This window comes from Streptomyces doebereineriae (genome assembly GCF_031845645.1).
In the GTDB taxonomy this organism is placed as follows: Bacteria; Actinomycetota; Actinomycetes; order Streptomycetales; family Streptomycetaceae; genus Streptomyces; species Streptomyces canus.
Map to the genome: position 1 here is coordinate 1 of NZ_JAVREZ010000007.1, position 57,671 is coordinate 57,671.

The 57,671-nt window shown below is 70.3% G+C and carries 50 protein-coding genes and 1 pseudogene (1 of these 51 running past the window's edge); 27 read left to right on the forward strand and 24 right to left on the reverse strand.

Translation table 11 applies throughout. From position 1 onward, the window contains the following. Positions 1-284: 284 nt before the first annotated feature. The 5 genes and pseudogenes from RNB18_RS21045 to RNB18_RS21065 form a co-directional block, all read right to left on the reverse strand. Complete coding sequence (locus RNB18_RS21045; RefSeq protein WP_311715638.1) at positions 285-1,280, reverse strand: LacI family DNA-binding transcriptional regulator; 996 nt, start codon at positions 1,278-1,280, stop codon at positions 285-287. A gap of 66 nt (positions 1,281-1,346) precedes the next feature. Continuing rightward, the gene (locus tag RNB18_RS21050; protein ID WP_311715639.1) at positions 1,347-2,162 is read right to left on the reverse strand and encodes an ABC transporter permease; all 816 of its coding nucleotides are present in this window, start codon (positions 2,160-2,162) and stop codon (positions 1,347-1,349) included. Then, positions 2,146-2,832, reverse strand: a pseudogene (locus RNB18_RS21055) (ABC transporter permease); the annotation flags it as partial. The gene RNB18_RS21050 and the pseudogene RNB18_RS21055, both read right to left, overlap by 17 nt. Before the next feature lie 3 nt (positions 2,833-2,835). Beyond that, a complete protein-coding gene (locus RNB18_RS21060; protein WP_311715640.1) occupies positions 2,836-3,030 on the reverse strand; it encodes a hypothetical protein in 195 nt (64 codons plus the stop codon). A gap of 45 nt (positions 3,031-3,075) precedes the next feature. After that, positions 3,076-3,726 (reverse strand): MmyB family transcriptional regulator, encoded by a 651-nt coding sequence (locus RNB18_RS21065; RefSeq protein ID WP_311715641.1) that lies wholly within the window; start codon positions 3,724-3,726, stop codon positions 3,076-3,078. 224 nt (positions 3,727-3,950) lie between these two features. On the opposite strand from RNB18_RS21065, the gene RNB18_RS21070 reads away from it, so the two are divergent. Together RNB18_RS21070 and RNB18_RS21075 are read left to right on the forward strand one after the other, a co-directional pair. Next, the gene (locus RNB18_RS21070; RefSeq protein WP_311715642.1) at positions 3,951-4,607 is read left to right on the forward strand and encodes a helix-turn-helix domain-containing protein; all 657 of its coding nucleotides are present in this window, start codon (positions 3,951-3,953) and stop codon (positions 4,605-4,607) included. A gap of 32 nt (positions 4,608-4,639) precedes the next feature. Continuing rightward, positions 4,640-5,170, forward strand: coding sequence for a toxin-antitoxin system, toxin component (locus tag RNB18_RS21075; protein ID WP_311716018.1), 531 nt, complete (start codon positions 4,640-4,642; stop codon positions 5,168-5,170). Positions 5,171-5,183: 13 nt separating this feature from the next. Here RNB18_RS21075 and RNB18_RS21080 read toward each other — a convergent pair whose 3' ends face one another. Next, positions 5,184-6,206: an alpha/beta fold hydrolase gene (locus tag RNB18_RS21080; protein WP_311715643.1), complete on the reverse strand. Its 1,023-nt coding sequence runs from the start codon at positions 6,204-6,206 to the stop codon at positions 5,184-5,186. Between the two features lie 243 nt (positions 6,207-6,449). Between RNB18_RS21080 and RNB18_RS21085 the strand changes: the two genes are divergently transcribed. After that, positions 6,450-6,689, forward strand: a complete 240-nt coding sequence (locus RNB18_RS21085; protein WP_280861405.1) for a hypothetical protein — start codon at positions 6,450-6,452, stop codon at positions 6,687-6,689. A gap of 29 nt (positions 6,690-6,718) precedes the next feature. Here the strand turns inward: RNB18_RS21085 and RNB18_RS21090 are convergent, their stop codons facing one another. Both RNB18_RS21090 and RNB18_RS21095 read right to left on the reverse strand, forming a co-directional pair. Then, positions 6,719-7,399, reverse strand: coding sequence for a 4'-phosphopantetheinyl transferase family protein (locus tag RNB18_RS21090; protein WP_311715644.1), 681 nt, complete (start codon positions 7,397-7,399; stop codon positions 6,719-6,721). Then, complete coding sequence (locus RNB18_RS21095) at positions 7,396-8,256, reverse strand: metallophosphoesterase family protein (protein ID WP_311715645.1); 861 nt, start codon at positions 8,254-8,256, stop codon at positions 7,396-7,398. The genes RNB18_RS21090 and RNB18_RS21095 overlap by 4 nt, the downstream gene beginning before the upstream one ends. Before the next feature lie 265 nt (positions 8,257-8,521). Between RNB18_RS21095 and RNB18_RS21100 the strand changes: the two genes are divergently transcribed. After that, positions 8,522-9,643 carry an ATP-grasp domain-containing protein gene (locus tag RNB18_RS21100; protein ID WP_311715646.1) on the forward strand — a complete coding sequence of 374 codons (1,122 nt, stop codon included), beginning with the start codon at positions 8,522-8,524 and terminating at the stop codon, positions 9,641-9,643. 152 nt (positions 9,644-9,795) lie between these two features. Continuing rightward, positions 9,796-11,475, forward strand: coding sequence for a carbohydrate binding domain-containing protein (locus RNB18_RS21105; RefSeq protein ID WP_311715647.1), 1,680 nt, complete (start codon positions 9,796-9,798; stop codon positions 11,473-11,475). Between the two features lie 98 nt (positions 11,476-11,573). Here RNB18_RS21105 and RNB18_RS21110 read toward each other — a convergent pair whose 3' ends face one another. The 4 genes from RNB18_RS21110 to RNB18_RS21125 all read right to left on the reverse strand — a co-directional run bounded on the left by RNB18_RS21110 (position 11,574) and on the right by RNB18_RS21125 (position 18,268). Further along, positions 11,574-12,824, reverse strand: coding sequence for an alpha-L-fucosidase (locus tag RNB18_RS21110; protein ID WP_311715648.1), 1,251 nt, complete (start codon positions 12,822-12,824; stop codon positions 11,574-11,576). 3 nt (positions 12,825-12,827) lie between these two features. Then, positions 12,828-15,875, reverse strand: coding sequence for an alpha-mannosidase (locus RNB18_RS21115; protein ID WP_311715649.1), 3,048 nt, complete (start codon positions 15,873-15,875; stop codon positions 12,828-12,830). A gap of 76 nt (positions 15,876-15,951) precedes the next feature. Beyond that, positions 15,952-17,289 carry a 6-phospho-beta-glucosidase gene (locus RNB18_RS21120; protein ID WP_311715650.1) on the reverse strand — a complete coding sequence of 446 codons (1,338 nt, stop codon included), beginning with the start codon at positions 17,287-17,289 and terminating at the stop codon, positions 15,952-15,954. 214 nt (positions 17,290-17,503) lie between these two features. After that, positions 17,504-18,268, reverse strand: a complete 765-nt coding sequence (locus tag RNB18_RS21125; protein WP_311715651.1) for a DeoR/GlpR family DNA-binding transcription regulator — start codon at positions 18,266-18,268, stop codon at positions 17,504-17,506. 127 nt (positions 18,269-18,395) lie between these two features. Here RNB18_RS21125 and RNB18_RS21130 point away from each other — a divergent pair, with 127 nt between their 5' ends. The 7 genes from RNB18_RS21130 (at position 18,396) to RNB18_RS21160 (ending at position 29,219) form a co-directional block, all read left to right on the forward strand. Then, on the forward strand, positions 18,396-19,556 hold the full coding sequence (locus tag RNB18_RS21130) for a carbohydrate kinase family protein (RefSeq protein WP_311715652.1): 1,161 nt from the start codon (positions 18,396-18,398) through the stop codon (positions 19,554-19,556). A gap of 64 nt (positions 19,557-19,620) precedes the next feature. Beyond that, complete coding sequence (locus RNB18_RS21135) at positions 19,621-20,907, forward strand: ABC transporter substrate-binding protein (RefSeq protein WP_311715653.1); 1,287 nt, start codon at positions 19,621-19,623, stop codon at positions 20,905-20,907. Beyond that, positions 20,907-21,857, forward strand: coding sequence for a carbohydrate ABC transporter permease (locus RNB18_RS21140; protein ID WP_311715654.1), 951 nt, complete (start codon positions 20,907-20,909; stop codon positions 21,855-21,857). The genes RNB18_RS21135 and RNB18_RS21140 overlap by 1 nt, the downstream gene beginning before the upstream one ends. 14 nt (positions 21,858-21,871) lie before the next feature. Next, complete coding sequence (locus tag RNB18_RS21145) at positions 21,872-22,711, forward strand: carbohydrate ABC transporter permease (RefSeq protein WP_311715655.1); 840 nt, start codon at positions 21,872-21,874, stop codon at positions 22,709-22,711. Then, the gene (locus tag RNB18_RS21150; RefSeq protein WP_311715656.1) at positions 22,708-25,671 is read left to right on the forward strand and encodes a glycoside hydrolase family 2 TIM barrel-domain containing protein; all 2,964 of its coding nucleotides are present in this window, start codon (positions 22,708-22,710) and stop codon (positions 25,669-25,671) included. Before RNB18_RS21145 ends, RNB18_RS21150 begins: the two co-directional genes overlap by 4 nt. A 39-nt stretch (positions 25,672-25,710) precedes the next feature. After that, the gene (locus RNB18_RS21155) at positions 25,711-27,534 is read left to right on the forward strand and encodes a LamG-like jellyroll fold domain-containing protein (protein ID WP_311715657.1); all 1,824 of its coding nucleotides are present in this window, start codon (positions 25,711-25,713) and stop codon (positions 27,532-27,534) included. 11 nt (positions 27,535-27,545) lie between these two features. After that, positions 27,546-29,219 carry a histidinol-phosphatase gene (locus RNB18_RS21160; RefSeq protein WP_311715658.1) on the forward strand — a complete coding sequence of 558 codons (1,674 nt, stop codon included), beginning with the start codon at positions 27,546-27,548 and terminating at the stop codon, positions 29,217-29,219. Positions 29,220-29,292: 73 nt separating this feature from the next. Here RNB18_RS21160 and RNB18_RS21165 read toward each other — a convergent pair whose 3' ends face one another. From RNB18_RS21165 to RNB18_RS21180, 4 genes are read right to left on the reverse strand one after another with little or no spacing between them, the layout of a single operon-like run. After that, on the reverse strand, positions 29,293-29,748 hold the full coding sequence (locus tag RNB18_RS21165) for a MaoC family dehydratase (protein ID WP_062047903.1): 456 nt from the start codon (positions 29,746-29,748) through the stop codon (positions 29,293-29,295). 14 nt (positions 29,749-29,762) lie between these two features. Then, positions 29,763-31,268: an acyl-CoA synthetase gene (locus RNB18_RS21170; protein ID WP_311715659.1), complete on the reverse strand. Its 1,506-nt coding sequence runs from the start codon at positions 31,266-31,268 to the stop codon at positions 29,763-29,765. A gap of 10 nt (positions 31,269-31,278) precedes the next feature. After that, positions 31,279-32,154 carry an amidohydrolase family protein gene (locus RNB18_RS21175; RefSeq protein WP_311715660.1) on the reverse strand — a complete coding sequence of 292 codons (876 nt, stop codon included), beginning with the start codon at positions 32,152-32,154 and terminating at the stop codon, positions 31,279-31,281. Positions 32,155-32,165: 11 nt separating this feature from the next. Further along, positions 32,166-33,083, reverse strand: coding sequence for an SDR family NAD(P)-dependent oxidoreductase (locus RNB18_RS21180; protein WP_311715661.1), 918 nt, complete (start codon positions 33,081-33,083; stop codon positions 32,166-32,168). A gap of 195 nt (positions 33,084-33,278) precedes the next feature. On the opposite strand from RNB18_RS21180, the gene RNB18_RS21185 reads away from it, so the two are divergent. Further along, positions 33,279-33,698 carry a MarR family winged helix-turn-helix transcriptional regulator gene (locus RNB18_RS21185; RefSeq protein WP_311715662.1) on the forward strand — a complete coding sequence of 140 codons (420 nt, stop codon included), beginning with the start codon at positions 33,279-33,281 and terminating at the stop codon, positions 33,696-33,698. After that, complete coding sequence (locus tag RNB18_RS21190; protein WP_266510279.1) at positions 33,695-34,480, forward strand: IclR family transcriptional regulator; 786 nt, start codon at positions 33,695-33,697, stop codon at positions 34,478-34,480. The genes RNB18_RS21185 and RNB18_RS21190 overlap by 4 nt, the downstream gene beginning before the upstream one ends. 188 nt (positions 34,481-34,668) lie before the next feature. Here the strand turns inward: RNB18_RS21190 and RNB18_RS21195 are convergent, their stop codons facing one another. Beyond that, a complete protein-coding gene (locus tag RNB18_RS21195) occupies positions 34,669-35,961 on the reverse strand; it encodes an RNA-guided endonuclease InsQ/TnpB family protein (protein WP_311715663.1) in 1,293 nt (430 codons plus the stop codon). 28 nt (positions 35,962-35,989) lie between these two features. Between RNB18_RS21195 and RNB18_RS21200 the strand changes: the two genes are divergently transcribed. Further along, the gene (locus tag RNB18_RS21200) at positions 35,990-36,193 is read left to right on the forward strand and encodes an Arc family DNA-binding protein (RefSeq protein WP_311715664.1); all 204 of its coding nucleotides are present in this window, start codon (positions 35,990-35,992) and stop codon (positions 36,191-36,193) included. 290 nt (positions 36,194-36,483) lie between these two features. Next, on the forward strand, positions 36,484-37,716 hold the full coding sequence (locus RNB18_RS21205; RefSeq protein WP_311715665.1) for a L,D-transpeptidase: 1,233 nt from the start codon (positions 36,484-36,486) through the stop codon (positions 37,714-37,716). A gap of 6 nt (positions 37,717-37,722) precedes the next feature. On the opposite strand, the gene RNB18_RS21210 is transcribed toward RNB18_RS21205, so the two are convergent. After that, on the reverse strand, positions 37,723-38,508 hold the full coding sequence (locus RNB18_RS21210) for a helix-turn-helix domain-containing protein (RefSeq protein ID WP_311715666.1): 786 nt from the start codon (positions 38,506-38,508) through the stop codon (positions 37,723-37,725). Positions 38,509-38,572: 64 nt separating this feature from the next. Here RNB18_RS21210 and RNB18_RS21215 point away from each other — a divergent pair, with 64 nt between their 5' ends. Further along, complete coding sequence (locus RNB18_RS21215) at positions 38,573-39,382, forward strand: SDR family oxidoreductase (RefSeq protein WP_311715667.1); 810 nt, start codon at positions 38,573-38,575, stop codon at positions 39,380-39,382. Between the two features lie 227 nt (positions 39,383-39,609). After that, positions 39,610-40,995 (forward strand): glycoside hydrolase family 16 protein, encoded by a 1,386-nt coding sequence (locus tag RNB18_RS21220; RefSeq protein WP_311715668.1) that lies wholly within the window; start codon positions 39,610-39,612, stop codon positions 40,993-40,995. Positions 40,996-41,051: 56 nt separating this feature from the next. Here RNB18_RS21220 and RNB18_RS21225 read toward each other — a convergent pair whose 3' ends face one another. From RNB18_RS21225 to RNB18_RS21245, 5 genes are all read right to left on the reverse strand, one after another. Continuing rightward, positions 41,052-42,074: a TolB family protein gene (locus RNB18_RS21225; RefSeq protein WP_311715669.1), complete on the reverse strand. Its 1,023-nt coding sequence runs from the start codon at positions 42,072-42,074 to the stop codon at positions 41,052-41,054. Beyond that, entirely contained in the window at positions 42,071-43,336 is a 1,266-nt protein-coding gene (locus RNB18_RS21230) for an MFS transporter (protein ID WP_311715670.1), read from the reverse strand. The genes RNB18_RS21225 and RNB18_RS21230 overlap by 4 nt, the downstream gene beginning before the upstream one ends. A gap of 5 nt (positions 43,337-43,341) precedes the next feature. Beyond that, entirely contained in the window at positions 43,342-44,232 is an 891-nt protein-coding gene (locus RNB18_RS21235) for an alkaline phosphatase family protein (RefSeq protein ID WP_311715671.1), read from the reverse strand. A gap of 192 nt (positions 44,233-44,424) precedes the next feature. Further along, complete coding sequence (locus tag RNB18_RS21240; protein WP_311715672.1) at positions 44,425-44,811, reverse strand: VOC family protein; 387 nt, start codon at positions 44,809-44,811, stop codon at positions 44,425-44,427. Positions 44,812-44,822: 11 nt separating this feature from the next. Next, positions 44,823-45,737, reverse strand: coding sequence for a helix-turn-helix transcriptional regulator (locus RNB18_RS21245; RefSeq protein ID WP_311715673.1), 915 nt, complete (start codon positions 45,735-45,737; stop codon positions 44,823-44,825). Between the two features lie 146 nt (positions 45,738-45,883). Between RNB18_RS21245 and tkt the strand changes: the two genes are divergently transcribed. From tkt to RNB18_RS21285, 8 genes are all read left to right on the forward strand, one after another. Next, positions 45,884-47,959 (forward strand): transketolase, encoded by a 2,076-nt coding sequence (tkt, locus tag RNB18_RS21250; protein ID WP_311715674.1) that lies wholly within the window; start codon positions 45,884-45,886, stop codon positions 47,957-47,959. Positions 47,960-47,978: 19 nt separating this feature from the next. Next, complete coding sequence (gene tal / locus RNB18_RS21255) at positions 47,979-49,124, forward strand: transaldolase (protein WP_311715675.1); 1,146 nt, start codon at positions 47,979-47,981, stop codon at positions 49,122-49,124. Beyond that, positions 49,121-50,656: a glucose-6-phosphate dehydrogenase gene (zwf, locus tag RNB18_RS21260; RefSeq protein WP_311715676.1), complete on the forward strand. Its 1,536-nt coding sequence runs from the start codon at positions 49,121-49,123 to the stop codon at positions 50,654-50,656. Before tal ends, zwf begins: the two co-directional genes overlap by 4 nt. Beyond that, positions 50,653-51,588 (forward strand): glucose-6-phosphate dehydrogenase assembly protein OpcA, encoded by a 936-nt coding sequence (gene opcA, locus RNB18_RS21265; protein WP_059209278.1) that lies wholly within the window; start codon positions 50,653-50,655, stop codon positions 51,586-51,588. The genes zwf and opcA overlap by 4 nt, the downstream gene beginning before the upstream one ends. Beyond that, positions 51,581-53,233, forward strand: coding sequence for a glucose-6-phosphate isomerase (gene pgi, locus RNB18_RS21270; RefSeq protein ID WP_311715678.1), 1,653 nt, complete (start codon positions 51,581-51,583; stop codon positions 53,231-53,233). The genes opcA and pgi overlap by 8 nt, the downstream gene beginning before the upstream one ends. A gap of 10 nt (positions 53,234-53,243) precedes the next feature. Then, on the forward strand, positions 53,244-54,122 hold the full coding sequence (gnd, locus tag RNB18_RS21275; protein ID WP_311716019.1) for a phosphogluconate dehydrogenase (NAD(+)-dependent, decarboxylating): 879 nt from the start codon (positions 53,244-53,246) through the stop codon (positions 54,120-54,122). A gap of 7 nt (positions 54,123-54,129) precedes the next feature. Next, complete coding sequence (locus RNB18_RS21280; RefSeq protein WP_311715679.1) at positions 54,130-54,717, forward strand: histidine phosphatase family protein; 588 nt, start codon at positions 54,130-54,132, stop codon at positions 54,715-54,717. 99 nt (positions 54,718-54,816) lie between these two features. Next, positions 54,817-56,280, forward strand: coding sequence for a translocation/assembly module TamB domain-containing protein (locus RNB18_RS21285; protein WP_311715680.1), 1,464 nt, complete (start codon positions 54,817-54,819; stop codon positions 56,278-56,280). Positions 56,281-56,287: 7 nt separating this feature from the next. Here RNB18_RS21285 and RNB18_RS21290 read toward each other — a convergent pair whose 3' ends face one another. Then, complete coding sequence (locus tag RNB18_RS21290; protein ID WP_311715681.1) at positions 56,288-57,163, reverse strand: shikimate dehydrogenase; 876 nt, start codon at positions 57,161-57,163, stop codon at positions 56,288-56,290. A gap of 128 nt (positions 57,164-57,291) precedes the next feature. Between RNB18_RS21290 and RNB18_RS21295 the strand changes: the two genes are divergently transcribed. Next, positions 57,292-57,671: the 5' portion of a TetR/AcrR family transcriptional regulator gene (locus tag RNB18_RS21295; RefSeq protein WP_069760480.1), read on the forward strand. Its footprint extends 286 nt past the window's final position; only the first 380 of its 666 coding nucleotides appear in the window; it begins with the start codon at positions 57,292-57,294; its stop codon lies beyond the right edge, outside the window.

A 57,671-nucleotide genomic window follows, 5' to 3' on the forward strand; every position in this document is an offset into this window, starting at 1 on the left:
ACCGTGATGCAGGCCCTATCACCCCGAAGTGCCCGCGAACTGCGAAAGGTTGTCAGCCGGTCAGACGCCGTCTGGGACCGTCCATCCCCGCTCTATCACGCGGACGGTAGATAAAGAACAAGCTGAGCGCGGCGACGGTACGGCGGTACCCGGTGCTTGTCATCGGTGGACCCCTCGTGGCAGGAGCGGTGGGCGCCGCACACTCAAGCACCGCCGACATCAGCCCGCAAGATGTCACGCAGAATCTGTAATTATTCGACAGGGCGATGAGAGAGTCGTGGATCTCAGCCGCGCGGGGCTTGCGCGGTGGACCCCCGGACCACCAGCTCGGGTTCGAAGAGCAGTTCCTCGGGCGGTACGGCGCTGCCGCCGACCTGCGCGTTCAGCAGCTCCACGGCGGCCCGGCCCATGGCCTCGATGGGCTGGCGGACGGTGGTCAGCGGAGGTTCGGTGCAGTTCATCAGGGCGGAGTCGTCGTAGCCGACCACCGAGACCTGGCCCGGCACGTCGAGTCCCTTGCGGCGGGCAGCCCGGATGGCACCGAGGGCGAGGGGGTCGCTGGCGCAGATGAAGCCGGTGACCCCGCGGTCGATGAGCCGGGCGGCCGCCGCGTGCCCGCCCTCGATGGAGAACATGGCCCGTGCCACCCGCTCCTCCGGCAGCTCGCCGAGCCCCCGCGCCGCGGCCAGCTTGCGGGCCGACGGCATGTGGTCCGCGGGCCCCAGGACCAGCCCGATCCGCTCGTGCCCCAGGGAGGAGAGATGCCGCCAGGCCTGCTCGACGGCCACCGCGTCGTCGCAGGACACGCCCGGGAAGCCGAGGTCGTCGATGGACGCGTTGACCAGCACGACCGGGATGTTCCGGTCGGCGAGCCGCCGGTAGTGGTCGTGCGGCGCGTCCGCCTGGGCGTAGAGCCCGCCGGCGAAGACGACGCCGGAGACCTGCTGCTGCAGTAGGAGATCCACGTAATCGGCCTCGGACACCCCGCCCTTGGTCTGGGTGCACAGCACCGGGGTCAGCCCGAGCTGGGCCAGCGCCCCGCCGATGACCTCGGCGAACGCCGGGAAGATCGGGTTCTGGAGCTCCGGCAGCACCAGCCCCACGAGTCGCGCGCGCTCACCGCGCAACTGTGTGGGCCGCTCGTACCCGAGCACGTCCAGCGCCGACAGCACCGCCTGCCGGGTGGCCTGGGAGACTCCCGGCTTGCCGTTGAGCACCCGGCTGACCGTGGCCTCACTGACCCCGACCTTCTTCGCCACCTCGGCAAGTCGTCGCGTCATGAACGCAAGAATAGCGCAAGTTATGCAAGCTGTTTGCGTAAACGGGACAGTGGACACGCCACGGCGTCAGACCCGGCTTCCCGTCGCCGTGTCCGCCGACAGCCGCTGAGCCGCGTAGATCGGAAGCACGGACAGCAGCACCGGCACGGCCGCCACCACGTTCACCGCCGGTGCCTGTTGCGGGCGGGTCATGTTGTTGAAGATCCAGATGGGGAGGGTCTCGACGCCCGGTCCCGCGGTGAAGGTGGTGACGACGATCTCGTCGAAGGAGAGGGCGAAGGCGAGCAGGGCGCCCGCGAGGAGGGCCGAGCGGACCAGGGGGAAGGTGACGTCGATGAAGGCGCGGAAAGTGTTCGCACCCAGGTCCATCGCGGCCTCCTCGTAGGAGCCGGGAGTGCGGCGGAGCCGGGCGACGACGTTGTTGAAGACCACGACGATGCAGAAGGTGGCGTGGCCGACGACCACGGTGAACAGGCCGAGGCCGACGCCCAGCGGCTCGAGCACCGTGCTGAACGCCGAGTTGAGGGCGATGCCCGTGACGATTCCCGGGAGCGCGATCGGCAGGACGACCACGAAGGAGAGGGCGTCCCGGCCGAAGAAGCGGTACCGGGCCACGGCGAAGGCGATGAGCGTTCCGAGGACCAGTGCTATTGCAGTGGCGCCGAGGCCCGCCTTGACCGAGACCCACAGCGCCGCACGGGCGCCCGAGTTCTCCCAGGCCACCGACCACCAGTGCAGGGTCAGCCCCGGCGGGGGCCGGCTCGCGCTCCGGTCCGGGTTCAGGGAGTTGACGAGGACGAGCACGAGCGGGACGTAGATCACCGCGAAGCCGAACCCGGCGGCGACGCGCAGTGCGATACGGGCGGAGCGGGACAGTTGCACGAGGCTCCTCTACAGGGATGTTGGAGTAGACGAGGTTGCCGATCAGCTGGGTCTTGCCGCCGACGATCTGCACGGTGATGTAGTCGCCCAGGCTCAGTGAGAACGTGAAGATCGACCCGGCCGCCACCGACGGCAGCACCATCGGGAGCACCACCGACCGGAAGGTCCGGCCGGCCCGCGCCCCCAGGTCGGCCGAGGCGTCGAGCAGGCTGGCGGGCAGCTGCTCCAGCGCCGTGTGGATCGGCAGGATCATGTAGGCAGCCAGAGGTACGTCAGCGTCAGCACGGCCGCGGTCAGTCCGAACCCCGGGCCGCTCGGCCCGACCGCTTCAGCATCCAGTCGGCGAGCCCGCCCTCGGAGAGGATCAGCCGCCAGGCGTACACCTTGACCAGGTAACTCGCCCAGAGCGGGGTGAGGATGGCGACGACCAGCAGCGGGCGCCGCCTGGGCCGTGCGACCCGTGCCGTGTAGAAGGCGACCGGGAAGGCGATCACCGCGCACAGGACGGTGACGGCCAGCGCCACCCCCACGCTCCGCAGGATCACCTGCCGGAACACCGGCGTGGTGAACAGCTCGCGGACGTTGTCGTTCGACCAGCGACTAGGAGCAGGGAGAGCCGGAGGCGGGGGCGGCGGTGCAGCGCCCCCGCGGTCCGCGTCAGCAGGGCCATGCCTCAGCCCTTGATCTCGGTCCAGGCCTGGACCCACTTGGCGTACGGCACGCACTTGACGTTGGCGACGGGCAGGCCCGGGCGGGCCGGCGGGGTGCGGCTGATGCCGTGCGAGGGGGTGCCGCTGGTGCTCGTGGTGGCGGAGTGAGCCGGATGGGGTGGCCCCGTGGAACACCCTTGCTCCACGGGGCCCGACATTTACTGACGAGGCGCCGTCGACGACCTGAACGCCGACGGTGCCCGTCAGGCCTGGGGGGTGGGGACCACCGAGAGATGAGTCGTCGCGCGACGCGGGCGGCGCCGGGTGGGAGCCGGGCGGAGCACGAGGGTCAGCCGGGTGTAGCCCAGGTCGCGCAGGGTGCGCGGGGTCTCGTCGACGACCCGGCAGTCGGTGGCGCCCCAGCGCGGGTCGGGGTGCACCAGCGGGCGCACGGAGCCGTCGTGCTCCACGGCCCGCTCGCCGACCGCGCGGATCCAGTGCGGCAGGCCGTGCCGGTAGGCGGCGTCCATGATCGGGTCCTGGGCGATGTCCCGGCGGATCGCCTGGATGCCGTGGTCGTGGCCGTGCCGCTCCACCGCGGCCGCGAAGTGCGCGAGCATCGGCAGACACCAGCGCGATTCGTGCTCACCGAGGACACTGCTCGCGTCGGGGTGGAAGAGGACGAACCGGAGGAAGTTGTCGCCCGGCATGGCCGTCGGATGCGGACCCACGGCACGGAAAAGTGACGCGAAAGCGGCGTTGGCGAGGACGACGTCCCAGCGGTGGTCGAGGACGACGGACGGGAAGGGGACGGCTTCCAGGAGCGTGGCGTAGTCCTGAAGATACGCCTGGGCTTCGAGCCCCTCGGGGACGGGCCGCAGTTCCGACGGCTGCCCACCTGCCTGATATGCCATCGGGAGGTCACCCCTCTTGCCTATGCGGCCTTCACGCGGCGCCTTGATCCTGCTTCCCCGGAGCGAGTGGTGTCAACTATCGTGGCATTCCGTAGCGGTTGACGGCTGAAATTGGCCACAGTTGTGGCGACACCTGGATGTGAGTTCGAACAACGGGCTACTCTCCGGGAAGTTCACGGCGACCGCCTGTGAGTAGTCGGGTGAGAGACGTAGGAGATCTGTCGGTGTCGGATGGCTTCGAGAGCCCGGACGACGCGGCAACGGTCGTGCTGACGGCCGTCGTCGCCCGCGTCACCGCACTCTCCGACCGGCTCGGCGTGCCGCACGCGCAGGTCTTCGACACCGGTCGGCTGTCCGTCGCCTCGGGTGTCCCCGAGCCCGTGGTCAAGGCCCTGCTGAGCGGGCGCCCGGCGGGTGAACCGGACGTCCAGGCGCGGTTCCTGCAGCGGCTCGACCTGTTGCGCCGCACCCGGCTCAAGCCCAACGGGCGCAAGTACACCCAGCAGGAGATCGCCGACGGCGCGGGCATGTCCCGGCAGCAGGCGGGCGCCCTCATCAACGGCGACCGGCGCCCCACCATGGAGCACTGCGACGCCATCCAGCGGTTCTTCCGGGTGCACGCCGGGTTCCTGACGGCCGAGGACCCCGAGGCGCTCGCGGGTGCGCTCCAGCACACCGAGCAGGAGCTCCTGCACAAGCTCGCCGACCGGGACCGGGCGGCCGCCGCGGCCGCCCACGACCCGTTGGAGCGACTGCTCCAGGACCACGGCGTCCGCGGGATCGCCTGGCGGGCCGCGCAGCTGCCCACCGACCAGCACCGTGACAAGGTCGCCGAGTGGCTGGACATGCTTCTGGAGAGCGTCAAGCGGCCCGAGTCCTGATCCTGGAGACAACTGTGGGCATCGGTAAGCACATGCGCCGCCTGAGCGGCGAGTTGGTGGCGGAGCTGGAACTCGACGCCCCGGCACGGCCCGAGGACCTCTACGGCGCCCTGTGCGACGCGATGAGCAGACGCCGGGGCCGCCCGGTCCACTTCCGTACGGCGCCCTTCCCGCCCGGCACGGCCAGCGGGCTGTGGCTCGACATGGCCGACCAGGACCTCGTGGTGATCGAGGAACGCACCGCCCCCGACCACCAGTTGGTCATCCTCGGCCACGAGCTGTGGCACATGAACGCCGGCCACTGCTCCCACCACGTCGAGGGCGCCGCGGTCGCCGCCCGCCTCCTCAGCGACGACGCCGATCTCCAGGACACGGTCCGCAAGGTGGCCGCCCGCAGCCGCTTCGAGCTCGACGACGAGCGGGAGGCGGAGAGCTTCGGCCTGCTGCTGGCCAGCAAGTGCCGGACGTGGCTGGCCGGTTCGTCGCTGCGGGGGCCGGTGCAGCGGGACCGTCTGGCGGGACGGATCGAGGCGTCGCTGGGGTATCTGGGGCCACAGGGCTGAGCCCGGCCCGACGTCACGTCGCGCTGCGTTCGCTCGCCTCTCTCAAGTCACGGTCCACGCCACGAGCCCGCGAGGTGCCGGGGCCGCCGTCCCGGAGCAGTTGCCTCCAGTGGTCACGGCTCCAGTCCGCCGGGGCCGTGGTCGCCGTGAACTCCTCGACCAGCGAGACGAACCGCGTGGGATCGCTGTGGAACGGGAAGTGACCGGCGCCCTCGAAGATCTCCAGGCGGCTGCCCGGCATCGCCTCGTGCGCCCCGAAGGCGTGCCGGACGGGTACCACGCTGTCCCGGTCGCCCCACAGGAGCATGGTCGGCATGCCTTCGGTGAGGTAGCAGCGGTCGAGCATGGTGACGACCTGGCCACGCCAGTCGACGACCGCGCGCAGGGTGCGGATGAAGGCGTTGCGGGAGGTCTCGTCCGGGAGCGCGTCGACGAGGTTGAGCAGATCCGGGGCGTCCTGGCCGAGGTCGGTGTCCAGCAGCTTCATCAGGCGGACGGCGAGCCCCACTTGGAGCCGCATGCCGGGCAGCCGCAGCGAGGACAGCATGAGGTGGGCGCCGGGCAGGGAGACCAGCCGCAGCACGGGGTTGACCTCGCGGCCCACACCGCCGGCGCTGACCAGGATGAGCCGCTCGGTGCGCTCGGGGAACTGGTAGGCGAACTGCATGGCCACTCCCCCGCCCAGGGAGTGCCCGACGAGTGTGGCCGACTCGATGTTGAGGGTGGTGAGCAGATCACGGACGCCGTTGGCGTACGCGGCCACCGAGTAGTCGGCCCGCGGCTTGTCGGAGTCGCCGTGACCGAGCAGGTCGGGGGCGATCACGGTGTGGGTGCGGGCGAGGTCGGGAATCAGCTCGGCCCAGGTCGCCGAGGAGTCGCCGATGCCGTGGATGAGGACGAGCGGCGGTCCCTCGCCCGCCATGCGGAAGGCACGGCGGTAACCGTGCACCACGCGGTACTGCAACTCCAGTTCTGCGTCGCCCACCGAGCGCAGCCGGACGGCGCGCACCGGGCGCCGGCGCGGGTCGTCGACCATGTACTCGCCTCCCGTTCCCCTGGCCGCGGATCAAGACGGCCGAAAGCCCTTCCTCCCAGCGTAGGACCGCTTTCCCCCCGGTGATTTCGGTGAGGTTTCGCCTCCGCTAAGCGGGCGAACGCAGGGGCGAGGAAGCCGGATTGTCAGTGGTGGACGGCAAGCTGGAGATGCACGCCCGTACGGGCTGCGACCGACGCGCCCCGTCCGGGGGTGCGACCGACGCCGACTTGGGGAGAGCCGCCGATGCCCACCGCCGTACTGACCGACCGTGAGCGCACCGCCGTCCAGGCCTATCTGCGGCTGTTGCACACGGTCCGAGCCGCCTTCGACACCGCGGCCGGCCCGCCCGACACCGCCCGACCACCGGTCGTCCCGCCGGCGGTCCTCGCCGAGGCCGAACAGGCGCTGGCGGACGCGGGCCTCGCGGGCAACGAGGAGGCGTTCTTCCGGCTGCTCCAGAGCTGGTGTCCGCCGGAGCCGTAGAGACGAGACGTACGACCCGCGCCGTGTGCTCAGGCGTGCGGCACGGTCATCGACGTCGCGACCAGACCGCCCTGGACCGTCCAGCGGCCCTCGAGGACGCCGCGGCGCTCGCCGCCCACCAGCGGGCCGGGGACGAGGAGTTCGGCGCGCAGAGTGCCGCCGGAGGGCCGTGCGGGGTCGACGAGGATCTCTATGTCGGCCTCGCTGAAGTCCAGCCACTTGCCGGTGAGCGGGAACCACGCCTTGTAGACGGACTCCTTGGCGCTGAACAGCAGCCGGTCCCAGTGGACCGCGGGGTACGTCCCGGCGAGTTCCCGCAGCCTGACCCGTTCCCCCGGCAGGGAGACACTCTCCAGCACGCCTTCCGGGAGCGGGCCGTGGGGTTCGGCGTCGATGCCGAGGGAGGCCAGGTCGGCGGCACGGACCAGGGCGGCGGCGCAGTAGCCGTCGCAGTGGGTCATGCTGCCGGTGAGACCGGCCGGCCACCGCGGGGCGCCGCGTTCCCCGGGCAGGACCGGCTGCGGCGGCACCCCGAGTTTCTCCATGGCCCGGCGGGCGCAGGCCCGCACGACGGTGAACTCACGGCGGCGTTTGGGGACCGCGGGGGCGACGAGCGCGGCTTCCTCGGGGTACAGCGTGGCGTGCTCCGGCTCGTCGTGACCGTAGGCCTCGACGGCGACCACCGTGTCCGGCAGGAGTTCTTCGATCACCGTGCGCCCACCTCCCTGGGCACGATCCGGCGCAGCCGTCCGGGCGGCTCCGGCCGCTTGCGCCACTCCCGCGGGTAGCCCACCGACACCTCCTCGAAGCGGACGCCCTCGTGCCAGGTGGTCCGCGGGATGTGCAGATGGCCGTAGACCATGGTCTCGACGCGGAACCTGCGGTGCCAGTCGGCGGTCAGCGTGGTGCCGCACCACATCGCGAACTCGGGGTACCACAGGACGTCCGTGGGGTGCCGGTCCAGCGGGTAGTGATTGATCAGGACCGTGGGCAGGTCGTCGGGGAGCGCGGCGAGTCTGCGCTCGGTCTCGGCGACCCGGGCCCGGCACCAGGCCTCGCGGGACGGGTAGGGATCGGGATGCAGCAGGAACTCGTCGTTGCAGACGACACCGGTGCCGTGCGCGTATTCCAGGCCCTGCTCCTTGGTGGCGCAGCCGGCCGGCAGGAAGGAGTAGTCGTACAGCAGGAACAGCGGGGCCACGGCGACGGGGCCGCCGGGGCCGTCCCAGACGGGATAGGGGTCCTCGGGGGTGAGGACGCCGAGGTCCCGGCACATCTGGACGAGGTGCTCGTAGCGGGCGACCCCGCGCAGGGTGACGGTGTCCTTGGGATGGGTCCACAGTTCGTGGTTGCCGGGGGCCCAGACGACCTGGCGGAAGCGTCCGGCGAGAGTCTCGAGGGCCCAGCGGACGTCGGCGACGGTCTCGGCGACGTCACCGGCCACCAGGAGCCAGTCGTCGTCGGTGTCGGGGCGCATCCGCTCGACGAGGGAGCGGTTCTCGGGATAGCCGACGTGCAGGTCACTGACGGCCAGCAGCTGGGCCGCACCACCGGCCGTAGACGTCACCTCTCGCCCCTTCCGAGCACCCGGGTGGGACCACGAGAACACATTTGTTTTCCTGGTACAAGAGTGGCCCGGGGCGGCGGAGCTTCATGATCGGGAATTCCGTAACACGGGTGTTGCACGCGTGCCCCCTGGAAAGCCGTATGATCGCCCCACCACCACCGCTCTGAATCTTCCCTTCGCAAGGGGCGGTTTGGTGACCCTCCAACCACCCTGCCCGGGCACGGGCCTGCTTCGCCCTGCCCGCAAACCCCGAAAGGCGGCCTGCATGCTCTCTCGCGTACGCGTCTGGCTCAACCGCACGTACGCGGAGAACGTGTTCTTCATGGATCAGTTGCGGCGAAATCCCAGCGCCAGAGCCGTCGAGATCCATGCGACGCACGGAGACGCCGACTCCCCCGTGCTGGCCGCCGCCGACACCGCCGAGCTGGAGCCGGAGGGGCTGTCCCCGGCCGCCTATGTCGAGTTCGCCCTCGACCAGTGCCAGCGGCGCGGCATCGACGTGTTCGTGCCCCGGCTGCACCAGGCGGCGATCGTGGCCCACCGCGCCGACTTCGCCGCGATCGGTACGGCGCTGCTCGCACCGCCGCCGGAGGCCGTAGCCGTCTTCCACGACAAGGTCGTCGCCTACGAGGCGGTCCAGGCGGTCGGCGTTCCGGTGCCGCCGTGGTGGCGGGTGCGGACGGCGGACGAGCTGGTCGCGGCCGTGGAGGAACTGGAGGCCGGCGGTCACAAGGCCTGCTTCAAGCCCGCGTCCGGCGCGGGCGGCGTGGGCTTCCGGGTCATCACGCGCGCGCCCTTCTCGCTCGCGCAGCTCAACGGGTTCCCCAGCCCGTACGTGTCACTCGACACGGTCGTCGAGGCGCTCGCCCAGGCCGACGAGCAGGTGGACTGGCTGGTCATGCCGCGTCTCGAGCAGCCGGAGGTGTCGGTGGACACGCTCACCGGGACCGACAACCGGGTACGGCTGGCGATCGGCCGCACGAAGAACGGGCGGCGGCGCGGGTTCACCCAGCACGAGCAGTGGCTGGAACCGGCCCGGCTGATCGCCGAGGGGTTCGGGCTGCACTATCTGTCCAACATCCAGTTCCGGATGTTCGGTGACCGGCCCGTGCTCATGGACGTCAATACGCGGCCCGCGGGTGGGCTGCACCAGCTCTCCCTGTGCGGGGTCAACGTGCCTTGGGCCGCTGTGCAGTTGGCGCTCGGCGAGGACACCGGGGTGATCGAGCCGCCGTTCCTGGGGCAGGACTACACGGTGGTGTCGGGGCTCAGGCAGTTGCGGCCGGTGTCGGTGCCTCATCAGCGGGTCGAGGAGGTCGAGCCGTTGTTGCCTTCCGTTCCCGCACCTGCACCTGTGGTGGAAGCGGCTCAGGCCCTGCCGCTCTAGGTAGTTCCGCGCCCCTTGGGCAGCTCCCCTCGACCGGTATGGACCAATCTCGCCACTCATCTTGACAGGCGGATTGGTCCATACCAACTTGGTTGCGCACCCCTTGCACCTCTCTGCACTCCCGAACGCCCCCATATCTTCAGGGAGATCGCGTGCGCAACCCACTCAGACGTTCCAGACTTCTCGCTCTCCTCGGCTCCGCCGCACTGGCTTTCGTCGGTGCCGTCGCTCTGCCCGGCACGGCTCAGGCAGCCAACGTCCTGACCAACCCCGGCTTCGAATCCGGGAACCTCTCCCCCTGGACGTGCACCGGCAACCTCGGCTCGGTCGTCTCCTCGCCCGTGCACGGGGGCGCCAAGTCCCTTCAGGGCGCGGTGAGTTCGAGCGACAACGCGCAGTGCAGCCAGACCGTCGCCGTCCAGCCGAACACCACCTACAACCTCAGCGGCTGGGTCCGCGGCTCCTACGTCTACCTCGGCGTGAACGGCGGTTCCTCCACCTGGACCTCGTCCCCTTCGGCGTACAGCCAGCTCACCACGAGCTTCACCACCGGCGCCTCGCAGACCAGTGCCACCGTCTACGTCCACGGCTGGTACGCCCAGGGCACCTACTACGCCGACGACATCAGCCTCGACGGGCCCGGCGGGGGCGGTGGTTCGGACACGCAGGCGCCGAGCGCGCCCGGGAGTCTGCGGTCCACCGGGAAGACCTCCTCCAGCGTGTCCCTCGCGTGGAACGCCTCCTCCGACAACGTCGGGGTGACCGCGTACGACGTCTACAGCGGGTCGAACCAGGTGCTGAGCGTGTCCGGCACCAGCGCGACCGTGAGCGGCCTCGCCGCCAGTACCTCCTACACCTTCACCGTGAAGGCCCGGGACGCGGCCGGCAACGTCTCGGCGGCCTCCAACGCCGTGTCCGTGACGACCGACGCGGGCGGCGGTGGCGGGACCGGGTTCAAGCAGGCCGCCCCCTATCTCTACCTCGGCTGGGGTGATCCGCCGAGCGCGACCTCGGTGATGAGCGCGACCGGCATCAAGTGGTACACGATGGCCTTCATCCTCTCCTCCGGTGGCTGCACCCCCGCCTGGGACGGCAGCAGGCCGCTGACCGGCGGAAACGATCAGTCCGTCATCAACTCCATCCGGTCCGCGGGCGGTGACATCGTCCCGTCGATCGGCGGCTGGAGCGGCAACAAGCTCGGTCCGAACTGCTCGACGCCCGAGGCGCTGGCGGGTGCCTACCAGAAGGTGATCGACGCGTACGGCCTCAAGGCCATCGACGTCGACATCGAGAACACGGACGAGTTCGAGAACGCGACCGTGCAGGACCGGATCCTGAACGCCCTGAAGATCGTCAAGGCCAACAACCCGGGCCTCAGGACCATCCTCACCTTCGGCACCTCGACGACCGGGCCGACGTACTGGGGCAACCGGCTGATCGAGCAGGCCAAGGCGCTGAACGCGAACATCGACGTCTTCACGATCATGCCGTTCGACTTCGGTGGCGGCAGCGACATGTACGGCAACACCGTGAACGCGTCGGAGGGGCTGAAGACCAAGCTGAAGTCGACCTTCGGGTGGGACGACGCGACGGCCTACGCCCACCTCGGGATCTCCGGTATGAACGGGCTCAGTGATCAGCAGGAGTTGACGAGCACGGCGATCTGGACCCAGATCCGTGACTGGGCGAACTCCCGTCACATCGCCCGGCTCGCGTTCTGGTCGGTCAACCGGGACCGGCCGTGCCCGGGCGGCGGAGTGACGAGCAACTGCTCCGGCATCAGCCAGAACAACTGGCAGTTCACCTCGATCACGGCCGGCTTCACCGGCTGAGCCGAACGGCCGTCAAGCAGCCGGACGCCCCCACGCCTGTGCCGACTCGGGCAGGCGTGGGGGCAGTTCGGCAACGGAGCACGGACCTGAGGTGGCCCTCAGAACCGGCCGGCCCCTCGGTACAGCTCCGCTTCCCCGTCCAGTTCGACCTTGAGCACCGTGGCGTACGGATCGAGATCGGCCTCGGCGGGCGGGTCGATCCACACGATGCCCACGGCCTCGTGGAGTCCGCCGACCACCTGGTGCCCGAGCTCGGCCCCGGTACCCAGGACGGTGACCTTGCGGACCGGGGTGACCAGCCCTCGCAGCCCGACCTCGGCGCGCGGCGCGTCGAAGAGCACCAGATAGAGCGTCCGGCCGTCCGCGGAGAGCGTGCTGGGCCCGTAGTGGTGCCCGGCGGGCAGCCCGCGCACCGTCCCGTACACGGCCTCGGAGTGCTTGCGGATCCACTCCCCCAGACCCTCCAGCCGCTCCACCTGAGGCTCGGGGATGGTGCCGTCCTCCATCGGGCCGACGTCGAGGAGCAGATTGCCGCCCCCGCCGATGGTCTCGGTGAAGTAGCGGATCAGCTGGGCGAGCGACTTGTGGTGGTGGTCGTGGTGCTGGTACCCCCACGAGTCGTTGATCGTCAGGCACAACTCCCAGGGACCGTCGGGCGGTTCGATGGGAGCGCCCTGTTCGGGGGTGGCGTAGTCGCCCTCGCTGAGCATGCGCGCGTTGAAGACGACGTCCGGCACGTACGACCGTATGAGCGCGGCGAGTTCGGGGATGCGCCACTGCTCCTCGCTGCGGTCCCACTCGCCGTCGAACCACATCAGGTCGGGCCGGTAGCGGGAGGCGAGCTCCCGGATCTGGCCGTCGCGGTAGGCGATGAACCGCTCCCAGGCCGCCAGGTCCTCGTCCTCGGCGGCGACCTCGGAGTAGCGGTTGTCCTCCTGCTCCGGCGGGCGGCCCGGCTTGCGCGTGGAGGCGTAGTCGGGATGGTTCCAGTCGGAGTGGGAGTAGTAGAAGCCGACCTTGAGGTCCTTCTCGCGCAGGGCCTCGGCGTAGGGGCCGACGTAGTCCTTGCCGAGGTTCAGATCGCCGTACTCCGTGTCCCACAGGGCCACGCCGTCATGGTGACGGGTCGTCAGCACGGCGTACCTGGCGCCGGCACGGGCGAACAGGTCGGCCCACTCACGGGCGTCGTACTCCGCCCCCGTGAAACGCTCCAGCTGGGACATGTACTGGTCGTGCGGGACGATGTCGTCGTAGAACGACCAGGACTCCTGGACGCCGTCCACGGCGTAGATGCCCCAGTGGATGAAGATCCCCAACTTGGCATCGGTGAACCAGGGTTGCATCGGCACGGGTCACCCCCTCCGCAGGCGGAGCGTCAGCACCTGGAACGGCCGCAGCGAGACCGGCACGCCGCCGTCGGTGACCTCGGCCGTCTCGTCCTCCAGCGGGCGCTCCAGCAGGTCGGTGACCTGGGCACCGGCGAGCGGGAAGCCGGTACGCAGCACGCCCCGGGCGCGACCGCCGCCGGACTCGTACAGCCGGACCACGACGTCACCGGACCCGTCGTCGGCGAGCTTGACCGCCTCGACTGTCACGCCCTCGCCGTCGACCGAGACGACCGGCTCGGGGGCACCGGCCGCGTCCGCCACCCGGAGCGGGAGGTTGAGGGAGTAGCCCTCGGCGACGGTGTCCTCGATGCTCGCGCCGGGCAGCAGCGAGTAGGTGAAGCGGTGCGTGCCCTGGTCGGCCTCCGGATCCGGGATGCGCGGGGCGCGGACCAGGCTGAGCCGGACCGTGGTCGTCGTACCGCCGTCCTCGCGGACCGTACGGGAGACGTCGTGGCCGTAGGTGGAGTCGTTCAGCACCGCGACGCCGTAGCCCGGTTCGCCGACGTGCACCCAGCGGTGGCCGGAGACCTCGAAGCGGGCCGCCTCCCAGCTGGTGTTGGTGTGCGTGGGCCGCTGGATGTGGCCGAACTGGATCTCCGCGGAGGAGTGCGCGGCCCGGACGTCCACCGGGAAGGCGGCCTTGAGGATCTTCTCGGCCTCGTGCCAGTCGATCTCGGTCTCGAAGTCGATCCGGGGGCTGCCGGCGCGCAGGGTGATGGTCTGGGTGATCGTCGAGCCCTTGCCGAAGGACCGCGTCACGCGGATCGCGCCCAGCAGCGGGTCCTTGGAGACGACCTCGACCGACGTGGGCTCCAGGAGATCGGTGTACCGGTTGTTGTAGTGCTTGTCGATGTCCCAGGCGTCCCAGTAGTTCGGGAGGTCGGTGTGCAGGCGGAGCAGGTTGCCCTTGTCGCCCAGCACCTCCCGGCCGGCCCGCAGATCGAGGACGGACGACAGCGTGCCGTCCTCCGCCACCTCCACCCGCACCAGACCGTTGTCGAGGACCCGCCCGGAGACCCGGACCGGCTGCGCGGGCTCGGCGTCGGCCAGCGGCGCGCTGCCGTTCGCGGGCACCTCGACGTACGCCAGAGCCTGATCCCCCGTACGCACCACCTCGGAACGGTCGAACGGGCTGGTGTTGAAGACCCTGGTGCCACCGGCGCCCAGCGCGGCCACCGCCTCGGCGGTCAGCGCCTCCAGCTCCACGGCCACGCGGGCGTATTCGGCCTCCGCCTCGCGGTGCACCCAGGCGATCGAGGAGCCCGGCAGGATGTCGTGGAACTGGTGGAGCAGGACCGTCTTCCACAGGCGGTCGAGCTTCTCGTACGGGTACGAGTAGCCCGGCGCGTGCAGCGCGGCCGTCGTCGCCCACAGCTCGGCCTCGCGCAGCCGGTGCTCGGAGCGCCGGTTGCCCTGCTTGGTGCGGGCCTGCGAGGTGTAGGTGGCGCGGTGCAGCTCGAGGTAGAGCTCGCCGACCCAGACCGGGGCGTCGGGGTACTCCTCGCGGGCCTTGGCGAAGAACTCGTCGGGGTGCTCGACGACGACCTTGGGCGAGCCCTCCAGGTCGGCGAGGCGACGCGCCCGCTCCATGATCTCGCGGGTGGGGCCGCCGCCGCCGTCGCCCCAGCCGAAGGGGGCCAGCGAGCGCGTTCCGCCGCCCTTCTCGTTGTAGTTGCGGACCGCGCGGTCCATCTCCTCGCCGCTGAAGCGGGCGTTGTAGGTGTCGACCGGCGGGAAGTGGGTGAAGATCCGGGTGCCGTCGATGCCCTCCCACCAGAAGGTGTGGTGGGGGAACTTGTTGGTCTGGTTCCAGGAGATCTTCTGGGTGAGGAACCAGTCGTTGCCGGCCAGCTTGGCGAGCTGCGGGTAGGCGGCGGTGTAGCCGAAGGAGTCCGGCAACCAGACGCCCTTGGTCTCGACGCCGAAGTGCTCGATGAAGAACCGCTTGCCGTGGACGAGCTGGCGGGCGATGGCCTCGCCGCCGGGCAGGTTGCCGTCGGCCTCGACCCACATGCCGCCGACCGGCGCCCACTGGCCCTTCTTCACGGACTCCTGGATGCGGGCCCAGACGTGCGGGTAGTTGTCGCGGACCCATTCGTACTGCTGGGCCTGGGAGCAGGCGAAGATGAAGTCGTCGTACTCGTCGGCGAGCGCGGTGACGTTGGAGAAGGTGCGGGACGTCTTGCGCTTGGTCTCGCGGATCGGCCAGAGCCAGGCGGAGTCGATGTGGGCGTGGCCGACACCGGAGACCGTGTGGGCGCTGGCGTGGGCCGGCTTGGCCAGCACGGGCGCGAGGACCTCGCGGACCGCCGCCGCGCTGCCGGAGACGTCGTCCAGGTCCAGGGCGTCCATGGCCCGGTCCAGGGCGTGCAGGATCTCGTGGCGGCGGGGCTCGTGCTCGGCGAGGTGGACCATGAGCTCGCGCAGCACCTGGAGGTCCAGGTCGAGGTGGAAGACCTCCTCGTCGAGGACGGCGAGGTCGGCGCGCTGGAAGGTGTAGAGGGGCGCGGAGCCGGCCGTGAGCTTGTCGCCCATCGGCGTGATCTTCGAGAAGTTGTCCTTGAGGATGTCCGGGTTGGAGGCGGCCTCGACCAGGTAGTCGATCTCCTCGCCGCCGTTCGCCGGGTTGGCGATGGGGACGTACTGGTTGAGCGGGTTGACGGCCTTCAGGGGGCGGCCGTCGGCGAGGTGGACCAGGGCCTCGGCCTGGTTGCCGGGCCAGTCGCCGACGAAGCCGAGGTCGATGACCGCCTCGACGCGCCGTCCGGCCCACTCGGCGGGCACCCGGCCGCGCATCCGGAACCAGGTGGTGCCCCAGGGCGGGCCCCACGGGGTGTCCATCGCGAAGGGCGTGTAGCGGGCGGCCGCGGCCTCCTCGAAGGAGACGGGCTCGCCCGGCGCCTGCCAGGCCTCGACCTCGAAGGGGACGGTGGCCGCGTAGACCGCGGGCTTGATGCGCTGGTCGTGGGCGCGCTGGACGCGCTCCTCGATGCGGCGGCGTTCGTCGTGCATGAAGGGTCTCCAGGGAGGGAGAGAGCGAGCTGGTGGGGCCGACAGGCGAGGGGAAAGCGCTTTCTAAAAACAGACGCTACTTAAGGTACGCGAGCCCGGGATGGACCGAGGTGTAGCCCTCGACCAGCTTGCGGGCGACATTGACGGAGTCGACCAGCGGGTGCAGCGCGAAGGCCTTCACCGCCGTCGCGCGCGAGGCGGACCCGGCGGCGGCCAGCACTTCCCGCTCGACCGCCTTGACCGAGCAGACCAGTCCGGTGGCGTGGTCGGGCAGGGGTGCGACGGAGACCGGGTGGGCGCCGTTGGCGTCGACGAGGCAGGGCACTTCGATGACGGCATCGTGGTCGAGCACGGAGAGCGTGCCCTGGTTGCGGACATTGAGGATCAGGGTGGTGCGCTCGTCGCGGGCGATGGCCCGCATCAGGGCGAGGGCGACCTTCTCGTAGCCGCCGGAGAGATCGTCGGCGTCGCGTTCTCCGGCGCCGGCCGTCTCCCGGTTCTCGGACATGTAGGTGGCCTCGCGCTCGGCGCGCGTGCGGTCCCACACGTCCAGCGCCTTGGCACCGGGGGCGCCGACCTCGTCGTAGAACCGCGCCTGCTGGTCGGCGAGGAAGGCGCCGCGGGTCTTCTCGGCGTGCTGGTAGGCGCGGACGGCCTCGCGGTTGAAGTAGTAGTAGTGCAGATACTCGTTGGGGATCGCGCCGAGGGACTGGAGCCAGTCGACGCCGAAGAGCTTGCCCTCCTCGAAGGAGCCGAGCAGGTCGGGGTCGGCGAGCAGGCGCGGCAGTTCGTCCCGGCCGGCGATCGTCAGACCGCGGACCCAGCCGAGGTGGTTGAGGCCGACGTAGTCGATCCAGGCCTCGTTGGGGTTGGCGCCGAGCACACGCGCGATACGGCGGCCGAGGCCGACCGGCGAGTCGCAGATGCCGATGACACGGTCGCCGAGGTGACGGGACATGGCCTCGGTGACCAGTCCGGCCGGGTTGGTGAAGTTGATGACCCAGGCGTCGGGGGCGAGGCGGGCCACGCGCCGGGCGATGTCCACGGCCACCGGGACCGTGCGCAGGCCGTAGGCGATGCCGCCCGCGCCGACCGTCTCCTGGCCGAGGACGCCCTCCGCGAGAGCCACCCGCTCGTCGTCGGCACGACCTTCCAGGCCGCCGACGCGGATCGCCGAGAAGATGAAGTCGGCGCCGCGCAGAGCCTCGTCGAGGTCGGTCGTGGTGGTCACCGTGGGGGCGTCGGGTACGGCGGCCGCCTGTTCGGCGAGGACCAGGCCGACCGCGGAGAGCCGGCCGGCGTCCAGGTCGTGCAGGACGACCTCGGTCACCCGGCCCTCGGCGCGGTCCGTGAGCAGCGCGCCGTACACGAGCGGGACCCGGAAGCCGCCGCCGCCAAGAATCGTCAGTTTCACCGGGTGCCTCCAAAAATGCCCCGGCGTTCAGGCTGGGACGAGTCATCTCCAGACAGCGCGTTGCGCGAACCGAGCACGCGCTGCCTCCTTGCACTTGCTCCAAGACCCCGGGCCGGCATCGACCCGGCCGGCGTCGATCGCGTGGGACCTGGCCGCTCACCGAGCGGTCGAGCGGCGTGAGCCAGGGATCTCCTTCGCTTCCGGGGGAGGGGATTCAAGCTTGTACCTTTCCTGCCAGGACCACCTCGACGCCCGCCTCCTCCAGGGAGGAGCGGGTCGCCGCGTCGACCGGCGCGTTCGTCACCACCACGTCCAGTTCCTCCGGGCCGCAGACCTTCGCCATGCCCGTGCCCGGGAACTTGGCCGTGTCGGCGAGCAGGACGGTCTTGTCGCTCGCCTTGATCATGGCCCGTTTGACCGGCACCTCGACGACCGTCGTGTCCATCACCTGCCCACCGGGGCGCACTCCACTGGTGCCGAGGAAGAGCCAGTCGGCGTGCAGCTGGCGGAGGTTGTCCTCGGTGAGGAAACCGACCAGGGAGCGGTACTCGCGGCGGACCATGCCGCCGAGCAGCACCAGCTCGATGCCCTCGTCGTCGGCGAGCTCCTCGTAGACCACCAGGTTGCTGGTGATCACGGTGAGCCGGCGGCCGTGCAGCTGCCGGGCCAGGCGGTAGGCGGTGGTGCCGATGTCGAGCAGCACGGACTGGCCGTCGGCGATCAGCGCGGCCGCCCGGGCGGCTATGGCGTCCTTCTCCGTCACCCGGACCTCGGCGACCTCGGCGAAGGGCTGGTCGCCCTCCTCGGCGCGCGCTCCGCCATGGACCCGGGTGAGCAGCCCGTCCTCCTCCAGCTTGACGAGGTCACGCCGGATGGTGGCGGGGCTCACACCGAGTTGCTCGGAGAGATCCGTCACGGCCGCGGGGCCACCTGAGCGCAGGGCCCGCAGGATGAGTTGGTGTCGTCGTTCAGCCAGCACGCCGTGAACACTACTCGTCATCTTCAATCATTTCCATGCTCAGTTCTGCTTGGGTATTGACCAATCTCGCGGAGCGGCGCACGATTCCCGTCATCGAAATTGACGTGTTTTGACGAGAGGCGCTCACGTGGACGACGACCGGCCCGAGGTGCTGCTGACCGGGCTGCTCTTCTACGACCTCGTCCTGACGGGTCTGGGAAAGCCGCCGACACCGGGCGAGGAGATCTGGACGGCCGGCATGGGCTGCGGCCCCGGCGGCATCGCCAACCTGGCGGTCGCCGCGTCCCGCTTCGGCCTGCGCACCTCCCTGGCCACGGTCTTCGGCGACGACTTCTACGGCGCCTACTGCCAGGAGATCCTCGCGGGTCAGGAAGGTGTCGACCTCTCGCTCTCCCGGGTCGCGGACGGCTGGCACACCCCCGTCACCGTCGCGCTCGCCCACGGTGACGACCGGGCGCTGGTCACCCACGGCCAGGAACCGCCGTACTCCCAGGACGCGCTGATGGGCGACCCGCCCGAGGCGCGCACGGCCCTGGTGCACCTCGAGTCCGAGCCGCGCGCCTGGCTCTCCAAGGCCGCCGCGAACGGCACGCAGATCTACGCGGACGTCGGCTGGGACCCCACCCAGGTGTGGTCCACCGACCTCCTCGACCAGCTGGCCCTGTGCCACGCCTTCCTCCCCAACGAGACCGAGGCGATGGCCTACACCCGCACCGACAGCGCGGTCGCGGCCCTCGGCACGCTCTCCGAGCTGGTACCAGTGGCCGTGGTCACGCGGGGCGGGGACGGCGCGGTCGCCGTCGACCAGACCACCGGCGAGTACGCGGACGTGCCGGCCCTGGCCGTCGACGTCGTCGACGCCACGGGCGCGGGAGACGTCTTCGGCGCGAGCTTCGTCGCGGCCTCTCTCGGCGGCTGGCCGCTGGAGGAGCGACTGAGGTTCGCCGTCCTGTCGGCCGGGCTCTCGGTGGGGCACCACGGCGGCGCCCTGGCGGCCCCCGGCTGGTACGGCGTCGACCGCTGGTGGCGCTCGCTGACGGATCCCGACCTGAAGCGGGCGTACGGATTCCTGGCCGACCGGATCCCGGCGGACGTGGGCCCACCGGTCCACTACGCGCCGGTCACACCACCGGCCCGGCCGGCAGCGTTCGCGCCGGTGGCTCCGGGGGCCGAGCACGCTCCGGCCGCCCCGAAGACCTCGTCGGCCGAGCACGCCCCGCTCTCCCCGGGCACCCCGCAGTCCGCGCACTCCCCCGTGCCCCCACCCGACAGCGCACGGCAGCACTGACCCCGCAACTTCCACGCAAGCCCCCCATGCACGTCCCGAAAAGATCCGAAAGGCGGTGGGAGCTGTGCGGCTCTCACGAAGAGGCCTGCTGCGCGCGGGCCTGGGCGGTACAGCCGCCACGGCACTCGGCGGCCTGGCCACCGGCTGCGCCGTTCCGACCGGCTCGACCGGCCGGAACATGGTCCTGTGGTACTGGAGCGGCGGTCTGAGCGACACCGTCGTGAAGAACGCCAGGGCCCGCTACGGCAGTTCCGTGAGCCTGGACGCCATCCAGATCGGCGGTCAGTACCGCTCCAAGCTCATCACCACCATCACCGGCCGGGCCCACATCCCCGACATCGCGGGGCTCAAGGGCGAGGACATGGCCGCCTACCTGCCGAACGCGGACCAGTTCATCGACCTGCGGACGCTGGGCGCGGAGAAGTACAAGAGCCAGTACCTGTCCTGGAAGTGGGACCAGGGCATCGCCGACGACGGCACGATGGTCGGCTTCCCCATCGACTGCGGACCGGTCGGGCACTTCTACCAGTACGAGATCTTCCGCAAGGCGGGGCTGCCGTACGAACCGGACGACGTGTCCCGGGAGCTGAACACCTGGGAGAACTACTTCGCCGCGGGTGAGCAGCTCAAGAAGCGGATCCCGGGGACCATGCTCCTCACCGACGTCAACTCCGTGTTCGAGAACGTCGTACAGCAGGGCTCCAAGCGGTACGTCGACAAGGACCGCCACTTCATCGGCGACCAGGAGCACGTACGCGACGCCTGGGCGCTCGCCGTGGAGGCCAAGCGCCGCGGGATCGTCTCCGACCTCGTGAGCGGCACCCCGGACCAGCTGTCGGCCAAGCAGGACGGCAAGCTGCCCAGTGAACTGGGCGCCTCCTGGGCGGCCTTCGACATCAAGAACGGTGTGCCGAAGGCCAAGGGCAGGTACCGGGTCGCCCAGATGCCGGTGCGGCCCGCCAACAACGGCGGATCGTTCCTGGCGATCACCAAGGCGTGCCGGGAGCCCGAGCAGGCCTTCGAGATCATCACCTGGATCCTCAACGCGTCCAACCAGGCGCAGGGTTACGTCGACGCGGGCCTCTTCCCCTCCACGCCCGCCTCGTACGGCCTGAAGCAGATGCGGGAGCCCGACCCGTACTTCGGCGGCCAGGTCACGACCGACATCTTCGGGCCGGCCGCGCAGAAGATCGTGGTCGCCTACAACAGTCCGTTCGACGTCGCGCTCGGGCAGCCCATCAAGGACGAGATCAAGAACGTCGGCGTCCTCGGCAAGGACCCCAAGAAGGCCTGGAGTGACGCCATGAGCAAGTGCCGTCGCATCGCGAAGCACCTGGGGGTGAGCTACTGATGGCCGTCCTCGAGCAGACTCCGCCCGCGGTGGTACAGCCCTCGCCCACGCGGCCCAAGAAGGGCCTGCGCAAGTACTGGCACCTCTACGCCGCGATCTCGCCCTTCTATCTGATCTTCCTCGGCTTCGGCCTGTTCCCGGTCGGCTTCTCGCTGTATCTGTCCTTCCACCGCTGGGACGGTCTCGGCTCGATGGAGTGGGCGGGGCTCTCGCAGTACCAGTACCTGCTCAGCGACAGCGACTTCTGGAACTCGATCGGGAACACGCTCATCATCTGGGCGCTGGCCACCTTCCCCATGATCTTCCTGGCGATGGTCACGGCCGTGATGCTCAACTCCGCGGTCCGGTTCAAGGGGCTGTACCGCGTCGCGTACTTCCTGCCGAACGTCACCTCGGTCGTCGCCATCGCGATCGTCTTCGGCTCGATCTTCTCCACCAACAGCGGTGTGGTGAACGCCGTCCTGCACTCGGTGGGCATCGACCAGGTGGCCTGGCTGAACACGCCATGGGGCATCAAGGTCACCATCGCCGCCCTGATGACCTGGCAGTGGACCGGCTACAACGCCATCATCTTCCTCGCCGGCCTGCAGACCGTCCCGGGCGAGCTGTACGAGGCGGCGCGCATGGACGGCGCCGGTCCGATCCAGACCTTCTTCCGGATCACGCTCCCGCTGCTGCGGCCCACGCTGCTGTTCGTGCTCGTCGTCTCGACGGTCACGGGCCTGCAGAGCTTCTCCGAACCACAGGTCCTGCTCCAGACCTCGTCCAACGACTCGACGTTCGCGGGCGGGCCCGGTCACTCGGGCCAGACGATGGTCCTCTACTTCTTCCAGCAGACCTTCGACAACAACGACTTCGGGTACGGCGCCGCGGTGGCGTGGGGCATCTTCCTCGTCGTCGTCCTCTTCTCGATCATCAACTGGCGCCTCGTGCAGCGCCGCGGCGACTAGGAAGGGCGCGCATCATGGCTGCCATCAAGGGATCCCGCCGCAGAGGGATCGCGCTGCACCTCCCGCTGATCATCGGCACCGTGCTCTCGGCCTTCCCGTTCTACTGGGCCGTGATCATGTCGACGCACAGCTCGTCGGAGATCTTCGCGTACCCGCCGAAACTGCTGCCGGGAACGCACTTCCTGGAGAACGTCCGCAACCTCTTCGACGCCATCGACTTCTTCGGGTCGATGTGGAACTCGCTGCTGGTCGCGGTGTCGGTGACCTTCCTCGTCCTGCTCTTCGACTCGCTCGCGGCCTTCGTCTTCGCCAAGTTCGAGTTCCCGGGCAAGAACGTGCTGTTCGGGCTGCTCATGGTCATCTTCATGGTGCCGGCGCAGCTGTCGGTCATCCCGCAGTTCGTGATCATGGCGAAGATCGGCTGGATCGGCTCGATGACCGCGCTGATCGTGCCGGCCGCGGCCAACGCCTTCGGCATCTTCTGGATGCGCCAGTACATGAAGTCCGCCATCCACGACGAGCTGCTCGACGCCTCCAAGCTGGACGGCGCGCACTTCCTCCGCCAGTACTGGCACGTGGCGCTGCCGGTGGTCCGCCCCGGTCTCGCCTTCCTCGGCATCTTCACCTTCATGGGCCAGTGGAACGACTTCGCCTGGCCCCTGATCTCCCTCACCAACCCCGACAACGTGACCCTCCAGGTCGCGCTGTCCCAGCTCAACGGCACCCACGGCACCACCGACTACGGCATCGTGATGACCGGTGCCCTGCTCGCCCTCGTCCCGCTGCTGATCGTGTTCGCCATCGGCGCCAAGCAGATCATCGGCGACCTCGCCAAGGGGGCCGTACGCGGATGACGGAAGATCCCCTGATCACCCTGCGCCCCTGGGAGGCACCCGAGGTGACCTCCTGGGGACGGCTTCCCATGAACGCCGTCGACCGGCGCTCCGGAGTACTCCCCCTGGACGGCGACTGGCGCTTCCAGTTGCTGCCCGCTCCGGACGCTCCGGTCGGCGGCTCCTGGTCCTCGGCGTACGTTCCGGGGGCCTGGACCGTGCAGGGCACCGACGACCTGCCGCAGTACACGAACGTGCGGATGCCGTTCCCCGAGTACCCGCCCCACTCCCCCGCGGCCAACCCCACGGGCGTCTACGAACGTGAGGTGGACGTCCCCGCCGAGTGGGCCGGACGCCGGATCGTGCTCCAGGTCGGGGCCGCCGAGAGCGTGCTCCTCGTGCATGTGGACGGGCGGCCCGTCGGCGTCTCCAAGGACTCCCATCTGGCCGCCGAGTTCGATCTCACGGGACGGGTGCGCGCCGGCGCGCGGAGCGTCGTACGACTGACGGTGATCAAGTGGTCGGACGCCTCGCACATCGAGGACCAGGACCAGTGGTGGCACGGCGGGATCACCCGGTCCGTGCTGCTGTACGCGACGGATCCGCTGCATCTGGCGGACGTGACCGTGCGGGCGTCCCGCAGCGGCGAGCTGCGGGTGGACTGCCGGGTGCGGGACGCGGCCGGCGCACTGCCCGAGGGGTGGTACGTCAGCGGCGAGCTGGAGGGGCAACCGCTCACCCAGGACGCGGAGTTCGACCGGTTCAACGCCGAGGACGAGCGGGTCTCCGACTTCCTCGGCGAGGCACGGCTGCGGACCGTCGTGGACGACGTCCGCACCTGGAACGCCGAGACACCCGAGCTGTACTCGCTCACCGTCCGACTGCACCGCGCCGACGGCACGGTCGCCGACACCTCACGGCACCGGACCGGCTTCCGGGACGTCGAGATCACCGGCCGCGACCTGCTGGTCAACGGCGAGCGGATCTTCGTCCGGGGCGTGAACCGGCACGACTTCCACCCCCTGACCGGGCGGACGGTGTCGTACGACGACATGCGCGCGGACCTGATCACGCTGAAGCGCTTCGGGTTCAACGCGATCCGCACCTCCCACTACCCGAGCGATCCCGCCCTCTACGACCTCGCCGACGAACTCGGTCTCTACGTCGTCGACGAGGCGGACATCGAGTCCCACGACCACGCCCACGAGATCGCCGACGACCCGCGCCATCTGAACGCCTTCGTGGACCGGGTCTCGCGGATGGTGCTGCGGGACAAGAACCATCCGTCGGTCGTCATCTGGTCGCTGGGCAACGAGTCGGACTACGGCGCGAACCACGACGCGGCCGCCGGGTGGGTGCGCCGGCACGATCCGACGCGGCCGATCCAGTACGAGGGGGCGGCCAAGCTCGACTGGGCGGACCCTTCCCTGGCCTCCGACATCGCGTGCCCCATGTACGCCTCGCTGGAGGAGTGCGTGGAGCACGCGCTCTCCGGGCGGCAGACCAAGCCCCTGATCTGGTGCGAGTACTCCCACGCCATGGGCAACAGCAACGGCACACTCGCGGACCATTGGGCGGCCATCGAGTCAACGCCAGGTCTTCAGGGCGGGTTCATCTGGGAGTTCTGGGACCACGGCATTCTGCAGCGTGTGAACGACGGCAGACCGGTCGGACGTGGGGGCGTCGGGCTCTATGACAACGGTGTCGCCGCACCCGGCCACCGCTGGGCGTACGGCGGCGACTTCGGCGAACTCCTCCATGACGGCGCCTTCATCGCGGACGGCGTGGTCTTCCCCGACCGCACGCCCAAGCCGGTGATGTACGAGCACCGGGAGATCGCGGCGCCGGTGCGCATCGAGTGCTTCAGGCACGAGGGCATCGTGCTCGGCAACCACCAGCACTTCCGGGGCCTGGCCTGGCTGACCGGCGAGTGGGAGCTCTCGCTCGCCGACGGACGCACTCCCCCAGCCTCCGGCCGGGGGGACCCCCATCTCGCTACGCTCACCGCGCCCGCCGAGCTGCCCGATCTGCGGCCCGGTGAGACGGCGGCGGTACCGCTGCCGTTCGAGCTGCCCGAGGAGGGCGGTGAGGCGTGGCTGACGCTCAGGGTGACGACCGCCGGGGACGAGCCCTGGGCGCCGCGCGGGACGGTGGTGTGCCTGCCGCAGGTGCGGCTGCGGGAGGCGGTTCCGCAGGCTCCGGTGAGGGTGAAGAACCGTTCCGTCGAGGTCGACGACGACGGTCTCCTGGTCCACCCCCTGCTCACCTCCGCACCCACGCTCTCCCTGTGGCGGGCGCCCACCGACAACGACGAACTCGGCGGCATGGCACCGCGCTGGCGTGACTGGGGACTGGACGCCCTGGTGCGCAAGGTCGCGGACGTCCGGCGGAGCCCCGGACGGGTCACCGTTCACGCCGAGTACGCCTCCGCGGCCGGTGTCGTCCGCCATCTGCAGGTCTTGACCGCGGTCGAGGGCGCAATCCATGTCGAGGAGTCGGCCGAGCTGCCGGACGAGCTCGACGACGTGGCGCGGGTCGGCTCGGTCTTCGAGACGGTCGCCGGGCTCGACCTGATGGAGTGGTACGGACAGGGCCCCTGGGAGTCGTATCCGGACCGCGCGTTCGGGGCGCCCGTCGGCCATCACTCCGTGCCCGTGGACGAACTGTTCACCCCCTATCTGCGCCCGCAGGAGAGCGGCGGCCGTCACGGCGTACGCCATTTCACGCTCTCCGCTCCGGACGCCACCGGCCTCGCGGTCGTCCTGGACGAACCTCGCCAGGTCGGCGTGAGCCGGTACCGCGCCGCGGACCTCACCGGCGTGACGCACCACGACGAACTCGTCCCGCGGGCGGGCTGCGTCGTGCACATCGACGCGGCCCACCGCGGCCTCGGCACCGCCTCCTGCGGACCGGACACCACCGCCTCCTACCTCGTCGCGCCGGGCGTCCATCGCTGGAGCTGGACTCTGCGCGCCCTCTGACTCCCCCTTCTTCTTCACTTCCCTTGCAACGGAGCACACGTGTGCACTTCGCATGAGCACGATCAGGGCGAGGCCGCCCAGGCCGGTGCCGGACGGCGCAGTTTCCTGCGGGCGACGGCGCTGCTGGGCGCGGCCGCCACGGCGGGCGTCGCGCTGCCGAGCGTGGCCGAGGCCGCGGTGTCCGGGTATCGTCCCGACACCCGGAGCCGGCGCTTCACGCTCGCCGTCATGCCCGACACGCAGTACCTCTTCGACGGGCCGAGCATCGACAAGGCTCCCGTCGAGGCCGCACTGCGGTATCTGCTGGAGCACGGGAGGGACGAGAACATCGTCTTCCTGTCCCACCTCGGCGACCTCACGCAGAACGGCGCGGCGCCCGAGTTCGCCGCGATCGGTGAGGCGTTCGAGCTGCTCGACCGTCGGGGTGTCGGCTACAGCGTCCTCGCGGGCAACCACGACGTGAAGTCGTCCACCACCGACCAGCGCGGTGCGACGCCGTACCTGGACGTGTTCGGTCCCGACCGGTTCAAGGGCGGCAGGACCTTCGGCGGTGCCTCGCCCGACGGCTACAACACCTTCCACCTCTTCGAGGCCGCGGGCCGCCAGTGGATGGTGCTCGCGCTGGACTGGCGCCTTTCGGACCAGGGGTACGCATGGGCGAAGAGCGTCCTGGCCGCCCACCCCACCACGCCGGTCGTCCTGACCACGCACGAGCTGGTCGTCGAGGACGACACCCTCTCGGACTACGGTCAGCAGCTGTGGGACCAGCTGGTCAAGGACCACGACCAGATCTTCCTCACCCTCAACGGGCACTACTGGCCGGCCGGCCGGGCGACCCGCAGGAACACGGCGGGCAACGACGTCCACCTGCACCTGACGAACTACCAGAACCGGTACTTCGGCGGCGCCGCCATGATCCGCCTGTACCGCTTCGACCTCGACCGCGACGTGATCGACGTGGAGACGGTCTCCCCGTGGATCCTGGGCCGGGCCTCCAAGGGACTCAACGAGCTGGAGCGGCAGGAGATCGAACTCAGCGGCGACGCCGACCGGTTCTCCGTCGACATCGACTTCGCCTCGCGGTTCGCCGGCTTCGCTCCGGAGCCCGCGCGTGCGGCGCGTCCGGCGGCCACCATGCTCGTGCCGGGTACGGCCGCGTACTGGCGCTTCGAGTCGGCGGTCTCCGGCACGGTCCGTGACCTCTCCGGCCGCGGCAACGACCTCACCGTGGTGTCGGTCGGCGGCGGCTCACTGGGCTGGTCCGCCGACCATCACCCCGACCAGCCGGGCCACGGCAGCCTGGAGTTCCAGGGCTACAAGTCGCCGCTCAAGGGCGCGTACCTGAAGACCGTCGACGGGGCCCCGCTCAACAGGGCGACCTTCGACAGCGGTTACACCATCGAGGCGTTCTACCGGCTCCCCGCGGACTGGGACCCGGACCACAACGCCTGGTCGGGTCTGGTCAGCCGGACCGGTACCGGCGGTGCCGCGGGCAAGACCGGTGACGACCCCGACGAGCCGCTCGCCACGCTCTCGCTCTCCAACGACCGTGAGCCGCAGTGGGCCATGCGCCCGCTCAACCAGCAGGGCATCGCCACCAACTGGGGCCAGGAGACCCCGCTGGAGACCTGGTGGCACCTCGCCCTCGTCAACGACGGCAAGCACTCCACGCTGTATGTCCAGGGCTGCCCGGTGGTCCGCAACCCGAAGGCGTCCGCCGTCGGCATCACCTCGGTGGGCCTGCCGTGGCTGCTCGGCGGCTACGAGTACGGCGGCCAGATCGACCAGATCTTCCACGGCCGCCTCGGTGACGTCCGGATCGTCGGACGCGCCCTGCCGGTGTCCTCCTTCATGACTCACTGACGGGAATCACCATGACCGAGCAGCAGCTGCCCTCCTGGGCCGACCCCTCCGTCCACCCCGCCGACCTCGACGCCCAGGGCGTGTCGAGACGCGGACTCCTGCGCCGGGCCGGCCTGTTCGGCGCCGCGTTCGCCCTCGGCTCGGCGGCGACCCCCGCCTTCGCCTCCTCCGGGAAGCGGGCCTTCGGCGGCGACGACCCGCGCCTCGCCTACCTGGTGGGCGACCACCACATCCACTCCGTGTACAGCCACGACGCGAAGTACACGTTCTCCCAGCAGGCGCAGGCCGCCGCCAGGTACGGCCTGGACTGGATGGTGTTCAACGAGCACTCCAACTTCGGACACGCCTACTACGGCGCCAAGCTGGAGCACGCAGAGATCGTCAAGGCCCGCGCGGAGAACCCGCGCCAGCTGATCTTCCAGGGTCTGGAGTGGTACATCCCGGCCGCCGAGCACTGCACGGTGTTCGCGGCCCCCGGCCCGCACGAGACCGACCTGCTCACGCAGTTCGAGCTCGCCTACGACGGCAAGCTCCTGGGCTACACCGAGGGGTCCGCGGGCGCCGCCGACACCGCGCGCAACGAGGCCCACGCCGTCAAGGCGATCAAGTGGCTGGCGGAGCAGCGCCGTTCGGGCTACGTCGACGACGTCCTCGTGATCGCCAACCACCCGCTGCGGCTCGGGATCGACTCTCCGCACGAGATGCGGGGCTGGCGGGACGCCGGCCCCGAGATCATGATCGGCATGGAGGGCGCACCGGGCGCCCAGGGCGCGGCGCTCCCCGGCTGGCGCGGGGCCACCTCGATCCGCGGCGAGTACGAGAACAAGCCGTCGGCGCAGTCGTGGTCGGGCTATCCGACGGACGCGTATCTGACGTACGGCGGCTTCGACTGGGCGACGGCGACCGTCGGCGGGCTGTGGGACTCGATGCTGGCAGAAGGCAGCCTGTTCTCGATCACCACGAACTCCGACAACCACCGCACCGTCTTCGACACGTGGAAGAACGGCGACTGGCCGGCCGGTCAGAACTTCGACAACACCGGAAAGCTGCCCGACCCGGTGAACACCGACACCCCGCAGCCCGGCAGCGACTTCTGGCCGGGCGAGTTCAGCCGCACCCACGTCGGCGTGACCCGCTACGGCTACCGCGCGGTGATGGCGGGGCTGCGCGCGGGCCGGGTCTGGACGGACCACGGGCATCTGCTCGACGGACTCGACGTCCGTGTGAAGCGGGACTGCGACGCGGGCCGCGGGGTCACGCTGGGCGGGCGGCTGCGGGTCCGCAAGGGCGAGAGGATCACGCTGTACGTCACCGTCACCAGCGCCTCCCGGGCCAACCCGCAGGGAATCCTGCCGGAGCTGGCGCACGTGGACGTGATCCGGGGAGCGGTACGGGGTCCGGTGAGCGACCGGGACGGCTGGAAGGCGCCCGACACCAAAGTCGTGCAGACGCAGGACGTGTCCGGCCGGAAGGGGACGTACACCCTGCGCATCCCGCTGACCGCCGGGGACGAGTCCTTCTACGTCCGGCTGCGCGGCAGCGACGGCAAGCGGCACGGCACGGGGTATCTCGGCGCCTCGGTCGACCCGCACGGGCCGATTCCGCACGAGCCCGGCAACGGTGACCCGTGGGCGGACACGTGGTTCTATTCCAACCCCGTCTTCGTCGACGTGGCGGGCGCCTGACGAAGGGCACACTCCGGGCGGAGCTGATCCCGCCCGGGGTGTGTCCGCCGTCGACGGCCGTGCACTCCTGCCGTCAGGCGTAGAAGCGCGACAGACTCTGCAGCACCGCGGCCGGCTTGGCCCCGCCCTCGATCTCGATCGCCCCGTCGACGGTGACCTGCACACCGCCCGGCACCTCCTCGACGTCCGTGAGCTTGGCGACGAGGCGGATGCGCGAGCCCACCTTCACCGGCGAGGGGAAACGGACCTTGTTCAGGCCGTAGTTGACCTTCGTGGTGACGCCCTGGACGTCCAGCAGCTCGGTGAAGAGCGGGATGAACAGCGAGAGAGTGAGATAGCCGTGCGCGATGGGCGCGCCGAAGGGGCCTGCCGCCGCCTTCTCGGGGTCCACGTGGATCCACTGGTGGTCGCCCGTGGCGTCGGCGAACGTGTTGATGCGCTCCTGGGTGACCTCGATCCACTCGCTGGTGCCGAGGTCGCTGCCGGCGAGCTTCTTCAGTTCGTCGAGGCCGTTGACGGTGACGCTCATGTAGCTGTCCTTACTTAAGAGTTGGAGCCGAAGCGCTTGCGCACCCGGGACTTGAGGAGCTTTCCGGAGGCGGTGCGCGGGAGTCCGTCCGCGATCACCACCGACTTGGGGATCTTGTACTTGGCGAGCCGTCCGGCCAGGGAGGCCAGGACCTCGTCGGGGTCGGGCGAGGCGCCCTCGCGTGGCACGACGACCGCCCGCGGCACCTCGCCCCACTTGTCGTCCGGGACACCGATGACCGCGCACTCGGCGATGTCCGGATGGCCGAGGAGCAGGTCCTCGATCTCGGCGGGGTAGATGTTCTCGCCGCCAGAGATGATCATGTCCTTGATGCGGTCGACGATGAAGACGTATCCGTCCTCGTCGACGCGGGCCGCGTCCCCGCTGCGGAACCAGCCGTCCGCAAAGGAGGCGGCGGTCTCCTCGGGCAGCCCCCAGTAGCCGGGCATGACGTGCGGCCCACGGAGCACGACCTCGCCGGTCTCGCCGACGTCGACGGGCGCCAGGTCCGGCCGTACGACCCGGACATCGCTGAAGAAGTGCGGCACGCCCGCCGAACCCGCCTTGCCGATGGCGTGCTCGGCGTCCAGGAACAGGGTCCCGGGAGAGGCCTCGGTCATGCCGTAGCCCTGGAGGAAGGTGAGCCCGCGCTCCTGGTACGCGGCGATCAGAGGGGTCGACACCGGGGAGCCGCCGCAGGTCAGGATCCGCAGGGAGGACAGGTCCGCGTCCGCCCAGCGCGGGTGCCTCGCCACCTGCTCGAACATCGTCGGCACCCCGAACATGAAGGTGATCCGGTGCTGTTCGATCAGATCGAAGGTCGCGTTCGGCTCGAAGGCCTCGACCAGGACACAGGTGCCGCCCTTCAGCAGTACCGGGAGCGTCAGCATGTTCAGGCCGGCCGTGTGGAACAACGGCGCGGAGACCAGGGCGCGTTCGTCGGAGATCAGGTCGGTGTCGACGAGGACGTTGATCGCGTTCCAGGTCAGGTTGCCGTGGGTGAGCATGGCGCCCTTGGGGCGGCCGGTCGTGCCCGAGGTGTACATGATGATGCAGGTGTCGTCGGCGGTGACCGGCTCGTCGATCGGTTCCGCCGCCGCCTCGGCGAGCAACTGCTCGTATTCGGGGCCGACTTCGACGTAGGTACGGACGTCGGTGCTGCCCGGCAGTCCGGCGACGAGCCCCGCGTGCGAGGGGCCGTAGACCAGTGCCCTGGCGCCGGAGTCGGACAGCTGGTAGCCGATCTCCGGTCCGGCGAGGCGGGTGTTGAGGGGGACGAAGACCGCGCCCAGGGAGCCGGCCGCGAACAGCGTCTCCAGGTAGGAGGGGTGGTTCGGGCCGAGGTAGGCGACGCGGTCGCCGCGCCGGATGCCCCGGGCGCGCAGGGCGTGCGCGAGGCGGGTGACGCGGGTGTGCAGTTCGGCGTACGTGAACGTCGTGTCGCCGTGGATCAGGGCGGTGCGGTGCGGGGTCTTGCGGGCCCGGCGTGCGGGCCATGAGCCCAGTCCCTCGTTGCGCATCTGAGGCCCCTTATGGCTTGGTCAGCCCGAGCAGACGGGCGGCGTTCTCCTTGAGGATCTTCGGCTTCACCTCGTCCTTGATGGACAGCTTCTCGAAGTCGGCGAGCCAGCGGTCGGGGGTGAGGACGGGGAAGTCGGAGCCGAAGAGGACCTTGTCCTTGAGCAGGGTGTTCGCGTACTGCACGAGCTGCGGCGGGAAGTACTTGGGCGACCAGCCGGACAGGTCGATGTGCACGCCCGGCTTGTGCGTGGCTACGGCGAGGGCCTCGTCCTGCCAGGGGAAGGACGGGTGCGCCAGGATGATCTTCAGGTGCGGGAAGTCGGCCGCCACGTCGTCCACGTGGAGCGGGTTCGAGTACTTGAGGCGGATGCCGCCCCCGCCGGGGACGCCCGCGCCGATGCCCGTCTGGCCCGTGTGGAAGAGGGCGATGGTGCCGGTCTCCTCGATGACCTCGTAGAGGGCATAGGCCACCGAGCGGTCGTTGGGGAAGAAGCCCTGGACGCTGGGGTGGAACTTGAAGCCCTTCACCCCGTACTCCTCGACCAGGCGCCGGGCCTGCTTCACGCCCGCCTTACCCCGGAACGGGTCGATGGACGCGAAGGGGATGAGGACGTCGGAGTTGGCGGCCGCCGCTTCGGCGACCTCCTCGTTCGGCACCGGCGCCGTGCCGGTCGCGGACTCGGCGTCCACCGTGAAGATCACGGCGGCCATCTTCCGCTCGCGGTAGTAGGCGGCGGTCTCCTCCAGAGTCGGCTTCCGCTTGCCCTCGACCTTGAAGTAGGCCGAGGAGGCGTCGTGCAGGTCGTCGTCCAGGGAGGAGTGGCCCTTGGAGGACACCTCCGCGTGGGTGTGGACATCGATCGCGACCAGGTCCTCGACGTTCATGGAGAGGTCCATCACGCCTCCGGAAGCTTCGGTGCCGGGATGCCGACCGTCTGGAGTTCGGCGCCCACCGACGTCGGGAAGGCGTCGGCCAGGGTGTCGGGGGTCCAGCCGCCGTCGGCGTAGGCCGCCCTGATCTCCTGCGGATGGGACCAGAGTGCCACCTTGTCGCCGCCGATGCCGATGGCCTGCCCGGTGATGCCCCGGGCGGCCTCGGAGGCGAGGAAGGGGACGAGGGCCGCGCAGTCCTCGGGGGTGCCGAAGCCCTCGCCCTTGCGGAGGAAGTCGGGGAGCGCCTCACCGTTCTTCATGGCCTCGATGTACGGGGCGAAGGCGGGGATGGTCTCGGTCATCGCGGTGGCCGCGACCGGCACGATCGCGTTGACGGTGATGCCGGCGCGGCCCAGTTCCATGGACCAGGTGCGGGCGAAGGCGGCGATGCCGGCCTTGGCGGCGGCGTAGTTCGTCTGTCCGAAGTTGCCGCGCTGCCCGGCCGGGGAGCCGACCAGGATCAGGGAGCCGCCCTCGCCCTGCTCGCGCATGCGGACCGCGGCGGCGCGGGCGCAGGTGAAGGTGCCCTTGAGGTGGGTGGTGATCACCGCGTCGAAGTCGTCGTCGGTCATCTTCCACAGCACCTTGTCACGCAGGATGCCCGCGTTGGTGACCAGGATGTCGAGCCGTCCGAACTCCTCCACCGCCCGGCCCACCAGTCGCTCGGCGGCCTCGGTGGTGCCGACCGGGACCACCTCGGCGACGGCGGTGCCGCCCGCCTCCACGATGGACTTCACGGCCTGCTCGGCGACCGCCTCGTCGACGTCGTTGACGACCACGGAGGCGCCGTGGGCGGCGAGGGCGTGCGCGTAGGCGAGGCCGAGGCCCCGGCCGCTGCCGGTGACGACGGCGACCTTGCCGGAGAGATCGATGCTGGACACGAGCGGGTCCCTTCATGGGTTCACACGGGGTGCGGCTACGAGATCGAAGCTAAGAGCAATAATTGGTGACGTCAATAGTTGTTGGAGACCTTCGGGTGCGTCATGCTGGAATCTCCCTGACACACCGAGCCCGAGGAGCCCGCCATCACACGCCAGCACGTCACCCCGAAGCCCATCGACTCGGAGGAGCCGTGGATGCGCGGGCTGCACGCGGACACCGGTTACCTGCTGTACCGCCTGGGCCTGCGCTCGGGTCAGCTGTTCAACACGTTCCTCCAGGAGTCGGGACTGCGACTGCGCCACTACGCGGTGCTGCGCTATCTCGCCGGGTCCGCGGGCGCCCTCCAGCGGGAGCTGAGCACCCGGCTCGGCTACGACCCCAGCGCGATCGTCGGCCTGGTCGACGACCTGGAGAAACTGGGCCTGACCGAGCGCCGCCCCTCCCCCGACGACCGCCGCAGCAAGATCGTCGTGCTCACCGAGGACGGCCGGGCCTTCCTGCGCGGCACCGACGAGGCCGGCCGGCGGGTGACCAACGACCTGCTCGGCCCGCTCGACCCCGCCGAGCGCGAGACGCTCCAGGCCCTCCTGCTGAGGGTCGCCGACCAGCCATGACCGTGCGCTCGGCGCCGGACCGGCTGCTGTCCGTGCTCGCCGCCTTCGACCACGACCACCCGGCGCTGTCCCTGACCGACATCAGCCGGCGCGCGGGGCTGACCCTGACCACCACCCACCGGCTGGTGGGCGCGCTGACCGACTGGGGCGCTCTGGAGCGGGACGACGCCGGCGTCTACCACGTCGGGCTCAGGCTGTGGGAGGTCGCCGCGCTCGCGCCGCGCGGGGTCGCGCTCAGGCAGCTGGCACTGCCGTATCTGGAGGACCTGTACGAGGCCACCCACGAGAACGTGCAGTTGGCGGTGCGGGACGGCTCGGACGTCGTCTACATCGAGTGGATCGCGGGGCGTTCCTCGGTCGGCGTGCACATCCGGGTCGGGGCGCGCTGGCCGCTGCACGCCACCGGGGTCGGCCTGGTGCTGCTGGCGCACTGCGAGCCGTGGGAGCAGGAGGAGTACTGCGCGACCCCGCTCGCCGTCTTCACGCCGTACACGATCACCGAACCGGCGAAACTGCGCCGGGTGCTCGCCGAAGTCCGGCACACCGGCGTCGCGGTGAGCAGTCGTCAGGTCACCGACGACGCCCTCTCGGTGGCCGCCCCCGTGTGCGGGCCCGACGGGACGGTGGTCGCGGCCGTGTCGGTCGTGGTGCCCCAGGCCGACGCCCAGGTGCCGGCGTTGATCCCCGCGGTACGGCTCGCGGCGCTCGGGATCTCGCGGGCACTGGGCTGGCAGCCCACGGTCCCGCCCCGTTCGGGTGCCGGATATCCCTCTCACCGGTGAGGACCCGGCCGCGTCGGCGTCGTGATACTGGAACGGCCCCGGCCCCGAGGAGCCGCTCATGTCCGCCGCCCGGTCCTGGTACGCCCCCGTCGTGACCCGCCTGAGGACGACGAACCCGTACGTCGTCGACAGCGCGCTCGCCGTGCTGGTGCTGTTCGCCGCGTCCCTGCATTGACATCCTCCCCCTCTTAAAAGAGGGGGATTCCAACCCAGGCGGGTTGAGGTTCACGGGCACTCGAACGGCCGGTGGCCGCTGTCACCCCTCCGGCACCGGCTGATCGCCGGGGGCGGGGGATCCCGCCCTGTCCTGCCGCGACATTGCTTGCTGCGTTCTCATCCGCGTTGCAGGTGAACCCGCAGGACACACAGATGAAGTCGGCTTGGCTCTTGCGCGACTTCTTCTCGATCCATCCGCAGGCGCTGCACCGCAGGGAGGTGTAGGGGGCGGGGACGTCTTCGACGCGCCCGGGGGCCTTGTGCCCGGTGCGCTGCCTCAGCAGGCCCCAGCCCTGGGCGAGGATGGCCCGGTTCAGCCCGGCCTTCTGCCTGACCTTCTTGCCGGGCTGCTCGACCGTCCCCTTCGCGGAGGCGGTCATGTTCTTGATGTTGAGCTTCTCGAACCGCACCAGGTCACAAGTGCGGGCGAGCATCGTCGAGGTCTTCTCGCACCAGTCCTTGCGCCGGTCCGCCTCGCGGGCCTTGAGCTTGGCGACCCTGGCGTACTCGGCCGTCTTCCGCTCGCTGCCCTTCGGGGCGCGAGCGGCGCGGCGCTGGTGCTTGCGGATCTGCGCCCGCTCCTTGACGGTGAGCTGCGGGCAGTTCAGCTTCCGGCCGTCCGAGAGGGCGGCGGTGATGGTCACGCCCCGGTCGACGCCGATGACCTCGCCCGTGCCCGGTGCCGCGATCGGGTCGGGAACGACCGCGAACGCGATGTGCCACCGGCCGCCCCGGAAGGTGACGCGAAACGTCTTCGCCTGCGGAAGTTCGGGACGGGTGAGCCTGAACCGTACCCACCCGCAGCCGGGCACCTTGACCTGCGCCCACCGGCGGTTGAGCTTCTGCACGACCACGGACCGACCCATCACCTGCTTGCCGGTCTTCGCGTTCAGTTTCGGTGACCCGTCCGCTTCGAATTCCGGCACGCGGTCGGTGCCAATGACGCGGAAGCCCTCGTGCACATGCTTCTTACGCCACGTCGGCTCACCGAACCCGGTCGTGAACCGGGCCTGCTTGGCTTGGGCGAAGCCCTTGAGCGCCTGCTGCTGAACGTCTGCGTTACCAGACCCCAGCCACTGGCTGACACGCCGGGCTTCGGTGAGCTGCTTGCACTGCTCTGCGAAACCTGGTGCGGACGTGCGCCCCTTGTACCAGTGCGAGTGCTGCTCGACCGCCAGGTTCCACACGTACCTCGCGTGCGCGCAGTGCAGGAGCATCTGCTCCTCCTCCTGCTGCGACGTCGGGTACATACGGAATCTGGACATGGCCCCATTCTAGGGCCATACTTGACGGGTGATCAAGTTCAATCTCCGCCTCCCCGAAGACCTTTACGACGCCGCCAAGGACGCTGCCGCCACAGACGACCGCTCCCTGAACTCCTGGCTGGTGTCCCTCGTGCGCCATGCAGTCGCGCCGCGTGACACGCCGAATCGCCCTGACGGCGATTCGGCTATCCCCGTCCCGCCCCGCGGGAGCGGGCCTTCACCCCGGCCCTGAAAGACCGGGCACCCTGCCCGTAAGCAAGGTGGATGTTCCAGGACGAGGGGGACGACCGCCTGAGCCTGGTGGGCTGGCGAGTGGGGGCCGCCACCGCCGCCCCCCTTATCTGACGGCGCCGCTCCCGAGGCACGGCAGTTGTACGACACCGTCGACGAACGGCACCTGCGAGTCCCGTTTCAGCGACTCCTCACCGGAATCTCAGACAGTCACCCCCCGTTTCAAAGGATCACCCCAGGTACGAGGCGCACGATGCCCCCGCAAAGGTGGATATCTCAGGAAGGTGTGCCGTGGGCGTCCCGCACATATCGAACCGGTCCGGGCGACAGCCGCAGAGGTGGTCCCGGCGCGGGATGCTCGCCGCTCTGGGTGCCGTGCCGGCGGCCGTCGTCCTGACGGGCTGCAGCGGATCCGCGGACGCCTCGGAGGGGACGTCGACCGCGTCCGTCCGAGCGGCCGCGAAGAAGGCGGCCATCACGGTCACCCCCGCCGACGGGACCAAGAAGGCCGACTTCGCCGCTCCCGTCGAGGTCACCGTGACCGACGGCACCCTGGCCTCCGTGAAGGTGACCGGCAACGACGGCTCCACGCTCACCGGATCGCTCAACGACGCGAAGACCACATGGGCTTCGACGACGAACCCGTACTCGGGCACCAAGTACACGGTCGCGGTCACGGCACAGGACGGCACCGCGGAGACGACGACCTTCACCACGAAGTCCCCCGGCGAGACGTTCGTGGGCTGGTTCACCCCCGAGGCCAACACCACCTCCGGCGTCGGCATGCCGGTCTCCATCAACTTCTCGCACGCCGTGTCCGACAGGGCCGCCGTCCAGAAGGCGATCACGGTGACCGCCGAACCCGCGGTCGAGATCGTGGGCCACTGGTTCAGCGACACCCGGCTCGACTTCCGGCCCGAGACCTACTGGGCGGCCGGCACGAAGATCACGCTCGGCCTGCGGCTCAAGGACGTCCAGGGCACCGCCGGGGTCTACGGCGTGCAGTCCAAGGACGTCACCTTCCACATCGGCCGCGAGCAGATCAGCACGGTCGACCTGTCCACCAAGGAGATGGTGGTCAAGAGGGACGGCGAGACGATCGCCGGCTACCCCGTCTCCGGCGGCGACTCCGACCACACCACCTGGTCCGGGATCATGGTGATCAGCGAGCGGTTCAAGCAGACCCGCATGGAGTCCTCGACGGTCGGCCTCGGCGACGAGTACGACATCTCCGACGTCCCGCACGCCCAGCGCCTGACCACCTCCGGCACCTTCGTGCACGGCAACTACTGGGCGCCCACCTCGGTGTTCGGCAGCCGGAACACCAGCCACGGCTGCGTCGGCCTGCACGACGCCAAGGGCGCGAACGACAGCTCCGTGGACGGCTACAAGTTCTACGAGAGTTCCCTGCTCGGCGATGTCGTGATCGTGAAGAACTCCGGCGAGAAGACCGTGGAACCGTCGAACGGGCTCAACGGCTGGAACCTGTCGTGGTCGGACTGGAAGGCGGGCAGCGCGGTCTGAACGGCGTCAGAGCAGTCTGGCGAGGGCTTCGGCGGAGGGGCTCGAGGGCACCGCCTGGTAGACGATGATCACCTGTTGCTCGGCGCCCCCGACGGTGAGCGCCTGCCGCCGCAGGGCGAGCTCCCCGACGTGCGGGTGCGCGAACCGTTTCAGCTCGTCGCGGGAGGGCCGCGCGTCGTACCGCGCCCACAGGCCGCGGAAGTCCTCGTCGCTCTCCAGTTCAGCCACGAGCCGCGCGGTCACGGGGTCGCGCGGGTCGGCCTCGGCGCGCAGGGCCGCGACGGTCTGCGCGGCGATCTCCGGCCAGTCGGGGAACAGCCGGCGGGCCGCGGGATCGAGGAACATGTCCCGGACCAGGTTGTGCCCGGGCTCGTACATCGGCGCGAGCGCGCGGGCCCACTTGTTGGCGGCCAGCACCTCGAACCGCCGGTTGCGCACATACGCCGGTGTGCCCGCCCACGCGTCGAGCAACTGGTGCAGGTCCGGGGCGACTTCGGTCTCCGCGGGCGGTACCGGATCCGGGGCGGCGAGCGCGAACAGATGCGCGCGGGTGTCGGCGTCCAGTTCCAGAGCCCGCGCGAGCGCCCGCAGCACCTGCGGCGAAGGATGCTGGTCCACGCCCTGTTCCAGCCGGGTCAGATACGGCTCGCTGATGCCGGCCAGCCGGGCCAGCTCGTCCCGGCGCAGTCCGGCGACCCGGCGTCTTCCGTGCGCGGGCAGATCCGCGCGCGAGGGCGGGACCCGTCCCCGCCGGGCCTTCAGGAACTCTCCGAGCGCGTTGCCGGCCGCCATGGCCGAAAGGGTAACCCTGCGGGGGTGCTGGCTGGCGTCCGGTGGGAGGCGCAGGGTCGAGGGCATGAAGAAGACCTGGTTCATCACCGGCGCGTCCCGCGGCTTCGGTCGGATCTGGGCGGAGGCCGCACTCTCCCGAGGCGACCGCGTGGCCGCCACCGCCCGCCGCCCCGAGTCCCTCGAGCCTCTCGTCGACGCCTACGGGGACAGCGTCCTGCCCCTCGCCCTCGACGTCACCGACCGGGCGGCCGCCTTCGCCGCCGTCCAACGGGCCGCCGACGCCTTCGGCCGCCTCGACGTGGTCGTCAACAACGCGGGCTACGGCCTGTTCGGGATGGTCGAGGAGACCACCGAGGAACAGGCCCGCGCCCAGCTGGACACGAACGTGCTCGGCCCGCTGTGGGTGACACAGGCGGCCCTGCCTCTCCTGCGCGCCCAGCGCGGCGGGCACATCCTGCAGGTCTCCAGCATCGGCGGCCTCGCCGCCTTCCCCTCCCTCGGCCTCTACAACGCCTCCAAGTGGGCGCTGGAGGGCATGAGCGAGGCGCTCGCCCAGGAGGTCGGTCCGCTCGGCGTGCGCGTCACGCTCGTCGAACCCGGCCCCTACGGCACCGACTGGTCCGGCTCCTCGGCGGTGCACGCCGAGCCCCTCGCCGCCTACGAGCCGATCCGTGAGGCCCGCCGGGCCGGTGCCGGCGCCCGGGCTCCCCAGGATCCGCAGACCACCGCCGAGGTCGTCCTCGAACTGGTCGACACGGACGAGCCGCCCCTGCGCCTGTTCCTGGGCACGTATCCCTATCCGGTCGTGGAAGCCGCCTACCGCCGGCGGCTGGACACCTGGAACGCCTGGCGGCCACTCGCCGCCAGGGCCTGACACGGACTCGCGGGCCGACGCCTCGGCGGTGACCGAGGCGCACGGCGCCGATCCACACCCTTCACTGGGTGAACTCACCTGCGGCGCAGCGACTTTCACTGTTTCACCTCTTGACGGCCGGAGTGGCCGAGAGCACATTGGGCGCACTTTGAGAGCGCTCTCAGACTGCGCTCGAAGGGCACCCCCGCACCCGCACCCCCACTCCGTACTCGAGAGGCAGCACCCCCATGAGTGAAACCTCCGGCATACCCAGACGGCGGCGAGCCCTCGTCGCCGTGCTGAGCACCCTCGGTCTGGCCGCCGCCCTCGCGACGGCCGCCACCCTCCCCGCCGACGCCTCCGCCCCCACACCTCCCACGGGCTGGTCGCAGGTCTTCCTTGACGACTTCAACGGCTCCGCCGGGACCGGCGTCAACACCTCCAACTGGCAGTACGCGACCGGAACTTCCTATCCGGGCGGCCCCGCCCACTGGGGCACCGGCGAGGTCGAGACGATGACCAACAGCACCAGCAACGTGGCACTGGACGGCAACGGCAACCTGCGTATCACGCCCCTCCGCGACTCGGCCGGCAACTGGACCTCGGGCCGCATCGAGACCAACCGCACCGACTTCCAGCCCCCGTCCGGCGGCAAACTGCGCGTCGAGGCGCGCATCCAGATGCCCAACGTCACCGGCACCGCAGCCGAGGGCTACTGGCCGGCGTTCTGGGCACTGGGCGCGCCCTACCGCGGCAACTACCAGAACTGGCCCAGTGTCGGTGAGCTGGACATCATGGAGAACGTCCAGGGCATGAACCGCGTGTGGGCCACGATGCACTGCGGCACCAACCCGGGCGGCCCGTGCAACGAGACGACGGGCATCGGCAACAACGTCGCCTGTCCGGGCTCGACCTGCCAGTCGGCGTTCCACACCTACACCATGGAGTGGGACCGCTCGGTGAGCCCCGAGACGATCCGCTTCCTCGTGGACGGCACCCAGTTCCACTCGGTCAACGCGAGCCAGGTGGACGCGACGACCTGGGCCAACGCCACGGGCCACGGCTTCTTCCTCATCCTCAACGTGGCGATGGGCGGCGCCTTCCCGGACGCGTTCGGCGGCGGTCTCGACTCCGGCACCCAGTCCGGCGTGCCGATGACCGTCGACTACGTCCAGGTGCTGTCGGCGAGTGGGAGCGGTACCACGCCTCCGCCCACGGGCGGCGTCGACGCCTACGGCACCATCCAGGCCGAGTCGTACAACAGCCAGAGCGGCGTGAACGCCGAGACCACGACGGACACCGGCGGCGGCCAGGACATCGGCTCGCTCGCGAACGGCGACTGGGCGCTGTACCAGAACGTCAACTTCGGCTCCACGGCGGCGACTCAGTTCGTCGCGCGCGTGGCGAGCGGCGCGGCGGGCGGCGTCAGCGGTCTGGTCGAGGTGCGCCTGGACAGCCGTACCGCCACTCCGGTCGGCAGCTTCTCGATCGCCAACACGGGCGGCTGGCAGTCCTGGAGAACGGTCCCGGCGAACATGAGCGCCGTCACCGGCACCCACAACGTGTATCTGACCTTCACCAGCGGCCAGCCGGCGGACTTCGTGAACGTGAACTGGTTCAACTTCGGTCACTGACCGGTGTGTTGACGCTGCCCCACGAGGCCTGTGCCGTCTCGTGGGGCGGCGTTTCGTCACCCCAGGTAGGCGGGGGCGACCGCGGACGTCATCAGACGGCGGGCCGTGCCGGTGCCGTCGGCGGGGACGGTCCACAGGTCGGAGCCGTAGTCGCCGGGGAGGGCGTAGACGAGGGTGTCGCCGTCGGCCCACAGTGCCTGGTCGTCGATGTCGCGCGACTCGGCGGTCGGGGTCTCCTTCATGGTGCGCAGGTTCAGGACGTACAGGCGCCAGGGGGCGTCGGGCGAGGCCCCCTTGACGCGCTTCTTGTAGGCGACGCGGGTGCCGTCGGGTGAGAGGGAGGGGCATTCGACGTTGCGGTACAGGGTGGTGAGAGTGCGTGCGGTGACGTCGCCCCGCACGAGATACGTCCGGCCGCCGGTCGCCAGCGTGGCGTAGAAGTGGTTGTCGTCGGCGAAGGTGACGCCCCAGACGTTGGTGTCGGCGGCATGGTAGGTCCGGCCGTCCTTGACGATGTGGAAGGTCTCCAGGTTGTCGTCGATCGCCCAGGTGCGGGTGTCGACGACGGCCGTGCGGGTGGAGAAGTTCGTTCCGGCGTACGAGTCTCCGCTGACGAACACCGTCCAGGCGACCATGTGTCCGGAGGGCGAGACCCGGGCCCGGGTGGGGATGCCGGCTGTCGGGAAGCGGTGGCGTTCGCGCAGGTGCGCGTCGAGCACCACCGCTCGGTAGGTGTCCTCCAGCGCGCCGTGCACGGCCTGGAGGCAGATGCCGGTGCCGGCTGCCGCGTGGAAGCGCAGGCACTTCACCCCCGAAGCGGTGCGCGGGCCCTGCGGATCGTCGGCGGGGACGGTGGCGATCTCGTCGCGGTGCGGGCCCCAGGCCAGATTGCGTACCAGCAGGCGGCGCCCTGCCGTCGGCCGGAGCGAGACGGTGCCGGCCCGCACGGTCGGGCCGTTCGCCTGCTGCTGGTCACGCAGGCCCGACCGGTGGGCGGCGTGCAGCACCGACCCGGTGCCGACCGCCCCGAGCAGCAGGACAGCGGCGAGCAGGATCGACAGACGGGCGGTTCTGGTCACGCGGACACCTCATCGGCGGTACGGAGAAGGAACGAGGCCACGACGGCGCTGACGGCCAGTGCGGCGGCGGTGACGGCGAGGGCGGTCCGCCCGCCCCACAGGCTCCAGGCCGCGCCGAAGGCGAGCGAGCAGGCGAACCGGGCCAGCGCCTGGCCGGTGCCGACGAGTGCCTGCCCGGCGCCCTGGTGCCGTGCCGGGACGGCTCCCGCCGTGGCGGCCGCGAGTACGCCGTCGGTGGCCGCGTAGAAGGTGCCGTGCAGGACGAGGACGGCGATCACGGCCGGGACGCCGTGCCAGGGGGAGAGCACCAGGCCGTAGCCGAGCAGCAGGACGCCGTGGCCGGCGAGGAAGAGGCGGCGACGGTCGACGCGGTCGGCGAGCGCGCCGAGGGGGACGGCCAGCAGCAGGAAGACGGCGGCCGTGCCCAGCGGCAGCAGCGGGAACAGATGGGCGGACAGGTTCCCCTCGCGTTGCAGGAGGAGGTAGAGGAACGAGTCGCTGACGGTGGTGAGACCGAGGAGGGTGGCGCACACGGTGAGGCGGCGCAGGTCGGGGCGGCGCAGCAGGGCGAGCGAGTCGCGCAGTGCCGGGGGCCGCTCGGGACGGCGTACGGCGTCGGCGGGGGTGACGCGGCGGGGCACGAACTGCAGCAGGACCAGGACGCCGAGCGCGGCCACGCAGCCGCTGACCGCGAAGACCGCGTCGTAGCCGTCGACGGTGGCCCGCAGTACGGCGAACGCGACGAGCGGGCCGAGCAGCGCGCCGGTGGTGTCCATGGCGCGGTGCACCCCGAACGCCCGTCCCCGGTGCTCGGGTTCGGTGAACAGCGAGATCATCGCGTCCCGGGGAGCGGTGCGCAGCCCCTTGCCGGTGCGGTCGACCGCGAGGACCGCGCTGAGCACGGGGAGGGTGTGGGCGAGCAGCAGCAGCGGCTTGCACAGCGCCGACAGGCCGTAGCCGAGGCCCGCCACGACCTTGTGACGGCGGCCTCCCCGGTCGGCGAGGTGGCCGCCGGCCAGCCGTACCAGGGCCCCGACGCCGTTGTTGATGCCGTCGAGGAGACCGAAACCGAGGGGGGACAGGCCGAGGGCGGTGACCACGTAGAGCGGCAGGACGGCCGTGACCATCTCCGAGGAGACGTCCGTGATGAGGCTGACCGCGCCCAGGGCCAGCACGGCGGGGGGCACGGCGGCCGACCGCCGCCCCGGACGGGAGTCCGGGACGACGGTGGCCTTCGTACCGCGGGAGTCCGCGAGATACACAGGCGTCAGTTCCAGATGCCGGTGATGTCGGAGGCCGAGGCGGCGTTGCCCGCGTGGGCGCTCAGACCGGCCAGGTCCTCCACCGTGCGCAGCACGTTGTAGTGGTTGTAGGTCGTGGAGCTGGAGCTGCCGGAGGCGACGTGCTGCCCGTAGAACAGGGTGGGGATGCGGTTGCCGGAGAGCTTGTTGTCCTCGTCGAAGGTGACGGCGAGGATGCTGTTGTGGGTCTTGGCCCAGGTGGCGTAGGCGCCCAGGTTGTTCTTGATCCAGGTGTCGCCCGTCGCGACCGAGCAGTCGTGCATGTCGCTGCACAGGTTCGGCACGACGAAGGACACCTTGGGCAGGGTCGTGTAGTCGGCCGGGAACTGCGCGAAGGTCTTCGCGGTGCTGGTGGGCACGTTGGAGAAGCCGAACCACGGATTGTGCTTCTGCGCGTAGTTCCCGCTGCTGCAGGTCGTCGAACCCTGGCTGGGCAGCGACTCGTTGTAGCTGGCCCAGGTCTTGCCCGCGGCGATCAGCTCGGAGGCGAGGTTGGGCTGGTTGATGGAACCGACACCGACGCAACTGTCGTCGGTGCGGCCCTGGTTGGAGCCGGAGAAGAGCATGTAGTAGTTCGGCTCGCTGGGGTGGGTGAGGCCGTAGGACTGGGTGAGGGTGGCGCCACCCGCCTTGAGGGTGTTGTTGAGGTAGGGGGCGCTGGAGCTGCCGATGACCTGCGAGTAGGCGTGGTTCTCCAGCACCACGACCACGACGTGGTCGGGGGTGGGGAGAGCGGCTGCCTCGGCGGTGGAGGCCGTTGCGGCCCACACGCCGATCGAGGTGGCGGTGAGGGCGAGGGCTCCGGCGAGTGCGGAGAGGGAACGTCGGTTGCGCTGCGGTGCCTTGACGGCGGCCATGACTGTCCTCCGGACAGAGGTGACGGACGTTCGGGGGAGCGGCGCCGCAACCCTAGGAGCCTTGGGCCGGGTCCACGTGAAGGCCGGGCGAACCGTGGGTTCCGCCGGGCAAAGATCACCCCATACACAGGTCACGCACAGCAAAGCGCGAGTCAAGTGGCCATCGGACGGGCGCGGTTCGACGGGATGCCGTCAGCCCTCGCCGACGAGACAGAACTCGTTGCCCTCGGGATCGGCGAGCACGAGGTGGTCCGGGTACCGGTCCCGAACCGTCGCACCGAGCCCGACGAGCCGCTCGGCCTCCGCTTCCCGGTCCGTGGCGGAAAGGTCCAGGTGGACCCGGTTCTTGACGCTCTTGCCCTCCGGCACCAGCTGGAACCACAGCCGGGGCCCGCCCAGCGAGGACTCGACGAGCACGGTCGGGTCGTCCTCGACGTCCGTGATCCCGAGCGACCTCAGCCGGGCCAACTCCTCGTCGTCGTACGGCGCGACGGCATACCCGTCCATCGCGGCCGCCCAGAACCGCGCCGTGGCGGCGGGGTGGGCGCAGTCGAAGACGATGTCTCGCAGTCGGGCCATTCGGTCCACTCCTAGAGAAGTTCCGTCCGGAACGCCGCCGGCGTCATGTCGGTGTGCTGATGGAAGAACTTGGAGAAGTTCGCGGCGTCGGGAAACCCCACCGCCGCCCCCACCCGCCCGATCGGCATGTCCGTGTGGGCGAGCAGCCGCTTCGCCTCCAGCACGACCCGCTTGTCGATGAACCCCTTGGGCGTCTCCCCGGTGGCGGCGCGCACCGCACGTACCAGGGTCCGACGGGAGTAGCCCAGCGCGTCGGCGTACGCGCTGACACTGTGGTTCGTGGCGAAGCCCTTCTCCACCGCGTCCCGGAACAGGGTGAACGTCGACTCGGTCCGCCGCCCCGCCTCGGCCGAACTCGCCGCGAGGTGGGCCAGGCGCAGCAGGAACGCCGTCAACGAGTGCCGCAGGACCGAGGTGTGCAGGCTCAGCGGGAGGGTCGACGTGTCCTCGTACTCCCGCTGCAGCTGGGTCAGTGAGGCCTGAAGGCCCGCCAACTGGGCGCCGGAGGGCCGCAGTAGCGGCGGCAGGTCGTAACGGTAGAGCCCCGTCGCCTCCACCGTCGCCCGCGGCAGGAAGCCCGGTTGCATGGCCAGCACGGTTCCGCGGTACTCGCTCGTCGGCGAGAAGCGGTGGACCTGGCCCGGCCGGATCCACAACAGGTCGCCCGCCGTCGCCTCGTACTCGGCGAAGTCGATCATGTGGTGCACGGGACCGCCGTCGAAGAGCATCACGACATGGAAGTCGATGCGGTGCACGCGCTCCAGCGGGGCATCCGCGTGCCAGGTGCGGCCGGTGCCCATCGCGCCGACCTGCATGCCGACTCCGCCCACGCTCAGCTCTATGGGGAAGGGGAACGTTCTGATCCCGTCCACTCCGCCGTCACCGTCTCCGCCAAGGATGGAACCTTGGGTTGTTCTGTCCGCCATGTCCTTGTCGCGCCGCCTGCCTGGAGCGTTCCGTGTCCCACTTTCACCACAGGCTGACACACGGCGACCTTCCCCCGTAAAAGTCAGACTTTTAAGTTTGAACGCGTCAGACCAGCTACTCCGCTCCGATCGAGGACTTCTTGAAGATGAGCACGCAGACACCGGACAGCTTCGAATGGACCGAACTCGACCGGCGTGCCGTCGACACCGCCCGCCTCTTGGCGGCGGATGCCGTGCAGCAGGTCGGGAACGGCCACCCCGGCACCGCGATGGCCCTGGCCCCCGCGGCGTACACGATCTTTCAGAAGGTGATGCGTCACGACCCGGCGGACCCCGAGTGGACCGGCCGTGACCGCTTCGTCCTCTCCCCCGGGCACACCTCGCTGACGCTCTACACGCAGCTCTACCTCTCCGGGTACGAGCTGGAGCTCGACGACCTGAAGGCCTTCCGGACGCACGGCTCCAAGACGCCCGGTCACCCGGAGTACGGGCACACCGCCGGTGTCGAGACCACCACCGGTCCGCTCGGCCAGGGTGTCGCCAACGCCGTCGGCATGGCGATGGCCGCCCGCTACGAGCGTGGCCTCTTCGACCCGGAGGCCCCCGAGGGCGAGTCGCCCTTCGACCACACCATCTGGGCGATCGTCTCCGACGGCGACCTGGAGGAGGGCATCTCCGCCGAGGCCTCCTCCCTCGCGGGCCACCAGAAGCTCGGCAACCTGGTCGTCGTCTACGACGACAACCACATCTCCATCGAGGGCGACACGGCGACCGCGTTCTCCGAGGACGTGCTGAAGCGGTACGAGGCCTACGGCTGGCACACCCAGCGCATCGAGCCCGGCGCCGACGGCGACATCGACGTACCCGCCCTGTACGCGGCACTGAAGTCCGCGCAGGCCGAGACCGAGCGGCCCTCGATCATCGCGATGCGCACGATCATCGCCTGGCCCGCGCCGAACGCCCAGAACACCGAGGCCGCCCACGGCTCCGCGCTCGGCGCCGACGAGGTCGCCGCCACCAAGCGCGTCCTCGGCTTCGACCCCGAGCGGACCTTCGAGGTCGCCGACGAGGTGCTGGCCCACTCCCGCAAGGCCCTCGACCGGGGCGCCGAGGCGCACGCCGCCTGGGACAAGCAGATCTCCGAATGGCGCGGCGAGCAGCCCGCGCGCGCCCGGCTCTTCGACCGGATCGTCGCCGGCCAGCTCCCCGAGGGCTGGGAGTCCGCGATCCCGGTCTTCGAGGAGGGCAAGTCCGTCGCCACCCGTGCCGCCTCCGGCAAGGTGCTCCAGGCCCTCGGCGCGGTGCTCCCCGAGCTGTGGGGCGGTTCCGCCGACCTCGCCGGCTCGAACAACACGACCATCGACAAGTCGAGCTCCTTCCTGCCGAAGGGCAACCCGCTGCCGGAGGCCGACCCCTACGGCCGTACGGTCCACTTCGGCATCCGCGAGCACTCGATGGCCGCGGAGATGAACGGCATCGCGCTGCACGGCAACACGCGGATCTACGGCGGCACCTTCCTGGTGTTCTCCGACTACATGCGCAACGCCGTACGCCTGTCGGCGCTGATGCAGCTGCCCGTCACCTACGTCTGGACGCACGACTCCATCGGCCTCGGCGAGGACGGCCCCACCCACCAGCCGGTCGAGCACCTCGCGTCGCTGCGCGCCATCCCGGGCCTGAACATCGTCCGCCCGGCCGACGCCAACGAGACCGCGACCGCCTGGGCCGAGATCCTCCGCCGACACGCCACCGACCCGGCCCCGCACGGCCTCGCGCTCACCCGCCAGGGTGTGCCGACGTACGCGCCGAATCCGGACGCGGCCAAGGGCGGGTACGTCCTCGTCGAATCGTCCGGGGAGACGCCCGACGTCGTCCTCATCGCCACCGGCTCCGAGGTCCAGCTCGCCGTCGCCGCGCGGGAGCGGCTGGAGGCGGAGGGGGTCGGCACCCGGGTGGTGTCGATGCCGTCCGTGGAGTGGTTCGAGCAGCAGCCGCGGGAGTACCGGGAGAGCGTCCTTCCGCCGTCCGTGCGAGCCCGCGTCGCGATCGAGGCCGGTATCGGTCTCACGTGGTACCGCTTCGTAGGTGACGCAGGACGCATCGTCTCCCTCGAACACTTCGGCGCCTCCGCCGACGCGAAGATCCTGTTCGCCGAGTACGGCTTCACCGCCGAGAACGTCGCCGCAGCAGCCCGGGAATCCCTGGCCGCCGCGCGCGGTTGATCCGATCGCCAGAAAGAAGATGATCACAGTGACCGAAGCAACCGCGACCGCGGGAGCACTCAAGCGCCTGTCCGACGAAGGCGTATCCATCTGGCTGGACGACCTGTCGCGGGGGCGGATCGAGTCCGGGAACCTCGCCGAACTGGTCGGGACGAAGCACGTGGTGGGTGTCACCACCAACCCGTCGATCTTCCAGGCCGCCATCGGCTCGGGCAAGGGCTACGAGGAGCAGCTGACCGACCTCGCCACCCGCGGCGTGACGGTCGACGAGGCCGTACGGATGATGACCACGGCCGATGTCCGCGCCGCCGCCGACGTGCTGCGTCAGGTGTACGACGCCACCGGCGGCCGGGACGGCCGGGTCTCCATCGAGGTCGACCCCCGCCTCGCCCACGACACCCGGGCGACGATCGCCGAGGCCAAGCAGCTCGCCTGGCTCGTCGACCGACCGAACGTGATGATCAAGATCCCGGCGACCACGGCGGGCCTCCCGGCGATCACCGAGGTCATCGGCCTCGGGATCAGCGTCAACGTCACGCTGATCTTCTCGCTGGAGCGCTACCGCGAGGTCATGGACGCCTACCTGGCGGGGCTGGAGAAGGCCGCGAAGAAGGGCCTCGACCTCTCCACGATCCACTCCGTCGCCTCCTTCTTCGTCTCCCGCGTCGACTCCGAGATCGACAAGCGCCTGACGGTGCTGGGCACGGACGCCGCCCTCGCGCTCAAGGGCAGGGCGGCCCTCGCCAATGCCCGGCTCGCCTACGAGGCCTACGAGGAGGTCTTCTCCGGCGAGCGCTGGACCGCCCTCGGCGGCGCCCGCGCCAACAAGCAGCGCCCGCTGTGGGCCTCGACCGGCGTGAAGGACCCGGCGTACAAGGACACGCTCTACGTCGACGACCTGGTCGCGCCCGGCACGGTCAACACCATGCCGGAGGCCACGCTGAACGCCACCGCAGACCACGGCGAGATCACCGGCGACACGGTGACCGGCGGCTACGCGCAGGCCCGCGCCGACCTGGCCGCCGTGGAGGCGCTGGGGATCTCGTACGACGAGGTCGTGCAGCAGCTGGAGGACGAGGGCGTCGCCAAGTTCGCGGTGGCCTGGCAGGACCTGCTGGACGCCGTCACGAAGTCGCTGAACAGCAAGGGAGTTGACGCGGAATGACCGTCACCGCCGACTGGGAGAACCCGCTGCGCGACGAGCGCGACCGGCGCCTCCCCCGGATCGCCGGACCGTCCGGACTCGTCATCTTCGGCGTCACCGGCGACCTGTCCCGCAAGAAGCTGATGCCGGCCGTCTACGACCTCGCCAACCGCGGCATGCTGCCGCCGGGCTTCTCGCTCGTCGGGTTCGCCCGCCGGGACTGGGAGGACGAGGACTTCGCACAGATCGTGCACGACTCGGTGCGCGAACACGCGCGGACCGAGTTCCGTGAGGAGGTCTGGCAGCAGCTCGCCGAGGGAATGCGGTTCATCCCGGGCGACTTCGACGACGACACGGCGTTCAAGCAGCTGCGCCAGACCGTCGAGGAGCTGGACAAGGCCCGCGGCACCAGCGGCAACTACGCCTTCTACCTCTCCGTACCGCCGAAGTTCTTCCCGAAGGTCGTCCAGCAGCTCAAGAAGCACGGGCTGGCGAACGCGCCCGAGGGCTCCTGGCGGCGCGCGGTCATCGAGAAGCCGTTCGGCCGCGACCTGAAGAGCGCCCGCGAGCTCAACGCCCTCGTGCACGATGTCTTCGAGCCGGACCAGGTCTTCCGCATCGACCACTACCTCGGCAAGGAGACGGTCCAGAACATCCTGGCGCTCCGCTTCGCCAACCAGATGTACGAGCCCATCTGGAACCGGTCGTACGTCGACCACGTGCAGATCACGATGGCCGAGGACATCGGCATCGGCGGCCGCGCGGGCTACTACGACGGCATCGGCGCCGCCCGTGACGTCATCCAGAACCACCTGCTCCAGCTCATGGCGCTCACCGCCATGGAGGAGCCGGCCGCCTTCGACGCCGAGTCGCTGCTCACCGAGAAGCTGAAGGTCCTCAGGGCCGTGAAGCTGCCGGAGGACATCGGTGCGCACGCCGTGCGCGGGCAGTACGCGGGTGCCTGGCAGGGCGGCGAGAAGGTGCTCGGGTATCTGGAGGAGGAGGGCATCGACCCGGCCTCCACGACGGACACGTATGCGGCCATCAGGCTGAACGTCGACAACCGCCGCTGGGCGGGCGTCCCCTTCTACCTGCGCACCGGCAAGCGGCTCGGCCGCCGGGTCACCGAGATCGCGGTCGTCTTCCAGACGGCCCCGCACTCGCCCTTCGACTCCACGGCCACCGAGGAGCTCGGCTCCAACGCGATCGTCATCCGGGTGCAGCCGGACGAGGGCATGACGGTCCGGTTCGGGTCGAAGGTGCCGGGCACCTCGATGGAGATCCGGGACGTGACGATGGACTTCGCCTACGGCGAGTCGTTCACCGAGTCCAGCCCGGAGGCCTACGAGCGGCTCATCCTGGATGTCCTTCTCGGGGACGCCAACCTGTTCCCCCGCCACCAGGAAGTGGAAGAGTCCTGGAAGATCCTCGACCCGATCGAGGAGAACTGGGCGAACCACGGCCGTCCGGCGCAGTACGCGTCGGGTACCTGGGGACCCGAGGAAGCCGACGAGATGCTCGCACGAGACGGACGGAGCTGGCGCAGGCCATGAAGATCGACCTGACCGACACCACGGCAAGCAAGATCAACAAGGCGCTGGTGCAGGGTCGCCGCGCCATCGGCACACCGGCCGTGGGCATGGTCCTGACGATGGTGATCGTCACGGACGAGGAGAACGCCTACGACGCGATCAAGGCGGCCGAGGAGGCCTCGCACGAGCACCCCTCGCGCACCCTGGTCGTCATCAAGCGGCATGCCCGCACCCCGCGCGACCGCACCAACTCGCACCTCGACGCCGAGGTCCGGGTGGGCGCCGACGCCGGCACCGGCGAGACGGTCATCCTGCGGACCTACGGCGAGGTCTCCGACCACGCCGACTCCGTCGTGCTGCCGCTGCTGCTGCCGGACGCCCCGGTGGTCGTGTGGTGGCCGGTGGACGCGCCGGAGAACCCCGCGAAGGACCCGCTGGGCGCGCTGGCCCAGCGCCGGATCACCGACCTGTACGCCGTCGAGAACCCCCTCGATGTCCTCGCGACCCGGGTCCGGTCCTACGCCCCCGGCGACACCGACCTCGCCTGGACCCGGCTGACCCCGTGGCGCTCGATGCTCGCGGCGGCCCTGGACCAGGCCCGCACCGAGATCATCTCCGGGGCCGTGGAGGCCGAGGCCGACAACCCGGCCGCCGAGCTGCTCGCGCGCTGGCTGGAGGCGCGGCTGAAGGTGAGGATCGACCGCGTGGTCACCGCCGGTCCGGTCGTCACGGCCGTCCGCCTGGGCACCGCGAACGGCGAGGTCGTCATCGACCGCCCCGAGGGCCCGCTGGCCACGCTGTCCCTGCCGGGCCAGCCCTCCCGCACCCTCGCGCTGAAGGTCCGCACCACCTCCGAACTCATCGCCGAGGAGCTGCGGCGCCTCGACGCGGACGAGATGTACGCCGTCGCTCTCCGGGGCGAGGCCACCAAGGAGACCCCCTCTCATGTCTGACTCTCCCAAGCTGACCCGCCGCCCCGAGTGGACCGCGCTGGAGGACCACCGCGCCGAGGGCGCCCCCCATCTGCGTGAGCTGTTCGCGACGGACCCCGGGCGCGCGGAGCGGTACGTCGTGCGCGTCGGCGATCTGCGCATCGACTACTCCAAGCACCTGATCACCGACGAGACCCTGGCCCTGCTGCAGGAACTGGCCACCGCCACCGACGTGTTCGGGCTGCGGGACGCCATGTTCCGCGGCGAGCGGATCAATCTCACCGAGGACCGGGCGGTGCTGCACACCGCGCTGCGGGCCCCCGCCAACGCGGTGGTCGAGGTGGACGGGGAGAACGTCGTGCCGCGGGTGCACGCCGTGCTCGACAAGATGAGCGACTTCGCGAGCCGGGTCCGCTCCGGCGAGTGGACCGGCCACACCGGCAAGCGCATCAAGAACGTCGTCAACATCGGCATCGGCGGCTCGGACCTCGGTCCCGCGATGGCGTACGAGGCCCTGCGGGCCTACACGGCACGGGAGTTGACCTTCCGTTTCGTGTCCAACGTGGACGGCGCCGACCTGCACGAGGCGGTGCGGGACCTGGACCCGGCGGAGACCCTGTTCATCGTCGCGTCCAAGACCTTCACCACGATCGAGACGATCACCAACGCGACCTCGGCCCGCACCTGGCTGCTCGACGGCCCGGCCGGACTCCGCGACGACAAGGCCGTCGCCAAGCACTTCGTCGCCCTGTCGACGAACGCCGAGAAGGTCACGGACTTCGGCATCGACCCGGACAACATGTTCGAGTTCTGGGACTGGGTCGGCGGCCGCTACTCCTACGACTCGGCGATCGGCCTCTCCCTCATGATCGCCGTCGGCCCGGACCACTTCCGGGAGATGCTCGACGGCTTCCGGATCGTCGACGAGCACTTCCAGAACGCGCCCGCCGAGGCCAACGCCCCGCTGATCCTGGGCCTGTTGGGCGTCTGGTACGGCAACTTCCACGATGCCCAGTCGCACGCGGTGCTGCCGTACTCCCACTACCTGTCGAAGTTCACCGCCTATCTCCAGCAGCTGGACATGGAGTCCAACGGCAAGTCGGTGGACCGTGACGGCAACCCCGTGGAGTGGCAGACAGGGCCGGTGGTGTGGGGCACGCCCGGCACCAACGGGCAGCACGCCTACTACCAGTTGATCCACCAGGGCACCAAGCTCATCCCGGCCGACCTGATCGGCTTCGCCCGGCCGATCGACGAGCTGAGCGACGAACTCAAGGCGCAGCACGACCTGTTGATGGCCAACCTGTTCGCGCAGGGGCAGGCGCTCGCCTTCGGCAAGACCGCCGAGGAGGTCCGCGCGGAGGGTGTGGCCGAGGAGCAGGTGGCGCACCGCACCTTCCAGGGCAACCACCCCACGACCACCGTCCTGGCCAAGGAGCTCACCCCCTCGGTCCTCGGCCAGCTGGTCGCCCTCTACGAGCACAAGGTGTTCGTCCAGGGCGCGATCTGGCACATCGACTCCTTCGACCAGTGGGGCGTCGAACTCGGCAAGGTCCTCGCCCGGCGCGTCGAACCCGCCCTGACCGAGGGCGCCGACGTCCCCGGCCTCGACTCCTCCACCACCGCCCTCGTGGCCGCCTACCGTGAACTGAAGGAAGTGCTCTGACATGACAGCGATGCAGCTCGGCCTCATCGGCCTGGGCAAGATGGGCGGCAACATGCGCGAGCGCATCCGCCGCGCCGGCCACACCGTCGTCGGCTACGACCGCAACCCCGAAGTCTCCGACGTGGCGAGCCTGTCCGAGCTGGTCGACAAGCTCGAAGCGCCGCGCACGGTGTGGGTGATGGTCCCGGCCGGCGCCGCCACCCAGTCCGTCGTGGACGAGCTCGGCGAGCTCCTCTCCCCCGGTGACACCGTGGTCGACGGCGGCAACTCCCGCTGGAGCGACGACGAGAAGCACGCCGAGGAGCTGGGAGCCAAGGGCATCGGCTTCGTCGACGCCGGTGTCTCGGGTGGCGTGTGGGGCCTCCAGAACGGCTACGCGCTCATGGTCGGCGGTGACAAGGAGCACGTGGACCGGCTCCAGCCGATCTTCCACGCGCTCAAGCCCGAGGGGCCGTACGGCTATGTCCACGCGGGCAAGGTCGGCGCCGGGCACTTCTCCAAGATGGTCCACAACGGCATCGAGTACGCCATGATGCAGGCGTATGCCGAGGGCTGGGAGCTGCTGGAGAAGGTCGAGTCGGTGGACAGCGTCCGGGAGGTGTTCCGCTCCTGGCAGGACGGGACCGTCATCCGCTCCTGGCTGCTCGACCTCGCGGTCAACGCCCTCGACGAGGACGAGCACCTGGACAAGCTGAAGGGGTACGCGCAGGACTCCGGCGAAGGCCGCTGGACCGTGGAGGCGGCCGTGGACAACGCGGTGCCGCTGCCGACGATCACCGCCTCGCTCTTCGCACGGTTCGCGTCCCGCCAGGACGACTCCCCGCAGATGAAGATGATCGCGGCGCTGCGCAACCAGTTCGGCGGCCACGCCGTCGAAGCGAAGAAGTAGGCGCGCCGTGGGGGATCTTCTTCTGGTCCGCCACGGCGAGACGGAGTGGAGCGTGTCGGGACAGCACACCAGCTGGACCGACCTGCCCCTCACCCAGCACGGCGAGGAACAGGCCAAGTCCCTCGCTCCGCTCCTCTCGGGCCGGGCCTTCTCGCTCGCGCTGACCAGTCCGCTGGGCCGCGCCATACGCACCGCCGAACTGGCGGGCATCCCCGGGGCCTCGACCGACCCCGACCTCCACGAGTGGGACTACGGCGCCTACGAGGGCGTCACCACCGTCGAGATCCACCGCACCCGCCCCGACTGGTACCTGTGGACCGACGGGGTCCCGCCCGGCCCGGAGGGACACCCGGGCGAGTCCCCCGAGGAAGTCGGCCGCCGCGCCGACCTCGTGCTGGCCCGGGTGGACGCCGCCCTCCCCGACGGCGACGTGGTCCTCGTGGCCCACGCCCACTTCCTGCGGGTCCTGACGGCCCGCAGACTCGGGCTCGCCCCGGCGGAGGGCCGGCTGTTCCAGCTGGCGACCGGCACGGTGAGCCGGCTGTCGACGGAACACGACCGTCCGGTGCTCGCGGAGTGGAACACCAGGGCCTAGCACGGCAGTTGTCGACGGCCCGGGAGCAAAGACTCCCGGGCCGTCGTCGTCGGCAGGGCCTGTTGACACCGTGACGTGTGCGTTGGAGAGTCGCGGCTGATGGAGATCGACAACCTGACCCCGGCCGAACTGCGTGTCTGGCGAGCCTTCCCGAAGGGCGAGGCCGTGGACTTCCGTACGGCCGGGGACGAAGACGTGGCGGACGGCGCCGAGTGGGATGCCGAACGCACGGTCCGGGCCTCCGTGTTGCGGGCGCTGATGCTCAACGGGCCGCAGGAGGACGGGGAGATACCCGCCCTCAAGCTCGCGGGCGCCCGGATCACCGGTGTGCTCGGGCTCCAGTACGGGACGGTCGACCACGCCGTACGCCTCAGCCATTGCCACTTCGACGACGTACCGCTGCTGTACGGCTGCCGGCTGCGCCAGTTGAACCTCAGCAACTCCGTGCTGCCCGGACTGACCGCCGCCACGATGCGCGTGGACGCCGTACTGCGGCTGACGGACTGCCGGGTGAACGGCCCGGTGCGGCTCGGCGGGGCACAGATCGCCGGAGCGCTGTTCATGGACCGCGCCGAGATCACCGCGGTCGACGCCGGCGAACCCGCGCTCCAGCTCAACCACATGACCATCGGCGACGACCTGTGGGCGCCGGGCCTGCGCGCCCACGGCGAGGTCCGCCTCAACGGCGCCACCGTCGCCGGCTCCGTCAACCTCAACGACGCCCGGCTCAGCCACCCCGGCGACATCGTCCTCGACGCGCAGACCCTCGTCGTGGAGGGCGACGTCCATCTGCGCCGGGTGCACACCTTCGGCTGGATCGGTCTGCGGGGCGCTCGGATCGCGGGCCGGCTCGACTTCTCGTACGCGCACCTGTCGAACCCGGGCGACGCGGCGCTCAGGGCGAACAGTTCCACCATCGGGGAGCTCTGGCTGCGCAAGGGGCCGCGCATACAAGGCACCCTCAGCCTGCGCCGCGCCCAGATCGACGACCTGTTCCTGGAACCCGAGGTGGTGCCGGAGGAGGTCCAGTTCAACAAGCTCGTCTACACCTCGCTCACCCCCCAGGAGCCCGCCGAGCGCCGCCTGCCGATGCTGGAGCGGGACCGTGAGGGCTATGTCCCGCACGCCTACGAGCAGTTGACCGCCGCCTACCGCCGCATCGGCGACGACCGCGCCGCACGACAGGTCCAGCTCGCCAAGCAGCGCCGCCACCGCGCCACCCTCGCCTGGTACGGGCGCCTGTGGGGCCATGTCCAGGACGCCACCGTCGGCTACGGCTTCCACCCCCTGCGGGCCTGCGTCTGGCTGGTCTCCCTGCTCGCCGTCGGCACGGTCGCCTACAGCCTCCACCACCCGCCACCGCTCAAGGCGGACGAGGCCCCGCACTTCAACGCGCTGTTCTACACCCTCGACCTGCTGCTGCCGGTGATCTCCTTCGGCCAGGAGGGCGCCTTCGCCCCGCAGGGGTGGTACCAGTCGCTGTCGTACGCGCTGGTCATCGCGGGCTGGATCCTGGCGACGACGGTCTTCGCCGGTGTGACGCGGACCGTCAACCGCCAGTGATCCCGGCTTACTTGGGGGCGCCGACCACGCCCGCCAGTTCCGCGATGTCCCCGAGCATCCGCGCCGCGTCCGGCTCCCGCCCGGTGAACAGCCGGAACGCGTCCGCGGCCTGGAAGACGGCCATGCCGCCGCCGTCCAGAGTGGCGCAGCCGAGCGCACGGGCGGTCCGCAGCAGCTCCGTCTCCAGTGGGCGGTAGACCACCTCGGCGACCCACAGCTCGGGGCGGAGCAGGTCGGCCGGGAACGGCAGGCCGGGGTGGGCGGCCATGCCGGTGGGGGTGGCGTGCACGACGCCGTCGGCGTCGGCGAGCAGCCGCGGCAGCCGGTCGGGGGTGGCCCCCGCCGCCCGGCCCTCGCCGAAGTGACGGTTGAGCGACGCCGCGAGCTCCACCGCCCGGTCGGCGAGCGCGTCGACGACGGTGACCCGTCCGGCGCCCAGGGTGAGCATGGCGTGTGCGACGGCCGCACCCGCGCCGCCCGCCCCCAGCTGTACGACCCGTTCGAGCGGCACGTCGGGCAGCCCGCGCGCGAAGGACGCCGCGAAACCGGTGACGTCGGTGTTGTGGCCGGTCGCCCGGCCGTTCTCGAAGACCACGGTGTTGACCGCGCCGAGCGCCTCGGCCTGCGGGGCGAGCGCGTCCAGGTGCCCGATGACCAGCTGCTTGCACGGGTGGGTGATGTTCAGCCCGTCGAAGCCCAGGTCACGGGCGGCCCGCACCAGATCGCCGACCGCCTCGGGGCGCACCCCCAGAACGTCGATGTCGATGAGCCGGTACAGACAGCGCAGGCCCTGCCGGTCCGCCTCCCGCTCGTGCAGCGCCGGGCTCAGCGAGGGGCCGATGCCGGCGCCGATCAGTCCGACGAGAAACGAGTCCTTGGCCACGCGGACCTCCTGAGGCGACCTAATGTACGAACCAGTACGTTAGCTATATCAGCCGGGCTGCCGCCGGGGAAGACTCCGGCCGCGCCTTCTAGAATCTGCGGCACCGGCCGCACTCCCGAAGGAACCCGATGACCAGCGTCGACGAACCGGCACGACCGAACGGGCGGATCCGCGACGCCGCCCGCACCCAGGCCGAGATCCTCGACGTGGCGACCCAGGAGTTCGCTCGGGCCGGCTACGACGGCGCCCGCGTCGACGAGATCGCCGCCCGCACCCGCACCACCAAGCGGATGATCTACTACTACTTCGGCGGCAAGGAGCAGCTGTTCACGGCCGTCCTGGAGCGGGCGTACGGCGTGATCCGCGAGGCCGAACAGGAGCTGGACGTCGAGCACCTGGACCCGGTCGCGGCGATCCGGCGCCTGGCCGAGGTGACCTTCGACCACCACGAGCAGCACCCCGACTTCATCCGCCTGGTCAGTATCGAGAACATCCACGGGGCCGAGCA

Excerpts from the sequence above, each read along its gene's own strand:
- RNB18_RS21060 (WP_311715640.1), bottom strand. The coding sequence starts at position 3,030 with ATGTCGGGCCCCGTGGAGCAAGGGTGTTCCACGGGGCCACCCCATCCG.
- RNB18_RS21165 (WP_062047903.1), bottom strand. The coding sequence starts at position 29,748 with ATGAGCGTCACCGTCAACGGCCTCGACGAACTGAAGAAGCTCGCCGGC.
- pgi (WP_311715678.1), top strand. The coding sequence starts at position 51,581 with ATGTCTGACTCTCCCAAGCTGACCCGCCGCCCCGAGTGGACCGCGCTG.
- RNB18_RS21100 (WP_311715646.1), top strand. The coding sequence starts at position 8,522 with ATGCTCTCTCGCGTACGCGTCTGGCTCAACCGCACGTACGCGGAGAAC.
- RNB18_RS21045 (WP_311715638.1), bottom strand. The coding sequence starts at position 1,280 with ATGACGCGACGACTTGCCGAGGTGGCGAAGAAGGTCGGGGTCAGTGAG.
- RNB18_RS21160 (WP_311715658.1), top strand. The coding sequence starts at position 27,546 with ATGACCGAGCAGCAGCTGCCCTCCTGGGCCGACCCCTCCGTCCACCCC.
- RNB18_RS21185 (WP_311715662.1), top strand. The coding sequence starts at position 33,279 with ATGCGCGGGCTGCACGCGGACACCGGTTACCTGCTGTACCGCCTGGGC.
- RNB18_RS21080 (WP_311715643.1), bottom strand. The coding sequence starts at position 6,206 with ATGGTCGACGACCCGCGCCGGCGCCCGGTGCGCGCCGTCCGGCTGCGC.
- opcA (WP_059209278.1), top strand. The coding sequence starts at position 50,653 with ATGAAGATCGACCTGACCGACACCACGGCAAGCAAGATCAACAAGGCG.
- tkt (WP_311715674.1), top strand. The coding sequence starts at position 45,884 with ATGAGCACGCAGACACCGGACAGCTTCGAATGGACCGAACTCGACCGG.
- RNB18_RS21215 (WP_311715667.1), top strand. The coding sequence starts at position 38,573 with ATGAAGAAGACCTGGTTCATCACCGGCGCGTCCCGCGGCTTCGGTCGG.
- RNB18_RS21170 (WP_311715659.1), bottom strand. The coding sequence starts at position 31,268 with ATGCGCAACGAGGGACTGGGCTCATGGCCCGCACGCCGGGCCCGCAAG.
- RNB18_RS21145 (WP_311715655.1), top strand. The coding sequence starts at position 21,872 with ATGGCTGCCATCAAGGGATCCCGCCGCAGAGGGATCGCGCTGCACCTC.
- RNB18_RS21115 (WP_311715649.1), bottom strand. The coding sequence starts at position 15,875 with ATGCACGACGAACGCCGCCGCATCGAGGAGCGCGTCCAGCGCGCCCAC.
- zwf (WP_311715676.1), top strand. The coding sequence starts at position 49,121 with ATGACCGTCACCGCCGACTGGGAGAACCCGCTGCGCGACGAGCGCGAC.
- RNB18_RS21285 (WP_311715680.1), top strand. The coding sequence starts at position 54,817 with ATGGAGATCGACAACCTGACCCCGGCCGAACTGCGTGTCTGGCGAGCC.
- RNB18_RS21240 (WP_311715672.1), bottom strand. The coding sequence starts at position 44,811 with ATGGCCCGACTGCGAGACATCGTCTTCGACTGCGCCCACCCCGCCGCC.
- RNB18_RS21175 (WP_311715660.1), bottom strand. The coding sequence starts at position 32,154 with ATGAACGTCGAGGACCTGGTCGCGATCGATGTCCACACCCACGCGGAG.
- RNB18_RS21150 (WP_311715656.1), top strand. The coding sequence starts at position 22,708 with ATGACGGAAGATCCCCTGATCACCCTGCGCCCCTGGGAGGCACCCGAG.
- RNB18_RS21085 (WP_280861405.1), top strand. The coding sequence starts at position 6,450 with ATGCCCACCGCCGTACTGACCGACCGTGAGCGCACCGCCGTCCAGGCC.
- RNB18_RS21065 (WP_311715641.1), bottom strand. The coding sequence starts at position 3,726 with ATGGCATATCAGGCAGGTGGGCAGCCGTCGGAACTGCGGCCCGTCCCC.
- RNB18_RS21235 (WP_311715671.1), bottom strand. The coding sequence starts at position 44,232 with ATGGCCGCCGTCAAGGCACCGCAGCGCAACCGACGTTCCCTCTCCGCA.
- RNB18_RS21195 (WP_311715663.1), bottom strand. The coding sequence starts at position 35,961 with ATGTCCAGATTCCGTATGTACCCGACGTCGCAGCAGGAGGAGGAGCAG.
- gnd (WP_311716019.1), top strand. The coding sequence starts at position 53,244 with ATGCAGCTCGGCCTCATCGGCCTGGGCAAGATGGGCGGCAACATGCGC.
- RNB18_RS21210 (WP_311715666.1), bottom strand. The coding sequence starts at position 38,508 with ATGGCGGCCGGCAACGCGCTCGGAGAGTTCCTGAAGGCCCGGCGGGGA.
- RNB18_RS21140 (WP_311715654.1), top strand. The coding sequence starts at position 20,907 with ATGGCCGTCCTCGAGCAGACTCCGCCCGCGGTGGTACAGCCCTCGCCC.
- RNB18_RS21190 (WP_266510279.1), top strand. The coding sequence starts at position 33,695 with ATGACCGTGCGCTCGGCGCCGGACCGGCTGCTGTCCGTGCTCGCCGCC.
- RNB18_RS21245 (WP_311715673.1), bottom strand. The coding sequence starts at position 45,737 with ATGGCGGACAGAACAACCCAAGGTTCCATCCTTGGCGGAGACGGTGAC.
- RNB18_RS21220 (WP_311715668.1), top strand. The coding sequence starts at position 39,610 with ATGAGTGAAACCTCCGGCATACCCAGACGGCGGCGAGCCCTCGTCGCC.
- RNB18_RS21075 (WP_311716018.1), top strand. The coding sequence starts at position 4,640 with ATGCGCCGCCTGAGCGGCGAGTTGGTGGCGGAGCTGGAACTCGACGCC.
- tal (WP_311715675.1), top strand. The coding sequence starts at position 47,979 with ATGATCACAGTGACCGAAGCAACCGCGACCGCGGGAGCACTCAAGCGC.